General features: G+C 69.7%; 47 protein-coding genes and 8 pseudogenes (1 of these 55 running past the window's edge). 26 read left to right on the top strand and 29 right to left on the bottom strand.

Annotation, left to right across the window (positions count from 1 at the left end; all coding sequences use genetic code 11):
- Window positions 1-178: 178 nt before the first annotated feature.
- Window positions 179-1432, top strand: coding sequence for an ISAs1 family transposase (locus tag ABZT12_RS24275; RefSeq protein ID WP_356388228.1), 1254 nt, complete (start codon window positions 179-181; stop codon window positions 1430-1432).
- A 1458-nt stretch (window positions 1433-2890) separates the two neighbouring features.
- Window positions 2891-3778 (top strand): neutral zinc metallopeptidase, encoded by an 888-nt coding sequence (locus tag ABZT12_RS24280; protein WP_356388230.1) that lies wholly within the window; start codon window positions 2891-2893, stop codon window positions 3776-3778.
- A gap of 755 nt (window positions 3779-4533) precedes the next feature.
- Here ABZT12_RS24280 and ABZT12_RS24285 read toward each other — a convergent pair.
- Entirely contained in the window at window positions 4534-4923 is a 390-nt protein-coding gene (locus ABZT12_RS24285; RefSeq protein WP_356388232.1) for a hypothetical protein, read from the bottom strand.
- Window positions 4924-4960: 37 nt separating this feature from the next.
- On the opposite strand from ABZT12_RS24285, the gene ABZT12_RS24290 reads away from it, so the two are divergent.
- Window positions 4961-5293 carry a transposase gene (locus tag ABZT12_RS24290; RefSeq protein WP_356388234.1) on the top strand — a complete coding sequence of 111 codons (333 nt, stop codon included), beginning with the start codon at window positions 4961-4963 and terminating at the stop codon, window positions 5291-5293.
- Window positions 5271-5435: a hypothetical protein gene (locus ABZT12_RS24295; protein ID WP_356388236.1), complete on the top strand. Its 165-nt coding sequence runs from the start codon at window positions 5271-5273 to the stop codon at window positions 5433-5435. Before ABZT12_RS24290 ends, ABZT12_RS24295 begins: the two co-directional genes overlap by 23 nt.
- Before the next feature lie 330 nt (window positions 5436-5765).
- On the opposite strand, the gene ABZT12_RS24300 is transcribed toward ABZT12_RS24295, so the two are convergent.
- Window positions 5766-7331, bottom strand: a complete 1566-nt coding sequence (locus ABZT12_RS24300; protein WP_356388238.1) for a DEAD/DEAH box helicase — start codon at window positions 7329-7331, stop codon at window positions 5766-5768.
- Between the two features lie 353 nt (window positions 7332-7684).
- Window positions 7685-7888, bottom strand: coding sequence for a cold-shock protein (locus ABZT12_RS24305; RefSeq protein WP_145801666.1), 204 nt, complete (start codon window positions 7886-7888; stop codon window positions 7685-7687).
- A gap of 284 nt (window positions 7889-8172) precedes the next feature.
- On the opposite strand from ABZT12_RS24305, the gene ABZT12_RS24310 reads away from it, so the two are divergent.
- The 3 genes from ABZT12_RS24310 to ABZT12_RS24320 all read left to right on the top strand — a co-directional run bounded on the left by ABZT12_RS24310 (window position 8173) and on the right by ABZT12_RS24320 (window position 11361).
- A complete protein-coding gene (locus ABZT12_RS24310; protein WP_356388240.1) occupies window positions 8173-8490 on the top strand; it encodes an SCO5918 family protein in 318 nt (105 codons plus the stop codon).
- A gap of 523 nt (window positions 8491-9013) precedes the next feature.
- On the top strand, window positions 9014-9139 hold the full coding sequence (locus ABZT12_RS24315; protein WP_356388242.1) for a hypothetical protein: 126 nt from the start codon (window positions 9014-9016) through the stop codon (window positions 9137-9139).
- 530 nt (window positions 9140-9669) lie between these two features.
- Complete coding sequence (locus ABZT12_RS24320) at window positions 9670-11361, top strand: endo-1,4-beta-xylanase (RefSeq protein WP_356388244.1); 1692 nt, start codon at window positions 9670-9672, stop codon at window positions 11359-11361.
- 191 nt (window positions 11362-11552) lie between these two features.
- On the opposite strand, the pseudogene ABZT12_RS24325 reads toward ABZT12_RS24320, so the two are convergent.
- From ABZT12_RS24325 to ABZT12_RS24355, 7 genes and pseudogenes are all read right to left on the bottom strand, one after another.
- Window positions 11553-11675, bottom strand: a pseudogene (locus ABZT12_RS24325) (IS481 family transposase); the annotation flags it as partial.
- Between the two features lie 253 nt (window positions 11676-11928).
- Window positions 11929-12270, bottom strand: a complete 342-nt coding sequence (locus ABZT12_RS24330) for a hypothetical protein (protein ID WP_356388247.1) — start codon at window positions 12268-12270, stop codon at window positions 11929-11931.
- A gap of 56 nt (window positions 12271-12326) precedes the next feature.
- A complete protein-coding gene (locus ABZT12_RS24335) occupies window positions 12327-12749 on the bottom strand; it encodes an ATP-binding cassette domain-containing protein (RefSeq protein WP_356388249.1) in 423 nt (140 codons plus the stop codon).
- 372 nt (window positions 12750-13121) lie between these two features.
- A complete protein-coding gene (locus ABZT12_RS24340; RefSeq protein WP_356388251.1) occupies window positions 13122-14267 on the bottom strand; it encodes a hypothetical protein in 1146 nt (381 codons plus the stop codon).
- Window positions 14261-14470 carry a twin-arginine translocation signal domain-containing protein gene (locus ABZT12_RS24345; protein WP_356388253.1) on the bottom strand — a complete coding sequence of 70 codons (210 nt, stop codon included), beginning with the start codon at window positions 14468-14470 and terminating at the stop codon, window positions 14261-14263. Before ABZT12_RS24345 ends, ABZT12_RS24340 begins: the two co-directional genes overlap by 7 nt.
- Before the next feature lie 413 nt (window positions 14471-14883).
- Window positions 14884-15124 (bottom strand): annotated as a pseudogene (locus ABZT12_RS24350) (transposase family protein); the annotation flags it as partial.
- A gap of 33 nt (window positions 15125-15157) precedes the next feature.
- Window positions 15158-15409 (bottom strand): annotated as a pseudogene (locus tag ABZT12_RS24355) (transcriptional regulator); the annotation flags it as partial.
- A 451-nt stretch (window positions 15410-15860) separates the two neighbouring features.
- Between ABZT12_RS24355 and ABZT12_RS24360 the strand changes: the two are divergent.
- Window positions 15861-16091 carry a DUF2945 domain-containing protein gene (locus ABZT12_RS24360; RefSeq protein ID WP_356388255.1) on the top strand — a complete coding sequence of 77 codons (231 nt, stop codon included), beginning with the start codon at window positions 15861-15863 and terminating at the stop codon, window positions 16089-16091.
- A gap of 5 nt (window positions 16092-16096) precedes the next feature.
- Window positions 16097-16438 carry a DUF3140 domain-containing protein gene (locus ABZT12_RS24365; RefSeq protein WP_356388257.1) on the top strand — a complete coding sequence of 114 codons (342 nt, stop codon included), beginning with the start codon at window positions 16097-16099 and terminating at the stop codon, window positions 16436-16438.
- Between the two features lie 183 nt (window positions 16439-16621).
- Here the strand turns inward: ABZT12_RS24365 and ABZT12_RS24370 are convergent, their stop codons facing one another.
- A complete protein-coding gene (locus ABZT12_RS24370) occupies window positions 16622-18808 on the bottom strand; it encodes an MMPL family transporter (protein ID WP_356388259.1) in 2187 nt (728 codons plus the stop codon).
- A 94-nt stretch (window positions 18809-18902) separates the two neighbouring features.
- On the opposite strand from ABZT12_RS24370, the pseudogene ABZT12_RS24375 reads away from it, so the two are divergent.
- Window positions 18903-19238, top strand: a pseudogene (locus ABZT12_RS24375) (DUF6233 domain-containing protein); the annotation flags it as partial.
- Between the two features lie 92 nt (window positions 19239-19330).
- Here the strand turns inward: ABZT12_RS24375 and ABZT12_RS24380 are convergent.
- A complete protein-coding gene (locus tag ABZT12_RS24380) occupies window positions 19331-21667 on the bottom strand; it encodes a Tat pathway signal sequence domain protein (protein ID WP_356388427.1) in 2337 nt (778 codons plus the stop codon).
- 377 nt (window positions 21668-22044) lie between these two features.
- The gene (locus ABZT12_RS24385) at window positions 22045-22407 is read right to left on the bottom strand and encodes a hypothetical protein (protein ID WP_356388261.1); all 363 of its coding nucleotides are present in this window, start codon (window positions 22405-22407) and stop codon (window positions 22045-22047) included.
- A gap of 145 nt (window positions 22408-22552) precedes the next feature.
- On the opposite strand from ABZT12_RS24385, the pseudogene ABZT12_RS24390 reads away from it, so the two are divergent.
- From ABZT12_RS24390 to ABZT12_RS24410, 5 genes and pseudogenes are all read left to right on the top strand, one after another.
- Window positions 22553-23017 (top strand): annotated as a pseudogene (locus ABZT12_RS24390) (GDSL-type esterase/lipase family protein); the annotation flags it as partial.
- Window positions 23018-23192: 175 nt separating this feature from the next.
- Window positions 23193-23873, top strand: a complete 681-nt coding sequence (locus ABZT12_RS24395; RefSeq protein WP_356388263.1) for a polysaccharide lyase family 7 protein — start codon at window positions 23193-23195, stop codon at window positions 23871-23873.
- Between the two features lie 6 nt (window positions 23874-23879).
- Window positions 23880-24059, top strand: a complete 180-nt coding sequence (locus ABZT12_RS24400; RefSeq protein ID WP_356388265.1) for a hypothetical protein — start codon at window positions 23880-23882, stop codon at window positions 24057-24059.
- A 150-nt stretch (window positions 24060-24209) separates the two neighbouring features.
- Window positions 24210-24378: pseudogene (locus tag ABZT12_RS24405) on the top strand (IS5/IS1182 family transposase); the annotation flags it as partial.
- A gap of 198 nt (window positions 24379-24576) precedes the next feature.
- Window positions 24577-25644, top strand: a complete 1068-nt coding sequence (locus tag ABZT12_RS24410) for a MerR family transcriptional regulator (RefSeq protein WP_356388267.1) — start codon at window positions 24577-24579, stop codon at window positions 25642-25644.
- 398 nt (window positions 25645-26042) lie between these two features.
- On the opposite strand, the gene ABZT12_RS24415 is transcribed toward ABZT12_RS24410, so the two are convergent.
- Window positions 26043-27101 carry a hypothetical protein gene (locus tag ABZT12_RS24415; RefSeq protein WP_356388269.1) on the bottom strand — a complete coding sequence of 353 codons (1059 nt, stop codon included), beginning with the start codon at window positions 27099-27101 and terminating at the stop codon, window positions 26043-26045.
- A 325-nt stretch (window positions 27102-27426) separates the two neighbouring features.
- On the bottom strand, window positions 27427-28167 hold the full coding sequence (locus tag ABZT12_RS24420) for a carboxylesterase family protein (RefSeq protein WP_356388271.1): 741 nt from the start codon (window positions 28165-28167) through the stop codon (window positions 27427-27429).
- 203 nt (window positions 28168-28370) lie between these two features.
- On the opposite strand from ABZT12_RS24420, the gene ABZT12_RS24425 reads away from it, so the two are divergent.
- Window positions 28371-28550 carry a hypothetical protein gene (locus ABZT12_RS24425; protein ID WP_356388273.1) on the top strand — a complete coding sequence of 60 codons (180 nt, stop codon included), beginning with the start codon at window positions 28371-28373 and terminating at the stop codon, window positions 28548-28550.
- Window positions 28551-28571: 21 nt separating this feature from the next.
- Here ABZT12_RS24425 and ABZT12_RS24430 read toward each other — a convergent pair whose 3' ends face one another.
- Both ABZT12_RS24430 and ABZT12_RS24435 read right to left on the bottom strand, forming a co-directional pair.
- Entirely contained in the window at window positions 28572-29513 is a 942-nt protein-coding gene (locus ABZT12_RS24430; RefSeq protein WP_356388275.1) for a hypothetical protein, read from the bottom strand.
- 346 nt (window positions 29514-29859) lie between these two features.
- Window positions 29860-30312, bottom strand: a complete 453-nt coding sequence (locus ABZT12_RS24435; RefSeq protein ID WP_356388277.1) for a DUF5707 domain-containing protein — start codon at window positions 30310-30312, stop codon at window positions 29860-29862.
- A 623-nt stretch (window positions 30313-30935) separates the two neighbouring features.
- Between ABZT12_RS24435 and ABZT12_RS24440 the strand changes: the two genes are divergently transcribed.
- Window positions 30936-32180 carry a YncE family protein gene (locus ABZT12_RS24440; RefSeq protein ID WP_356388279.1) on the top strand — a complete coding sequence of 415 codons (1245 nt, stop codon included), beginning with the start codon at window positions 30936-30938 and terminating at the stop codon, window positions 32178-32180.
- Between the two features lie 237 nt (window positions 32181-32417).
- Here ABZT12_RS24440 and ABZT12_RS24445 read toward each other — a convergent pair whose 3' ends face one another.
- A complete protein-coding gene (locus ABZT12_RS24445; RefSeq protein ID WP_356388281.1) occupies window positions 32418-33323 on the bottom strand; it encodes a LysR substrate-binding domain-containing protein in 906 nt (301 codons plus the stop codon).
- Window positions 33324-33451: 128 nt separating this feature from the next.
- Here ABZT12_RS24445 and ABZT12_RS24450 point away from each other — a divergent pair, with 128 nt between their 5' ends.
- The gene (locus ABZT12_RS24450) at window positions 33452-34186 is read left to right on the top strand and encodes an SDR family oxidoreductase (protein ID WP_356388283.1); all 735 of its coding nucleotides are present in this window, start codon (window positions 33452-33454) and stop codon (window positions 34184-34186) included.
- A gap of 186 nt (window positions 34187-34372) precedes the next feature.
- Here ABZT12_RS24450 and ABZT12_RS24455 read toward each other — a convergent pair whose 3' ends face one another.
- Window positions 34373-35422, bottom strand: a complete 1050-nt coding sequence (locus ABZT12_RS24455) for a methyltransferase (RefSeq protein ID WP_356388285.1) — start codon at window positions 35420-35422, stop codon at window positions 34373-34375.
- A gap of 204 nt (window positions 35423-35626) precedes the next feature.
- Between ABZT12_RS24455 and ABZT12_RS24460 the strand changes: the two genes are divergently transcribed.
- The 3 genes and pseudogenes from ABZT12_RS24460 to ABZT12_RS24470 all read left to right on the top strand — a co-directional run bounded on the left by ABZT12_RS24460 (window position 35627) and on the right by ABZT12_RS24470 (window position 38571).
- On the top strand, window positions 35627-36679 hold the full coding sequence (locus ABZT12_RS24460; protein ID WP_356388287.1) for a helix-turn-helix domain-containing protein: 1053 nt from the start codon (window positions 35627-35629) through the stop codon (window positions 36677-36679).
- Window positions 36680-36827: 148 nt separating this feature from the next.
- Window positions 36828-37730, top strand: a complete 903-nt coding sequence (locus tag ABZT12_RS24465) for a helix-turn-helix transcriptional regulator (RefSeq protein ID WP_356388289.1) — start codon at window positions 36828-36830, stop codon at window positions 37728-37730.
- 175 nt (window positions 37731-37905) lie between these two features.
- Window positions 37906-38571: pseudogene (locus ABZT12_RS24470) on the top strand (NAD(P)H-binding protein).
- 8 nt (window positions 38572-38579) lie between these two features.
- On the opposite strand, the gene ABZT12_RS24475 reads toward ABZT12_RS24470, so the two are convergent.
- The 6 genes from ABZT12_RS24475 to ABZT12_RS24500 form a co-directional block, all read right to left on the bottom strand.
- Window positions 38580-38960, bottom strand: coding sequence for a hypothetical protein (locus ABZT12_RS24475; protein WP_356388290.1), 381 nt, complete (start codon window positions 38958-38960; stop codon window positions 38580-38582).
- 523 nt (window positions 38961-39483) lie between these two features.
- Window positions 39484-40257, bottom strand: coding sequence for a response regulator transcription factor (locus ABZT12_RS24480; protein ID WP_356388291.1), 774 nt, complete (start codon window positions 40255-40257; stop codon window positions 39484-39486).
- Window positions 40258-40379: 122 nt separating this feature from the next.
- Window positions 40380-43037, bottom strand: a complete 2658-nt coding sequence (locus ABZT12_RS24485) for an FtsX-like permease family protein (protein ID WP_356388293.1) — start codon at window positions 43035-43037, stop codon at window positions 40380-40382.
- Window positions 43034-43747 (bottom strand): ATP-binding cassette domain-containing protein, encoded by a 714-nt coding sequence (locus ABZT12_RS24490; RefSeq protein WP_356388295.1) that lies wholly within the window; start codon window positions 43745-43747, stop codon window positions 43034-43036. Before ABZT12_RS24490 ends, ABZT12_RS24485 begins: the two co-directional genes overlap by 4 nt.
- Window positions 43744-44442, bottom strand: a complete 699-nt coding sequence (locus ABZT12_RS24495) for an ATP-binding cassette domain-containing protein (protein WP_356388429.1) — start codon at window positions 44440-44442, stop codon at window positions 43744-43746. Before ABZT12_RS24495 ends, ABZT12_RS24490 begins: the two co-directional genes overlap by 4 nt.
- Entirely contained in the window at window positions 44442-45056 is a 615-nt protein-coding gene (locus ABZT12_RS24500) for a hypothetical protein (RefSeq protein WP_356388297.1), read from the bottom strand. Before ABZT12_RS24500 ends, ABZT12_RS24495 begins: the two co-directional genes overlap by 1 nt.
- Window positions 45057-45215: 159 nt before the next feature.
- On the opposite strand from ABZT12_RS24500, the gene ABZT12_RS24505 reads away from it, so the two are divergent.
- The gene (locus ABZT12_RS24505; protein ID WP_356388299.1) at window positions 45216-46499 is read left to right on the top strand and encodes a HAMP domain-containing sensor histidine kinase; all 1284 of its coding nucleotides are present in this window, start codon (window positions 45216-45218) and stop codon (window positions 46497-46499) included.
- A gap of 66 nt (window positions 46500-46565) precedes the next feature.
- On the opposite strand, the gene ABZT12_RS24510 is transcribed toward ABZT12_RS24505, so the two are convergent.
- The gene (locus ABZT12_RS24510) at window positions 46566-47546 is read right to left on the bottom strand and encodes an aldo/keto reductase (protein WP_356388301.1); all 981 of its coding nucleotides are present in this window, start codon (window positions 47544-47546) and stop codon (window positions 46566-46568) included.
- A gap of 184 nt (window positions 47547-47730) precedes the next feature.
- On the bottom strand, window positions 47731-48576 hold the full coding sequence (locus ABZT12_RS24515; RefSeq protein WP_356388303.1) for an SDR family oxidoreductase: 846 nt from the start codon (window positions 48574-48576) through the stop codon (window positions 47731-47733).
- A 249-nt stretch (window positions 48577-48825) separates the two neighbouring features.
- Here ABZT12_RS24515 and ABZT12_RS24520 point away from each other — a divergent pair, with 249 nt between their 5' ends.
- Window positions 48826-49785, top strand: a complete 960-nt coding sequence (locus ABZT12_RS24520; protein WP_356388305.1) for a helix-turn-helix transcriptional regulator — start codon at window positions 48826-48828, stop codon at window positions 49783-49785.
- 295 nt (window positions 49786-50080) lie between these two features.
- On the top strand, window positions 50081-51550 hold the full coding sequence (locus tag ABZT12_RS24525; RefSeq protein WP_356388307.1) for an alpha/beta hydrolase domain-containing protein: 1470 nt from the start codon (window positions 50081-50083) through the stop codon (window positions 51548-51550).
- A 289-nt stretch (window positions 51551-51839) separates the two neighbouring features.
- Here ABZT12_RS24525 and ABZT12_RS24530 read toward each other — a convergent pair whose 3' ends face one another.
- Window positions 51840-52439, bottom strand: coding sequence for a DinB family protein (locus ABZT12_RS24530; RefSeq protein ID WP_356388309.1), 600 nt, complete (start codon window positions 52437-52439; stop codon window positions 51840-51842).
- A gap of 395 nt (window positions 52440-52834) precedes the next feature.
- Between ABZT12_RS24530 and ABZT12_RS24535 the strand changes: the two genes are divergently transcribed.
- Window positions 52835-54382, top strand: a complete 1548-nt coding sequence (locus ABZT12_RS24535) for a N,N-dimethylformamidase beta subunit family domain-containing protein (protein ID WP_356388311.1) — start codon at window positions 52835-52837, stop codon at window positions 54380-54382.
- A gap of 42 nt (window positions 54383-54424) precedes the next feature.
- On the opposite strand, the pseudogene ABZT12_RS24540 reads toward ABZT12_RS24535, so the two are convergent.
- Window positions 54425-54961: pseudogene (locus tag ABZT12_RS24540) on the bottom strand (SMP-30/gluconolactonase/LRE family protein); the annotation flags it as partial.
- 363 nt (window positions 54962-55324) lie between these two features.
- On the opposite strand from ABZT12_RS24540, the gene ABZT12_RS24545 reads away from it, so the two are divergent.
- Window positions 55325-55853, top strand: the 5' portion of a protein-coding gene (locus ABZT12_RS24545) for an alpha/beta hydrolase (protein WP_356388313.1). The gene runs 302 nt beyond the window's last position; only the first 529 of its 831 coding nucleotides appear in the window; it begins with the start codon at window positions 55325-55327; its stop codon lies off the right edge, out of view.

The raw sequence follows: 55853 nt of genomic DNA on the forward strand, positions 1-55853 counted from the left end.
GTGCCTCGACATCGGCGAGCGTCAGGTCAGTCGCGGTCAGCCGGGAGGTGGGAGTCTCCGGTGGGGCCCCATTCAGGGTCATTGCGCGATTGGGATTGGTCCGGTTCGCCGGTCTCGTGAGTGACGTGCCGTCATGTCTGTTGTGCGGCAAGGGATCCCGGAGAGCAAAGCAGGCACGGTGCTGGTGATCATGTGGTTGTCGAGACCCATGAGAACCGAGCGAGCCGTGCCTGCCCGAACATCATCGCCCATCCCTTCCGTACTGGAGCAACTGGGCTCCCGGACTGATCCCCTCACCTCTAGCGATGTTTCTGACTTGCGGCGTTTTCTGATCCTGGTAGCCGATCCCCGCGATGCGCGAGGACTGCGGTATCCGGCCCTCGCGTTGCTGTGCGCAGCCGTGTCGGCGGTGCTGACCGGGGCTCGCTCGCTCATCGCGATCAGCGAGTGGATCACGGATGCCCCGCAACATGTGCTGGGTGTCCTCGGTTTCGCTGCCGATCCGCTTACCGGTCTGCGGCCGGTGCCGCATGCCGCCACCGTGCGCCGCCTGCTGCAGCGTGTGGACGGTGACGCGCTGGACGCGGCGATCGGCGCGTTTCTGCCGGCCAGAATGCCGTCTCCGGTCGAGCCGGACGCGGAGGAGAAGCCGGTGCGACGGGTGATCGCGGTCGACGGCAAGGTGGTCCGCGGTTCACGGACCGCAACGGCGGCGGCGATTCAGCTGCTGGCGGCGATGGATCACCACGGCGTGGTCCTGGCCCAGCGGCAGGTCGCTTCCAAGAGCAACGAGATTCCCTCCTTCGCGCCGTTGCTGGACGGTCTCGAGCTGGAGAACGCGGTGGTGACCGCCGATGCCCTGCACACCCAGCACGGCCACGGCGCCTATCTCACCAGTCGTGGCGCGCACTATGTGGCAGTCGTGAAGAAGAACCATCCGGGCTTGTACGCCCAGGTCAGGAGGCTGCCCTGGCGGGACATCCAGCTCGGGCACCGCACTCGCGACCACGCCCACCATCGCGATGAGGTCCGCCGGCTCAAGGTCGCCGCGTTCAGCCACCTCGACTACCCCGGCGCCCGCCAGGCGATCCAAGACGTGCGGTGGCGACGCGACTTAAGCACCGGGAAGCTGACCATCGAGCGCGTCTACCTGATCACCAGCCTGAGCGTCTTCGACGCCACCCCCGCCGAGCTCGCCACCTGGATCAGAGGCCACTGGGGTATCGAGAACCTCCTGCACCATGTCCGGGACCGTACGTTCCGCGAGGACGACTCCAAGGTCCGCACCGGCACCCTGCCCCGCGCCATGGCCTCCCTGCGCAACCTCGCCATCAGCGTCTTCCGCCAGGACGGCCAGACCAACATCGCCGCCGCCCTCCGCCACACCGGCCGCGACTACCACCGACCGCTACGAGCCCTCGGTCTCACATGACGAACCCAGACAGATCTTCATCACGCAATGACCCTGGGGGATGAACTGGCCGGGGTAAGGGCAGGCGACGCAGTGGAGCCTCGGGCGGGGCGGGTGGCCAGGGCTTTGTCCTGGTGAGCGGAGGTGCAGCCCGCGGCCGCCAGTGTGGCGACAAGCATGCAACCGGTGAGGCGGACGGGCCACCCTGTGCTTGTCATCAGGCGTTCGACTCCCAGATGTACCAGCCGACGTAGTGAGGGGTGTAGCTCGTCACGGTGCTCTTCGAAGTGATCTTACAGTTCTCCGCTACCACGTAGCTCGTCCCCTGGGTCCGCACTCGGTAGACGCCATACGTGGCGTGGGTCATCTTGTGCGCCGGGGTGTCGACCGAGACGAAATGCGGCAGGCGCCACCGGGCGACACGCAGACGCGACAGAAGTTCTACGAGTCCCCTGACGCTGCCCTCCTGCTGAGCTGGCTTGTCAGGGGCAGCGGCCGGGAACCCCGATGGCATTCGTCTGGAATCTGATCGGTCGTTCCGCTGAGGTGATCAGGCGAAAGGTCGCCTCTGCACTGACCGTTGAAGCACTTCAGGGTGACCAGGATGCCTCCTCAGCCATCGCGGAGGCATACAAGGCATACGGTCTGGATCTCTCCCTCGAAGTGCTGACCCGTCTCCTTGCCGCGCGGCCTCCCACTGCGGAAAACCTGGCGATCTTCGCCGAGGCTGTGCCGGAACAGGCGGTACTCGACCTGATCGCAGCATGGGCTCTGACGGCCCCGGAGCCGGATATGCGAGACCTCGGTACACGTCTGTCGACACCCTCCCGGGGGAGGGCAGCCCGTGACGGACGAAGGGCCGGCGCAGCACGCAAGAGGGACAGGTATGCAGATGTCGCAGGCCAGCAGGCGGGGAGTCATCAGCACCACGATCGGCGCCGCTGCTCCCCGCTCGGCGCCTGCAGCCGCCAACTTTCACGCCTGCATACACCAACATCTACATCCCGGGCGCGCGACGCGCCCAAGGCCCCTGCCTCGCGGAACAGCTCAACTAACTGAGCGTCTCTGGCCGCTCAGCCGTGGGCGGTCCGTCATGTCACGCCCGGCCTGGAACGGTTCGACTCGCTCTCCGAGCTACGACCATGATCAACACCCCGGGCACACCCAACGCCGCCACATAGGCATTCTCATTGCACTTGCGACAGTCTCACCCAACCCGCAGGACCGCAGGTCAAACGGTTTGCACAGGGCCCAGGAACCCCCCGCGGGCGCGCACTTTTGCTGGGTGGTTGCTGGTTCTGTTCAGCCCTGTGCGGGCTGGTCGGGCGGGCTGTCAGTCCAGAGCGGCGTCGTGGCGTCGCCGCCTGCTCCTCCAAGAGGCGGAGCAGGAAGAGGACGGGATGGGGATGTCCTCGTACGGGGTAGGCGAGCGGGACGACGCAGGGCGGCCCGGCGCGCTGCTTGAGAGAGGGTCAACGCATGCAATTCGACGACGATGCTGCTCTGGACACGTCCGAGGTCACGGACGGGCGGGGAGGTACGCTGGGCGGGATCCCGGGCGGCGGGAAGACCATCGGCGGCGGACTGGTCGGGCTCGTGGTGGTGGTCGCGTCCGTGCTCTTGGGTGTCGACCCCGGCGTGTTCGGCTCGGGCAGCAGCGACACGTCCTCGTCCGGCAAGTCAGCCGCGGACCTCGCGGCGGACTGCCGGACCGGTGCAGACGCCAACCGCAAGGAGGAGTGCCGGATCGTCGCCGTGGTCGACAGCTTGCAGGCATTCTGGAAGCAGACAGAGACAGCCGCCGGTAAGCCCTACCAGCAGGCCCCGACGTTCCTGTTCACCGGCAGTGTGAACACCGGCTGCGGGAACGCGACTTCCGACGTCGGCCCCTTCTACTGCTCAGCCGATGACAAGGTCTATCTCGACCTCGGCTTCTTCAACGACCTGAGCAGCAAGTTCGGCGCCAAGGGCGGCCCGTTCGCCGAGGCATACGTCATCGCGCACGAATACGGCCACCACTTCCAGGACCTCAGCGGAACGATCTCCCGCGGCAGCGGAAAGGGCCAGAACAGCGGCTCGGTGAAACTCGAGTTGCAGGCGGACTGCTACGCCGGAGTGTGGGCCCACCACGCCACCACCACCCCCGACCTCAAGAGCGGTAAACCATTGATCACCGACTTGACGAAGGACGACATCAACCGCGGGCTGGACGCGGCCGCCGCCGTCGGAGACGACCGTATCCAGCAGCGCTACCAGGGCAAGGTCACACCCGACACCTGGACCCACGGCTCCGCGAGCCAACGCCAGCAATGGTTCTCCACCGGCTACCGCTCCGGCCGCGTCGCCAGCTGCAACACATTCAGCTGACCATCCGCATGCGAGGCCGGCCTGGCCGTGGCGCGCTCGTACGCGGCCGTGCACGGGCACTTCCTGCCCGCCGCCTCCGTCGTCTGGGACGACTTCCTGCTCGGGGCGTGGGCCAAGAACCAGCGCGCAGCGGCCTGGAAGACCGTGGAGAACGCCGCGCGGCGCGGGGCGGGGGAAACGGCGGCCCGGTTGCTGGTGAGCTGTCAGCGGGCCGTCTGGAGGCTTTCGCGGATGTCGACCCGGGATGGTGTCCGGCGTGGGAGATCAGCTGGCAGCGCTGCTACCGACTCACCCTCGCCCACCTCCGGGCCGGAAGCACACTCCCCGCAGGACCCGGGGAACTCATCGTGCAGGGCGAAGACCTCGGAGCATGGATCACCGGACAGCGGACAGGGTGGGAGCGGCTGATGCCCGCACAGCAGTACCTCCTGGAAAGCCTCGGCATCGAACCCGCCACCGAAGACGAGAGCGGGGCGGGGTCGGCGGCGCGTTCACAGGACGCCCGATGGGCCGCCAACCTCGCCGCCGCCCGCCAGTTCCACACCCGCAAAGGACACCTACGCCCCACGCGCAAGCACATCGTGGCTTTGTTCATGTTCAGCAGGTTCTGGCTCAGGTTCTGTGGAACCGGCCACGCTGAGTCACTGATCGGCACGTGGAGGTGCGGCTCCAATGAGAGCTCGGCGGTGAGCTGGAGCTCCCAGCTGCCCGTAACGGGCGCTTCAGGGGCGCGGTCATCCCAGAAGGCTGCGCGGTCAGCGCCGGCCGCCGCCGATGCGGCGGTCGTCGGCCAGTGCGGTCAGCGGGCCGAACTCGCGGGCAAGCTGGTTCCACGTCAGAACCTCGCCACAGCGGGCCGGGAACTCCTTCGGGTTGAACTCGGGCATGGTCCAGGTGCCAGTGCCCCGGTCCCGCAGCCACAGGTCCCCGTCACCGTCGACCACAGACGGCGGGACCGGTACGGGCTCGGCCTGATCGGTGGGCTCCCAGGTGACCCGGCCCGGGTGGGAAGCGCGGCGCAGCTCGGTGGTGGCCAGCCGCGCGGCCAAGTCACGGGTGGACTCTTCGGCGTCTTTGACCGACGCGAGTCGGAATGCGTCGTCAAGTACGGGCAGGGCTGGATTCTTGCTGCGCTTTGAACTCATACGCTGACTACCTCCGGTGGGGGGCGTCACATCCGTTATGGCACCCCGTAGAGGAACACGGTATCCGAGGCGGGAGCCGGGCCGGCTACGACCACTGTCCAGGTGGAGGCGCTGGCTGAGGCGACCCCGGTTGTGTGGACACACTGACAATGGATCTTGCAGATCCGGGGAAGGGTGTTCTGGTGGGACGGAAGAGTCTCCGTATCCGGCGGAGTTCAGGGACGATGCCGTCGCGCTGTACCGCGCGGCGGGCGGGAAGCGTACGTATGCGGCGGTCGCGGCGGATGTCGGGGTGACCGGCGAGACGCTGCGCAGCTGGGTGCGCCAGGCCGACGAGCACGCAGGCCGTGGACACGGTCGCGGTGATTGAGTCCGGCGAGGGCCGGGATGAGGAGCTGGCCCGGCTGCGTGCGGAGAACGGCCGGCTGCGCAAGGCGGAGAAGGAGTGGGAGCTCGAGCGTGAGATCCTGCGTCGGGCGGCGGCCTATTTCGCGAAGGAGATGATGAAGTGAAGGCCCGGCGCTGCGGCCCGGTCGGTCGTCCGGCTGATGATGTGGCCGAGCGCGACGGCTGGCGGTGCTGGTGGGCAGTTGGACGCCGCCCGTCCCGGGAGCGGACATCTGCGATGTGTGCGCCCGGCAGCTCACCGACGGATGCCACCTGGACGTCGTCCCCCGCCGTCCCGCCGAGCTCCTCGGCCCGCGCAGCGGGCGACGAGTACGGACTGCTGATGGATGGCCACACAGTGTTGACCAGGTATTGCCGGGTGAGGCCAATACGAAAGCCGCTCTGCCCCCGGCTGGCCGGGGTAGAGCGGCTTTGCAGCGGTGCCGGTGGGGGTGTTACGCGGCGAGGGCCACGCGGGGCGCCGGGCGCTCGCCGGGGGCGGAGCGGCGGGCCTGGGCGGAGCGGCTGCGCCGGCCGCGGGTCGCGGAGGTGCTGCGCTTGGCACGCTCCACGACCGGCGCGGCGATGAAGCAGGGGATACCGCTGGGAGCCTGTGCTCCGGTGATCCGGGTCAGCTCCGCCTCGTCGGGGCGGACCTGTGCGGTCTGCGGGGTGATGCCGGCGTCACGCATCAGGCGGATCATGTCTCGGCGCTGGTTGGGCAGGACCAGGGTGACGACGCTGCCGGACTCGCCGGCGCGGGCGGTCCGGCCGCCGCGGTGCAGGTAGTCCTTGTGGTCGCTCGGCGGGTCGATGTTGACGACCAGGTCGAGGTTGTCGACGTGGATGCCGCGGGCCGCGACGTTCGTGGCGACCAGCACCGTGACGTGCCCGGTCTTGAACTGCTCCAAGGTGCGGGTGCGCTGCGGCTGGGACTTGCCGCCGTGCAGCGCCGCGGCCCGCACCCCGCTGTTCAGCAGGTGGTCGGTCAGCTTGTCCACGGCGTGCTTGGTGTCGAGGAACATGATGACCCGACCGTCGCGGGCGGCGATCTGCGTCGTCACGGCGTTCTTGTCCGCGCCGTGGACGTGCAGCACGTGGTGCTCCATCGTCGTGACCGCTCCGGCGGAGGGGTCGACGGAGTGGACGACCGGGTCGGGCAGGTAGCGGCGCACGAGCAGGTCGACGTTGCGGTCGAGGGTGGCGGAGAACAGCATGCGCTGCCCGTCCGGGCGTACCTGGTCCAGCAGGGCGGTGACCTGCGGCATGAAGCCCATGTCCGCCATCTGGTCGGCCTCGTCGAGCACCGTGATGCCGACCTGGTCCAAACGGCAGGCGCCCCGGTCGATCAGGTCCTTGAGCCGGCCCGGGGTGGCGACGACAACTTCGGCGCCACCGCGCAGCAGATGGATCTGCCGCCCGATGGACATGCCGCCGACCACGGTGGCCATCCGCAGCCGCAGCGAGCGGGCGTACGGGGTCAGCGCGTCGGTGACCTGCTGCGCGAGCTCACGCGTCGGGACCAGGACCAGGGCCAGCGGCTGCGACGGCTCGGCGCGCTGTCCGGCGGTCCTGGCCAGCAGCGCCAGGCCGAAGGCGAGGGTCTTGCCGGAACCGGTACGGCCGCGGCCCAGGACGTTGCGGCCGGCCAGGGCGTTGGGCAGGGTCGCACCCTGGATCGGGAACGGCAGCGCCATGCCCTCGTGGGCCAGCGTCGCCAGCAGGGCCGCCGGCATGTCCAGAGCGGCGAAGGACTCCACCGCGGGCAGTGCCGGGGTGAGAGTGACCGGCAGGGCGAACTCGCCCTGCACGGACGGGCGTCGACTTGAGCCGCCGGAACGGCCGGAGCCCGCGTAGCCGCCGGAGCGGCCGGAGCCACCGGACCCGGCGTAACCGCCGGAACGGCTCGGCGCGCCGGAACGGCTCGGGGCCGAACGGCTGTAACCGCCGGCGCTCGAAGCGCCGCTACGGCTGGTGGAACTGGAGCTGGAATACGAACGACTGGAACGAACGGGGTTCAAGGAGAACCTTCCTGGACACGGTACGCACCCAGGAAGCTCCAGCAGCGAACACGCCGCACGAAGGCATCACAGAGACGAACCGAAAGAAATGGGGAGAAGCGAAGCGGGGCGGAATCATCCGCGCCAACGCACTTCGAAGGATCACGCCACCGAGCGGGTGGGCGACACGCCGGACCGATGAAGTCCGGGAGGCAGAAAGCGGTGCGCGACCTCAAGGCTGCGAGCTGCCGCCTGCCATGCAGGCAATGCGATGTACCCAAGCGCGCCGGCCCAGAACGGGAAGTGGCGGGTGGGCGACGGGTAGGGCCCGCGACCTTGCGGTGCGGGCCCTACCCGGTGATGCGCGTCAGTGCCTAGGCGGGAACGATGTTCTCCGCCTGCGGGCCCTTCTGGCCCTGCGTGACGTCGAAGGAGACCTTCTGGCCCTCCTGGAGCTCACGGAACCCCTGGGCGGCGATGTTCGAGTAGTGGGCGAAGACGTCAGCGCCGCCACCGTCCTGCTCGATGAAGCCGAAACCCTTTTCCGCGTTGAACCACTTCACGATGCCAGTAGCCATGTGTATCTCCTCAAGACAGGGGGCAGAACCGAAAACCGCACTGTGCGGAGTCCGCGTCGCCGCGATGAGCCCATCCGGAGATGACCGGCAAAACAAAAATGCACCCACGGATCACGTCCGTCGAGTGCACACAAGTTCATGGGTACCACAACTGCAACTGCCCACAACATAGCACGAACACCCGCCCCCGTGCCGTCTTTCCCACCGGTTGTTCGATCTCCCGCCGGAGGTCAGCCTGTGGGACCCCGAGAGATCCGACCATCCCCTCTCTTTGCTGAGGTCCTATGCGTTGCATCATCGCCGGCTTCCCCTTCGACCTGGTCAAGAGCGAAGTACAGGACAGGATGCGGGGCATCAAGCCCGAAGCGGCCACCGGACAAACCGTGATCATCAGCCGCCGCACCTACCCCGTCAAACAGGTCGGCCAGATCCTCACCCGACAAGACCGGCGCGACTTCACCGCCGAACAGATCACCCGGGCCATGACCCGCCTCGGCTTCACCTGCCGCCCCACACCCACCGCCGCCGCAGTGACCGCCGCCGCCGCGCTCAGCCCACTGCAGGCCGCGGTAGCGATGCTGGGCACCCCCGCCTACAGCTGACCAACCCCACCATGGGCTGGAGCAGTTACAGCCCGGCCCTCCCGGAGACGACTGGCGCCAGGCAAGGCCATCCCGTTCCACGATGCCCTCACACCGCAACCGTCTACACCAACGCCGCGACATGGCCGAGCGCCTTCCGAGGGCATCGGAAGCGATCAGCGCTGCTCCACCGCGCTCGGTGGCCGCGGTGAAGGACAGCAGTCCGGCCGGTCGGGCGAGCGGCCCGACCCGGCCCACGGCATCGGGATGGGTGTGCTGGAGCCGGGACAGGGCGTGCCACAGGCTGCCCGGCAATGTCAGCGGGCCGACCACGGCAAAACGGCGTGGTGACCTGCGCGGACGCGGGGGACGGTCCTGCGGGCCGCGCAACACCTAGCGCAACCCTTGGCGCAACATCCAGCGCAACGGGATAGGCAGCAACCCTTGGCGCAACCTCGTGCTCCTAATCGACCGGGGCGACCGGTCACGCGGCTCGGACGGCTCCGTGGGCGCGGGCGAGGAATCGTCCGGGGCGGCCCGTGAAATGCCTGATCCGAGCGGTGTCTGGTCCGGCAGTTCCTCGCTCCACGGCCGGAGCATGACAACCCTGCCCTTCCCGTTCCTCGCACTGGCCGGGATGGGCGACACCCCGCCCGAAGCCCCGGCCTGACTCACCCTCGTGTCCGCCGCCGGAGAGGGCAGGAGCCTGCGATGGCACCGAGCCTGCTTGGCTTTCTCGTCAGGCGTGGTGTCGGCGTGCAGGCAGTGCATCACCTATGTCGGCACCAACAGCCCCGGCGCCGATCCCGGCCCGGTCGTCATCGCCTGTCACGACCAGCGCGTCAACTCCGTACGCTCAGCTTCGCTGAGTACCAGTTCTGACTTGTGGCGCCGCAGCTCGTCCGCCAGTCCCACCATCCGCCGGTCAGCGAACCGTGAGCGCTACTTGCGTACCGTCTCCGTGGATACCCTGAAGTCCGCTGGCACACGCGTGTTTGATGCGCCTTCCGCGCAGGCCGCAACGATCCGGGCCCGCTCCGCCACACGAGCTGGGACGTGCCACACAAGGCCGCCGTACCTCATGTGTGATGAACTGTGGCCCGGTTTCGAGACGTTGGTTTCGTCTCGAACAAGAGAGTGGGACGGACCGTGGACCTTGGTGGGGGGACGTGGCAGCGACTGACCGCCGTGGTGCTCGTCATGGCGGTGGCGGCCGGGTGTACGGGGCAGGGCGAAGGCGCGGGCGGCGGAAACGACGAAGACCTGCTGCGGAACCACGACTGGACGCAGATGCCGGGCACCACCGTGCGGAACGACATCCTGCGGGTCAGCGCATTGGATCGGCACATCGTGGAGCAGGACTCCTCCGGCGGCCAGCCCAACCCCCCGCTGAACCTGGCCGGCCCGCATCTTAGGTCCGATGGCGACTTCACCGTCACCGCGCGCATGTCCGGTGTGGGTGACGATGACGGCGACTCATGGCTGCGGCTGTACGGACGGGTACCGGTCATCTACGACGAGTGGCGGCAGGAGCGGCCCTCACTCCGCGTCGGCGTGACCGCCGACGGACAAGTGAAGGTACAGATATGGGACGGCGAGGGCGATAAGCCGGCCACCTCCAAGGATTTCGACTGCGGCTGCTCCGGGACGGTGACGCTCGCCGTGTCGAGCATCGGTGACACCTTCCGCGTGAAAGCCGACGGGCGGCAGCTGGGAACCGTGCAGGACCCGGGGGTGTTCGCCGAGGGCACTGTCTGGTTCGGTCTGGAGGCGGACGCGGGCGAAGACGAGCGCCGCGAGGGATGGCGTCTGACGCAGCTGACCGCGCGGGCAGAGAGCGGTGACTCGCTCCGCGTGATCAAGGCGCCGCAACTACGCCAGGAGCAGTCCGACGACTCGCTGCGTGCGCGGGCCGCAGACGTGGGGCGGCCGTTCGACGTCGGCGCCGCCCTGGCCGAGAACCCGCTGCTCACCGACTCACGCTACCGGGCGCTCGCGGGGAGCCAGTTCTCCATGCTCACTCCGGAGAACGCGTTCAAGCCACAGTTCCTCCACCCACGCCGGGGCGTCTACGACTTCCGCGACGCGGACCTACTCGTACGCTTCGCCCGCGCAAACCACATGAAGGTGCACGCGCACACCCTCGTCTGGCACGAGGCTCTGCCCAACTGGATGCGGGAGAACGACGACCCCGAGGAGGTGCGCCGGACCATGCTCCGGCACATCGCCATGGTCGCCGGGCACTTCAAGGGAAAGGTCGCGGAATGGGATGTGGTCAACGAGCCCATGTCCGACGACGAGAAGAGCTACACCAATGGGGATCTCGGTCTGCGCTCCGAGCAGAGCCCGTGGTTCGAGGCCATGGGCGAGGAATACATCGACGAGGCGTTCAGGGCCGCCCACCGGGCCGATCCGAAGGCACGGCTGTTCCTCAACGAGTACGGCGTCGAGGAGGAAGGCGAGCGGTGGGACGCCCTTTACGATCTGGTCAAGCGGCTCAAGGAACGCGGCGTACCGATCGACGGCGTGGGTTTCCAGAACCATGAGTACGCACCCGGCGACCGCATCGACCCGGAGACCTTCCGCAGCCATGTGCGGGATCTGGCGGAGCTCGGGGTTCAGGCGCGGGTGTCGGAGATGGACGTCCCCATAGGTGAGGACGAGGAGGACGGGCGGCAGACCCAGGCTGATGAGATGGCGGGCAAGCTGCGGGTCTGCCTGGAGGAGCCGAACTGCACATCGTTCTCCACATGGGGATTCACCGACCGGTACGGTTCCACCGCCGACACCAAGATCTATCCTCCGCGCACGGCCGATTCCCTGCCGTGGGACGCGGCCCTGCGGCCGAAGCTGGCGTACGAGCGCCTACTCGAGGCATTTGACGAGGCGTGAGGAATCAAGGTGCGATCTCTCGGTTTGGTGTCGGTGGTAGTGAGAGTCAGGGTGCTGGTTTGGGCCTGTGGTCTTTCAACGCTAGTACCGCAACAGCGAGCACAGGGGGCACCGATGGTTCCAGCAGCGAAAGACTTCTTCACCGAGGTACAGGCCGTCTATGCCCCCACCGCACGCAGGAATCCGTCGGCCACGGCCCGGCCGGACGGCACCGCCAGGACGGTTGAGACGACGACAAACCGGGAGTGGTCGTCGATCCCGGTGAGCACCTTGCACTCGCGGCCGTCGGCCAGGAAGACCCCGCCGACCAGGTCCGCCGGATGCCGCCGAGGATGCCGATGACGGTGTACGACTGGCCCTGGAAGAAGATCGCCGGGGAGTCCTGTACCCGGCTGATGCCGAGCAGTCGCGCCGCTTGGTCGCCGAGGACCGCCACCTGGGCATGCCGGCCGATGTCGCCGGCGGCGTAGAACCGCCCCGAGGTCATCGCTCCGCGCACACCGGTGGGCAGTCCGGCCGAGGCGGCCACCACGGCCAGGGTCTGGCCGGAGACGTCGCCGGGCGCCTTCACGTCGTTGGCCCGCACCTGGACGCTGTTGGTAGGGCGGAGTCGGCGAGGGCGGCGGCCGAGTCGACGCCGGCCAGGCGCCGGACGGCGTCGGTGCCCGACCAGTCCACCAGCGGCTTGTCCTGCGACCCGGCCGGCACGGGCGGCACCGTCACGGTCACCGAGGTCGCGGTGAGCGCGTCGAACCGGCCGACGATCTGGTTGCCGGCGGTGGAGGCCACCCCGATGGTGATGACCAGTGTGGTGATGCCGAGCACGGTGCCGAGTGTGGTCAGGGCGGACCGCACCGGGCGGGCCATGACGCCCGCGAGGGCTTCCGTCCACAGGTCCCGGGGGTCCATCCAGGGGCGTTCGACACGTACCCCGGTCGGTGTCGCCCTGGTCCTCGCCGCGAGTTTCACTCGGTCTCCAGGGTCAGGCGTCCGTCGGTGATGCGGACGCGCCGGCCGGCGCGGCGGCTGACCATCTCGTCGTGGGTGATCAGCACCAGGGTCATGCCCTGGGCGCACAGGTCGTCGAAGAGTTCCAGGACGGACAGGGTGTTCTCGCTGTCCAGGTTGCCGGTGGGCTCGTCGCACAGCAGCAGCGCGGGATCGCTGATCAACGCCCGTGCGATGGCGACACGTTGGCGTTCGCCGCCGGAGAGCCGGTCGGGCCTGAAGCCCGACCGGTGGCCGAGCCCGACCCGGCCCAGTGTCTCCCTGGCGCGGGCGAGGCGTGTACCGCGTGCGAGCCCGGGGCGTGGCCTGCGGTACGTCTCGGCCAGCATGACGTTCTTGGCGGCATGGTCCCAGCGGCCCCGGGGCTCGGTCGCCCTCACGGTGCGGCGCGTCAGGGCCACTTCGGGCCTGTGACGGGCTACGAGCACATGAGCGGATCGATGTGTCGCCCGACCGCACGGCCGACACTCCGGATGCCTGCCTGCGTGGGCATCCAGGCGTCGAGGTCGTATGCCGTGATGGGCTCAGACCCGGCACGAGTTCGACAACCGGTGCCGGTGGATGCGGTTCCCGCGGGTGATCGCCAGTCACGGTGCCAACCTCCAAGGAGCGGGCGGCCGTTGGGCGTCTGCTCGACCCGGTCCGGGCTCGTCGAGCCGGCGCTCTCTCGGTCGCCTACGGCCTGGACGACACCCCGAGGCCGCCGCCCGTCTCGTCCGGCGCAACCAGCGCACCGGAAGGCCGGCGAGCCGTCAATCCGAGTACGTGGCCTGCAACCACTGGTCGATGTAGTTGTTCTCAAGGCTCACGACGTCGCCGTACTTGGCCGGATCGAGGTTGCCGCCGCCGTGGGTCTCCCCTTCTATGAAGATGAGGTCCTTCTTCGGCGCGATGGAGTCGTTGTAAATCCATTCGGCGACCTCGAACTCAGAACCCGCTGTACGTCCGACAGCCAGGGTCGGCGCGGTGATGTGGCGGGCGTTGCCGTTGGCGCTGCTGAAGTTGTTGTCGAAGTCAACGCCGAAGAGCTCGCTCTCGTTGTAGCCGAACTTCTCCTCGTCCACGTGCATGCCGAGGTACAGAAACTCGCTGACCGTGGTGCGGTAAGAGTACTGCATGGCCTCGAAGTTGCCGGGGTCACCAACGGGCTCAAGGAGACTGGGCACGACTTGGGTGGTGATGGAACCGTCCTTGTGCAGCAGCTTTCGCTTGCCCTTGGTCCTGCTGTAGAAACGCCTGTCGTGAGAATACAGCTGGTAGGCGTTGACATTGCCGAAGCCCATCACGACGGTGAAGGGCTCATCATCGGAGAACATGCCCTTGCCGGCTGATATTTTCTCCCAGCGCTTCTTGGCGTCGTCGAGCAGCCGGTTGTAACGCCTGGCTTGAGCCCTCCAGAATTTCTTGCAGAATTCTTCGTCGTAGTGGGCCACACCATTGCCGAGATAGCCGTTCTCGGCGCGCAGCGGATCGAGTTCCTTGGTGCGTTCCATGACACTGTCGTCACTCACGAGATTGGTTGCGAGTGAAGCCAGACAGTTGACCATGAAGCCGTGATTGGCGTCGCAGTGGATGATGCCGTCGGCCGGAGTGAGCGTCATGTCGGGGATGGGGAGAAACATCCCGGCACCCTGGAAGGTGGCCGCACCGTTTTCGGCGATCCTCTGGTAGGCACTGGTCAGGTTGCACCCGCGGCTGTTGCCCCAGAGGACGACCTTCTCCACACCCTTGATGTTCGACTTGATCCAGTCGATGCAGTTGCTCAGATACTGCACCTGGTCGATGAAGTAGCCGTCCTGCGGGGCGCAGTTGGCTGCCCGGTAATCCATCGCGGCGAACCTCTGCATCGAAGCGCTGGGCAGAGCGTCGGTCTCCCTTGAGCTGCCGTACATCACCACGATGCAGATCTTGGACCTCTCGTCACTCGTGCCGGGATCGTAGACAACGATGTTGGCGCTGTCGACGTGGCCGAGGACCTGCGTGACGGTGGTGGTCGCGTCCGCGGCCGCACTGCCGGCACCGCCAGAACTGCGGTGACTGACAGGGTGGCCCCTGTCGCTGCGCTGCGCTTGAGGAAATCTCGGCGGTGCAGGGCGTCCATAAGAGTCTTCTCCCTCTGTTGTCTTCACACCAATTCTTCGATGCGGTCTGCGGTACTACCTACCGCTTTGTGCGGCGGCCGAGTTGGCGGCGCCCGGCTCGGACACACACGCGGGAGGCCCAGCCGTGTTCGTCTGCCAGGTGACCCTGCATGCCTGCACCCGGCATCACTGTTGTCAGACAATGCGCTGGTGAACATGTGTCCAGACGGTTCGACCGCTATGCACTTTGGGTGCATTCGACTGAAATCTGCAGCCGCGCCCACCTGTTGGGAGACTCTTTCACCCTGGGTCCGTCTTTGGATTGTCGAACAACCCGACGACGTGAGACGCTAACACCAGGGCCAACGGGTCGCAACAGTCGAGTTGCCGGTGAGTCAAATTCACATGTCCCTGTTCCGTGGTGCGTTGCTCGGCGCTGACCGGTGGACAGGGTCTGCCGTCGTCCCCAGTCCGGGGTGCGTACGGTGCCGCCGGCACCCCGGTAGCCCTTGTCGGCCCAGCACGTGACGTCGGCCTCGGCGAGGACGTCGACGCCGCCGTGTTGGCGGGCCGCGCGCATGTCGTGGACGGAACCGGGCAGCGCCGGGCAGGGTCGGTGAGGCCCATCGCGGTCGGCCGGAGGGGTCGGCGAGGAGCTGCACGTTCACCCCGTGGCTGTCGGTGGAGGCCGTGGCGAACTCGTGCCGGGCGGGAGAGCCGGGCTCGACCGTGAAGAGCACGATCTGCTGGTCCTGGCCGGCTACGTCGAGGAAAGTGCAGTTGAGGGTGAGGGGACCGATCAGCGGGTGATCGACGGTCTTGAGCAGGGTGGGCTCGGGGCGCACGTCGTGCGCGGCCCACAGCCGGGCGAACTCCGCGCTGCCGGCGAGGAGGTCCCTCACCAGCGGGGCCACCTCGCGGTCGTCGGGGTAGCGGGCGGCGGCGGCGCGCAGGCGCCGGTCAACGGTGGTGTGCGCCCGGCCGGTCCCGGCGCGCGTATCGGCGCATTCCCTGGCTGGTGATACCACAGGAAACGCTGCGGCTGCTGTCGGTCATCGGCACACAGCGCATGGATGTACCCGGCTGAGGAGTCCTCGCGCAATGATCTCCGCGTGCCATGGTGGAGGGGCAGGCGACCTCGTTCTTCAGCGCCTGGCACTCAGTGAGCTTTCCCAACCTGCCCGCGCCAACGTGGCGATCATGGTCAATCGGACGGTGCGGGCGCATCGGCTGCGCACGGGAATCCCTCGGGCAGGTCGGGAGTGTACGGCTCCGCGCGGATGGCGTGTGTACGGCTATGGCTACGGCCTGACCCGGCCCGTGGCGCGGGCCGCGACAAAACGGTGCGGTTTGCGCGACGCACGAGCACTCAGCAGGGTGGACAGGGGGTCTCACCGAAGGAGAACCGCTATGGCCAAGAGCAGCGGCCGCAAGAAGAACCTCGGCAAGGACGACAAGGTGGCCTGGAGCAGCCACGGCAGCCAGACGGAGGGCACCGTGGAGAAGAAGATCACCGAACGGACCACGTCCTCCGGGCGGACCGTGGACGCCTCACCCGACGAGCCGCAGTACGAGGTGCGCAGTGACAGGTCCGGGCGCTCGGCCGTTCACAAGCCCTCGGCGCTCAAGAAGAAGAAGTAGGCGAGGTGGAAGCGGACGCCAAGCGCCAGACCTGGGAGGAGTTCCGCGAGGTGGTCAACATGACGCCGTCCCGGCTCGCCGACTGGCTCGGCACAAAGGAGTCCCGCGACGCGGGCCAGCATGACGGGGGCGGCGAGTCGACCGGGCACGCCTCGGGCCGTCGGATCGTCGACATCTTGCGCACCGACAAGAGCGACTTGTCGGACCCGGACTATCAGCACATGAAGAAGGTGGTGGGCTACGTTCACCGCCACTTGGCGCAGCGCCCGTCCGGCGACGTACGTGACACCACCTGGCGTCACTCACTCATGAACTGGGGCCACGACCCCCTCGACAGCGCCAAGTAGCACCCCACGGTCAGAAGCGCACTGTGCCGTCGCCCGCCAGGTGGGTGACGGCACAGTGACAGACGCCGGACACCGCGCCTCTTCCGGCCCGTCGCGGGGTCGCCGCGGCGGCCCCACCGGTCCCACGGTCGACGGGGCCGCCGGGCCGGGTGGCCCGGCGGCCCCGTCACGTCGTACCGGCCGTCAGCCGCGCCGGCCCGACGGATCGGGAGCGACCCTGTCCCGGTCTTCGTCAGGGATCGGCTCGGACTGGTCCGGTCCTGCGGCGGCTGCCGTCTCCTGTGCCCGGTCCGCGTGTCCCGGCCACCACGCCGCGTGGCCGATCAGGGCGGTGAGGCTCGGCGTGAAGAACATCGCCATCACGAAGGCGGCGACCGCGATGCCGAAGGAGACCGCGAAGCCCATCTCCGTGAGCAGCGCGTTGCCCGCGAGCATCATCGTGGCGAAGGTCGCCGCGAGGATGCAGCCCGCCGCGGCCACGGTCGGCCCGGCGTGCCTCACCGCCATGCCGGCCGCCTCGCGGGGGTCGCGGCCCTCGCGGGCCTCCTCGCGGAGCCGGGCGATCATGAGGATGTTGTAGTCGGTGCCGATGGCGACCACGAAGAGATACATGATCACCGGCAGCATGAACATCAGTCCCGAGTGTCCCTGCCCTTCCTGGAAGATCCACACGGTGGCGCCGAGGGTCGCGCCGAAGCCGAGGCCCACCGAGGCCATCAGGTACCAGGGGGCGACCACGCTCCGCAGCAGCAACCCCAGGATGACCATGATCAGGATCGCGGCGACGGGGAAGACCGTCCGGTAGTCGTGGTTGACCGCGGTGTCGATGTCCTTGTAGATCGAGGACATGCCACCGACGAGGGCCTCGGTGCCCTCGGGCGCGTCGGAGTGTGCGACGTCGCGCACCTTACCCACTGTGTCGATCGCCTGGTCCGTCGACGCCTCGTACTTCAGCGTGACGGTGAAGTCCGCGGTCGTGCCGTCCTTGTTCAGCTGGGTCATGCGCGCGCTCGCGACCCCGTCCACGGCTCCGAGTTTCTTCGCGTACGCGTCGAAGGCGGCCTTGTCCAACGGGCTGCCGTCGGTGCTGGACAGGTAGACGTCGGTGGGTGCGGCGGCGCCCGCCGAGTACGCCTTCTGCATCGTGTCCTGGACGACCATGGACTCCTTGGTCTTGGGCATGGAGCCCGACGCCAGGTCGAACGTGGCCTTGTAGCCGAAGATGCCGAGGGACAGTGCGATCAGGACGAGGCCGGAGACCGCCGCGGTCAGCGCCGGGCGGCGCTGCACACCGCGGCCGAGGGCGGCGAACCGGGCGTTCTCCGGCTCACGCTGCCAGGACTTTGAGGGCCAGAAGACCTTCGGCCCGATGAGCGAGACGACGGCCGGGACCAGGGTCAGACCCGCCACCAGGGTGACGGCGACCGCGATGGCGAGTGCCGGGCCCATCTGCTTGAGGAAGCCCAGCGTGGACAGCACCAGAGCGAAGAAGGCGATGATGACGGCCCCGGCGGCCGAGGCGATGGCCTCACCGACCCGGCCGACCGCGTTGATCATCGCCTCCTTCGGCTCGTCCCCGGCGCGCAGGCGTTCGCGGTAGCGGAACATCAGGAAGAGGAAGTAGTCCGTGCCCACGCCGAAGAGCACGACGATCAGGATCGACGAGACCGAGCTGTTGGCCTGCAGGCCGAACAGCTTGGTGGCGTAGGCGATCAGTCCGTTGGCGATGGCCGCCACCACACCTATGAGGACCAGGGGCAGTACGGCCAGGATCGGTGCCCGGAAGATGATCAGCATGGTCAGCAGGATGATCACGAAGGTGCCGATGCCGATCAGCGCCTGGCCGCGTTTGGACGAATCCTGCTGGTCGAGTGCCTGCGCGGCGGAGCCGCCGAGCTTGACGTCCAGACGCGTGCCCCTGGCCAGCTCCTTGACGTCCTCCCGCAACACCTTGGCCGCGTCCGCCTGCTTGGGCTGGCCGGCGTTCTTGCTGTCCATCTGGACCAGGGTCAGGGCATACCTGCCGTCCTCGGACGGCTGGCCGGGGACGACCTTCTGCACCTGGTCGATGTTCTTCTTGCCCAGCTCGGAGGTGATCCGGGCGACGTCCTTCTTGTCGGCGGCGGTGAGCTTGCCGCCGTCGGTGCGCTGGTAGAGCGCGATCGCGGACGGGGTGAAGGCGCTGGGGAACGCCCTCTCCTGGAGACTCGCCGCTTTGATGGACTCGTAACTCTTGGGCAGGAAACTGCTCTCGTCACTGTTCGAGGGCAGACCGGGAGCGGTGGCGACGATCGCCACCGCCGCGATCAGCCATGCCACGATCGTCCAGACCGGATGTCGGACGACAGTGATCCCAATACGTCGAAACATGCGGGGGGTCCTCCTGGACAGGAAGATCACCGCAGCCCGGGAAGCGGACCCCGGCATCGGCGACCCCGACCGGCCCTCCCAACGAGCCGGTCGAATGGTTGTCTTGGGCTCCGATCGTAATGACCGCACGCCACTCTCGCTGCATCGGGCCCGCCCTCCTGTGAGAAGCCGGGGTTCCGGTTGGGGCAGCCGCCGGACGGAGCGGGTCGGGGGCGGACCGCCGTCGAGCCCCCAGCGCCATCCGACGAGGGGGCGGTCGGCCCCACCACCGGACTGGGTCGCCGAACTCGGCATCGGCGCCGGCGCCCCGCCCACCGAAGTCCACGCCGGCGACTGCTACGCCATCGGCAAACGCCGCCGCCCCGTCGACAGCGGCGAAGCCCGACGCCTGCTCGCCGCAGGCCTACGGGCCTGCACCCATTGCCGACCCGACACCCAGCTGAGCGTCACTCAACTGCCGCCCGGTGAGCACTGGTTGAGGTGTGCAGGCCGCCTCGGCGACACGCCGACATCCCCGGTCCGCTACGGCAGACCCCAGGCCGGGCCCGGCTCGCTGACGGCGACGGGCGCGATGACGAGATCGGGGCGGGAACCGGAGTGGACGAGCACCTCGCGGCCCCGGGGCAGGTCGATGGCGAGGGTGCCGTCGCCCAGATCACGGGTGTGGGCCGCAGTGCCGTCGTCCAGGAGCACGGTGAGGGTCCCGGTGAGGCCGTGCCGGAGCTTGAGCGGCTCGCCCGCCAGGCTTCTGATCCGGATGAACCGGGTCGCCCCCGCTTCTCGGACTGCGCTGACCAGGAAGGCGCCCTGGGTCCGGAAGTCGTGCAGGGTGGCGTCCGCCCAGGAGGACGGGACGGCGGGGAAGACACGGATCACGCCGCCCCAGCTCTGACAGAACATGTCGTGCAGGGACTGCGAGGCGGACAGCGGCGTCTCGATGACCGGACCGGCCTCGGTGTAGTGCGTGTTGGCACGGCAGGGGTAGCGGGTGGTGGGATCGAAGAACTTCCGCAGGTACGTGATCGCGGTGTCGCCGTCACCGGTCATCGCGTACATGGAGGCGGCCCCCGTGTAGCTGTAGCCCCGGTGGGCGCCGGTCAGCGCGTGCCAGTGGGTCACCGACTTCGCGATCAGGTCGCGGCTGCCGGGCTGGTCCCAGTTGACGAGGTACAGCGGATACACCATCAGCAGGTGCGAGTAGTGCCGGTGCGACTGTGCGTACGGGGTGTCGGCGCCGATCATGAAGCCGTTGTCGTCGACCGGGTAGGGCGTGAGTCTGGCCAGCACCTCCTGCCAACGTGGTATCAACTCGTCGTCGACCGCGAGCAGTTGTGCGGAGTCGATGAGCGTCTGGCAGCCCCAGCGGATCAGGGCCAGGTCGTAGTTGGTGTCCTGCGGCGGCACAACGGGGTACTCGGGCGAGAGCGTGCTCGGCAGATGGAGCCTGCCGTCGCTGCCCGGAGTGAGGAAGTGCAGGTAGTAGTTGATCGCCCGGCGCAGCACGGGGTAGATCGTGTCGCGCAGCAGGGACTTGTCCATGGAGTGCCGGTAGGACAGCCACACGTTGTGCAGCGCCCAGGTGAGGTCACCGGTCTCGGCGCCGGTTCCCGGCTCGCCCACACCGCGGTCGGCGAACATGTCGGAGCTGCGGCCGATGCCCGAACTGTCGGGGCGGTAGGCGGCGGGCACGTTGGCGGTGAGCTGTTCCTGGTTCTGGCGCAGCGTGGTGGCGAGCGAGTCCAGTTCCGGGTGGTTGAAGCCGTGGATGAGCCAGTACTCCAACTGAACGTTGAGGTTCCACCAGACCGCGGGCCAGGGTGTGGGCTCCAGCCACGGCCCGGAGGTGGCCATGACGGGGCCGCCGGCGCGGCTGGCGGAGGCCACCTTGTAGAGCTGGATCCAGTGGAAGCTCTGCAGGCGCTGGTCGGGGAACGAGACGAAACTCTTGCGGTAGAACGCGTGCCACCACTGGGTGTGCCGTCGTCTGAGGGCGCTGTACGACGTCGCCCGCCGGAGGTTGTGCAGTGAGGCGGTTTCGGCGGCGGTGACCGAGGGTGAGCTGTGTCCGACGCTGAGCAGCAGGTCGTGGCCGCTGCGGCGGTATGCGGTGGCGGTCTGACCGCCCCCGGTGAGGGGCTGGAGCACCTGCTCGGTACCGTCGGCGGAAGTCCGGGTGGTCCAGGGCGGGTTGGCGATGTATCCAGCGGGTGGAGCTTCGCTGATGCGCCGGGGGCTGAGGGCCTCTTCGGGATGGAACGTCCAGGTGGCTCGTTCACTGCCGCCGGCCGTCACCCGGGCGGCGAGGACCTCGTCGTGAATGAAGGCGGACAGGGTGAGCGTGCCCGCGGTGGTGGTGACGGTGCCGGTGAGCTCGGCGTTCCACAGGCTCAGCCGCCAGTCGACGGATGTGATGGTGCCGACCGGTTCGAGCGTGAGGTGGCCGACCGGCAGCCGACAGGTGCCCCATCCGCTGCCGAACTCGGGCCGGTGGTCCTGGACCCGGCCGTGCTGGACGGTGAAACGGACCTGGTTCGTGCCCGGCTCCTGGTACACCATGCTGCCGAGGAGCCCGTCGCCGAGGAACGGTCCTTCGTACCAGAGGGTGGGCAGTCGGCTCCACAGCAGATCCTGGCCGCGCAGGAATTCTTCCCAGGCTCCGTCGGTGCCCATGGTGCTGCGGAGTTTCCAGGGGCTCCTGCCGGCCCGGGCCACCGAGACGGTGCCGTCGGACGCCACCGCCGGGACGGGCTCTGCGGCGTGGGCCGTGCCCCCGGGCAGGGCCGCCGCCGCTCCCCCCAGCGCGGTGCCGAGTACGACTCTGCGGGGCACCGGCGAGCGCTTCCCCGGCTGCGAACTCATCATCGTCCTCCAGAACTTACGGTCACTCATACATCGGGTGTATCGGTGAACCTAGGCACGGCCTGCGAGCCTGTCAACGAACTTGGCAAGCATGGAATTCCACTGACAGTGCGGCAATAACAAGCATTTCAGGACCTCATGCACACATCAATTTAACGTGTCGAAGTTCTTGACTCCTCCGATGTATTGCGGTTGCCTGCGTTCGCGTTCCTCATAGTGCGCTCCTCACCCCGTTCCGCGTTCGGCCTGCGGCCGACCCCCACCGGAAGGACGGCGCCTCATGCGCAAGGTCACGATCCGGCGCTTACTCGTGGCTCTCCTGCCGGCACTGACAGCGGCCCTGCTGCCGTTTCCGGCGAGCGCGGCCGCGCCGGCCGTCACGAGCCCTCGATCGACCGGCCCGCCTGGACCGGTACCTGGAAGGCTGCCGCGTCCGCCACCGCCACCGAACTGCCGGAACAATCGGTGCGCAACGTGATCCACACCAGCGTCGGCGGCCGCACGGCCCGCGTCCGGCTCTCCGACCGCCTCGGCACGGTGCCCCTCGAAATCGGCACCGCGACGCTCGCCGTACAGGAGACCGACGCGCCGAAAAGCCCGAACGCGACGGCGGGAACGGTGCGTTCGGTCCCCTTCGGCGGCGCCGCGTCCATCACGGTCCCGGCCGGCCGGGACGCGGTGAGTGATCCGGTCCCCCTGCGCGTGCCCTCGAACGCCAACCTGTTGGTCAGCCTGTACACGCCCAACGACTCGGGCCCGGCGACGTATCACCGCTCCGCCCTTCAAACCTCGATCCTCGCCCCGGACGGTGACCACGTGGCGGACCGGGACGGAGCCTCGTACACCGCGACCACCGGCTCCTGGTACTACCTGACCGGCGTGGACGTGTCCGGCGCGCACGCCGCGGGCAGCGTCGTAGCCCTGGGCGACTCGATCACCGACGGTTCCGGATCGACGGCGAGCGCCAACCACCGCTGGCCCGACCGGCTCGCTGCCCGGCTGCGCCAACTCCCCTTGCGCGAACGCCTCGGCGTGCTGAACGCGGGCATCGCGGGCAACCGCGTGCTGCTGGACGGCACCGGCCCCAGCGCCCTGTCCCGGCTCGACGCCGACGTGTTCTCCCGCAGCGGCGTACGCGCCCTGATCGTCATGGAAGGCATCAACGACATCAAGGGCAGCCCCGACCGGACGGATCCAGCCGCCCTCGCGACCGCGTACCGCGAGATCGTGGCGCGCGCCCACGCCCGCGGCATCCGAGTCGTCGGCGCCACGATCACCCCCTACGACGGAAACGGCGGCTGGACCGAGGCCCGCGAGACGGTACGGCAGTCCGTCAACGACCTGATCCGGTACGGCGGCGTCTTCGACGCGGTGGCGGACTTCGACACCGTCGTCCGCGACCCCGATGTTCCCGACCGATCCTGCCGGCCTTCGACTCCGGCGACCATCTGCACCTCGACGACGCCGGCCTGCAGGCGATGGCCGACGCGATCGACCTTCACTCACTCACCGGAAAGGACGCACGATGAACAGGAGATCACTCTTACGGGCCGGTGCCGGCCTGCTGGCCGGCGGTGCCGCACTCACTCTGCCGCAGGCCCAGCACGCCACCGCGGCACCGGCCGCCGCCCCGACCGACGGCTGGACGCAGACCTCGTTCACCTACAGCTGGCAGAAGCCCTGGAACCTCGACCTCAGCGACCGGCACAGCTCCAGCGGCGGTGTCGACCGCATGTGGGTGTACGCCACCGACGAGCCGTTCGAGGAGGGCAGTTCCACCGACCCGCGCACGGAGATGCGCTGGAAGGTCGACTACACCACGGGCAACCACATGTGGGACGCCGACGTCTACCTCCCCTCCGGCACCGACGGCGCCTCCTTCGTCCAGATCCTGCGCAGCGTCCACCCCTCGGGCACCCCCGCGACCGACATCATGCTCAACGTCTACGACACGGGCGGTGGCACGGTGCGCCGCTACGACGGCACGGTGCTCAAGACCGGCGCGTACGACAGCTGGTTCAACGTGAAGATCGCCCACCAGGCGAGCAGCGGCACCGGAACCATCAAGGTCTACTTCGACAACTCCCTCGTCCTGACAGTCGACGACCGGGGCCCCGCCACCCGGTACTTCAAGAACGGCGTCTACAACCACGGTTCCGGCCGTGCCGAGGCCCGTTTCCGCAACATCCACTACTGGACGAGGTGACGGGCGGTGCGCAGACGACAGGCTCTCACCATGCTCGGCGGCACCGTTCTGGCAGGCGCGGTCGGCGCGACCGGTAATGCCGGGCGGGACGGCACCCCCAGCGGCCCCGACGTACTGACGATCCACCACGACAACCTCCGGATCGCGTCGTCCTACGCGCTCGCAGAACCGGCCGACTGGTCCTGAGCACGCCCCTTCACCCGGTGGCCGGGCCCGAACGGGTTTCCGGCCACCGGACCAGGAACCACCGGCCACCAGCGGTACGGCCGGGGCGCCCCGCAAGCCTCCGGCCGATCACCCGCGAAAAGGGGCGGGACGCGCGAGGAAGCAGATGGGCGCGAGGCGTTGGGACGTTCGCGGGGCGGGCTGACCCGCGAGGTGCATCTGCTCTCCGACGACCGGGCCCGCCCGGCGGGGTGACAGCCCGATGTTCACTCAGGTGCTGGACGGCTTACGCGTTCGGCGCCAGGGCGTGGGCCGCCCGCGCAGCAGGCCGGACCGGGTCGCGGGGACAAGACCTGCTCCAGCCGTGTGGTGTCGTGGGGGCCGACCGGTGGTGATCACTTCGGTATGTCATCTGAATTCTGGATGAGGCACGCGCAGGGGTGGGGGCTGGCTACTTGGGCGCCGTGAGGTTGCGTTCCGGAGCCGGATTGACCCTCGACCTTGTGCAGGGCCCAGAGTGCCGGGTGTGGAGAACGACATGCGCAGCATCGGCGAGATGGCCCGCGACAGCGGCCTGGGCGTGAGTGCCCTGCGGTTCTACGACCGTGCCGGTGTGCTGGTCCCGGCCTGGGTGGATCCGGTGAGCGGATACCGCTGGTACGAACCCGAGCAGTTCGAGGAGGCCCGGGTGCTGGCCCGCTTGCGCCGGGCCGGGATGCCGCTGGCGGACATCCGGCTGCTGCTGGCCAGCTGGTCCGGCGCGGACACCGACCTGGTCCGGAAGCTGCTCAAGGCACACCTGCGCCACCTCGAACAAGGGCTGTCCGGTGCCCGCAGCGAGTTCTCCGCGCTCCGAGCAGTACTCGATCACAGGGAGAACGTCATGACCTCGCTTCGCGTCGCCACTGTCCGGCTGTCCATCGCCGCACCCGAGCTGGCGGCCGCGCTGGACACGGTCCGTTTCGCGGCGAGTACCGACCCGGAGCTGCCCATGCTCGGCGGGGTCCTGTTCGACGTCGAGGGCCAGAGCCTCCATGTCGTGGCGACCGACCGGTACCGAATGGCTGTCGCGCAAGCCGGTGCTGCCGGGCACGACGGGAGCCGAGTGCAGGTCATCGTGCCCGCCTCGGTCGTCGACGCGATGCGGGCGCTGTCGGACGGTGAGGGATCCGTGCGGCTCTGCATCGACGGTGGCCGCGTGACCCTGGAGGCCGGGGACAGGCAGGCGGCCGGCCAGTGCCTTGACCACGACTTCCCCGACTACCGGCGTCTTCTGCCGGCGGTCGGCGGCCGTCGCGCCCTTGTCGAGGTGGCGGCCTTCCGGAAGGCTCTGGAGACCGGCCCTGTCCGTGCCGGCGAGGCGGGAGAGCCCGACCTCAGCGTGCTCAGGGTGGAGGACAGCGGCACGGTGGCCGTCTGCGCGGACAGCGACGACGACCCGAACCGTGTCGCGGTCAACCGTGAGTTCCTGCTGGACGCGCTGACCGCCGGAGCCCGGGACCGACTGTTTCTGGAGCTCGGGGCCCCCACGGCGCCGATCGCGATCCGCCGGCCCGACGACGAGGGCACCTTCTCGCTCCTGATGCCGGTCCGCCCGGAGGACTGACGGTACGTTCACCCGCGCCGTTCAACGTCACCAGAACGCTGGTGACCCCGGCAGGAACGGTGATGCCGCCGGTCCCCCAGCAGTGCGGGTAACGAAAACTCCCCGGAGTAGGCCACGACCGGACCGCCTCGACCAGGCCCCGCACCATCGGCGTGGCCAGCCTGGTCGGGGCGTGGTCGGGCCGACCACGGGCAGCCACCCCTCCCCACAGCCGGGCCAACAGCCGCCCTCGCCCTCCTGGCCGGGTGACGCGTCCAGGAGGACCCTGGGCATGTGGCCAGGAAGAGGGTCCGGACGTGCAGCTCTGTCTGTGCAGCCGTTGAGGCGGGACCATGCAGGCGGGCAGGCGGGCTGCCATGAGATGCCACGGCCCTCGGTCGACTCTCTGAATGGAATCGTCAACTGTTGCGGCGTGTCCACCGCGCGGCCCGGACCGTTCCCTCCTGAATGTCCTGCCGGGGCAGTTGGAGGTCGAAAGCGTCCTCCAGGGCGTGGAAGTACAGCTCGAACTCGCTGGTGAGTTCGGGGTGGTCCAATTCGGCACGGCGTATGGCCTGGTTGAGGAAGTCGAGCTGACCGCCTCGGAAGTAGGGGGCGCGGCCTCGGTCGTACCAGATAAGTTCCAGGACGCCCCAGTCGTCGTCGATACGGCGGCCGTCGCGCATGTAGTCGAAGGTGTAGATGGCCTTCGCCGAGGTGGCGCTCAGGTGCACCGCCTCGGTGACACCGAGGCGGGCGAGAGCCTCAGGATCGGGCCCGAAGCCGGGGGTCTCGTGGTACATCAGGAACGCCCAGTCGCCGGCCTGCCCGTAGCAGCAGGTTTCCCGGACGATGTCCCAGTGGTCGAAGGTCCCGCCGTCCATGCTGCGCAGATCCGCAAGGCGGGTCCCGGCGGCGATCTGTGCGGGGTCGGCTCCGTGGAGGAGGGCGATATGTTCGGCGCTGATGTTCTCGCCGCGGAAGAAGGCGAGGTGGGTGTAGGGGTCCTGCTCGCGCCAGCTGTCAGCGATCCAGGCGAGGCGCTCCAGCGGGTCGCGCCCGCACGCGGCGAAGGGCTGCGTACCGCCCATGCCGCCGTCGCGGAATCGGCTGCCCCAGGCGGGGTTGACCCGGTCCAGCAGCTCGGCCTGCCCAGAGACGAGATTGGCCACCGGACCGCGCCCCGGGGACCGGGCGGCGATGTGCTCGGCGAGCTCGCGGACCGCGTCCTCGGCGGCGAAGTACAGCACCTGATCCAGGTCCTGAGTGACGAAGACCTCCCGATATGGACCGATGTGGCCGCGCGCCGTGCCGTCGTCGTCCAGGACCAGGAAGAGACGACCGTGCGACTCGCCCACGTGCTGCTCGTACTGGTCAGGTGAGGTGCCGATGGGCGGGAGCATCGCGTCGTGGAGCACGTCAGAGGCCGCTGACACCTGGTGCCAGGCCTGCTTGAGTGTGTACGCCGATATCTGCATGGGCGTCAGTATGCGACCGGGCACTGACACGGTCGGATGATGAGCCGAAGGCCGCCGCCGGCCGCGCGGCCGAACTGCTGAACGCCGTGCCCGTGGCCGCCGACGCCCCCGGCGCCGCTGGTGACCGAGTGGCAAGTGGTGGGACGTGTGTGGGCAGGGCGACGGCGTCCAGCATGTTCTTCGCCCGGGCCGGGAGCACCGTGGAACGCGTCCTGACCGACTACGGCTCCTGCTGCAAATCCCACCTCTTGCAGAGCTGGGGATTTCAAAGGCCAACCACCCGCCGGCCGCGTCCCCAATCTCACGGGTCAGTACACCTACCGGGTCACCATTCCTGCGTACGCGAGGCGAAGTGCCGCTCGAAGAAGTCGATTTTCGCCGTGGTGGGGGCGAGCGGGACACGGCCGAAGCTGTCCCCCACCTCCATCACTCCGGGGCGTTCCACGTCAAGTGCCTGCCAGCGGGGGAGCCCGGTGCCATTGGGGTTGCCGGTGGTGGCGAAGTTGACCACGTAGTCCGACAGGGTGTCGGCGATTTTGCGGTCCCTGTCCGTCCACGCCAGATCGGTGGCGTAGAGGTTGTTGAACGTGTAGTTCAGCTCGGAACCATGGGACGCGCCCTGGGATTCCTGGCCGGGCGGGGTGTGCGTCCAGTAGTAGTTGTAGACCGGGCTGGTGGCGTGGGCGGACCACTGCCTGCCCCACAGGAACGTGGAGACGCGCTCGTCGTCGATGGAGGCGTTCGTCTGCTCTCCGGCCTGTGTGGCGTTGGCGGCGGGATACAGCTTGAGGAACTCTTCCGCCATCGACCCGTACGTCGTCTGCGCGTCGGCGGTGTGGGTCGCCAGCTCGACGGTCTGGCCCGGGGTGGCGCGGGACTCGTCTTTGTTGTTGCCGGTCAGGAACGGGACGTCGATCTGGGCGCCGGTGGCGAGCGTCTCGGTGTAGGTCTTCGGGAAGACATACCCGTCCAGGGTGTATTCGCCGATGTCGTTGGTGTGGGTCAGGAGGTCGCTTGCCGCGACGGCCCGCATCTGGGCCGTGGTGGTGACGCCCAGATCCTTCATGACCGCGGTGCCCTTGGCCTCCGCTTGGTCCAGCGTCAGGTACTTGCCCGCGAGCCACGTGAGGTTGGGATCCTTGGGGTAATCGGTCGTTCATATTCCGTGACTTTGTGACCTTGGAGAATACGCAGCGCCCCCGCGGCGGACCGGTGAGTCGGCGGTTCTTCCGTTGCCTGCGCCTGTTCCTGGCGTGCACCCTGACCGGGATGCCCCTCCTGCGGGCACTGGCGAACCCGAAACTGGACGAGCGGAAAGTGCTGTCGGCGATGCTGGACCGCGAACCGCACCTGGCCACGGACCGGCCGAACCCGCTGGTGATCGCGGACAAAGGCGTCGCCTCCAGGAGGACACCCACACACTGTCCGGGCCGGTTCATGCGGAAGTGACCAGCTGACCCGGGAGGGGGGTCAGCTCACGCAGATGAGCCCGAGCACACAGATCCCCGACGGGGAGGTCACGGCCGGTGCGGAGTTCGACTGGGACGTCCCCGAAGATCCCGAAGACGACGCACCCGACGTACCCGAAGTGCCTGAAGTGCCTGTAGTCGTCGAGGTTCCCGACCCCGTGCCGCCGGTGGCCGTCGGGGCGGGCGACCGGGCCGCCGACGTACCGGTGCCGGCGGCCGTCGTGCCGGCGGCCGTCGTGCCGGCGGTCGTCGTGCCGGCGGTCGTCGTGCCGGCGGAGGGTACGGACGCGGCCTGCTGCCCGGCGGTCTTCGACCTCGTGTGCTGGGCGGCGGCCGTGTACGGCTGCGTCCTGGCCGAGTCCGTGTGGGTCGTGGTGGCCGTGGAACGCCGCTGCGAGGTGCCGGTCGTGGAGGACGGGGAGTTCGTGGTGGAGGGCTTGCGGTGCTTGCCCGTCCCGGCCGGCGGAAGCTTGGCGCTCTGGTCCACCGACTGCGTGTCGGTGCCCATGCCCGCGAGGTTGTCGGCCGTCGCCGCCTGGGCGCGGTGGCCGGAACTGTCCTCCATCGAGGCCACGGTCAGACCGCCGCCGACGAGCGCGACGGCGGTCGCGACCACGGCTCGGCGCTGGTTCTTCTTCCAGCAGGCCCGCTGCCGGCGCCGGCCCGCCCGCCCCTGCGGCGTGGGCACGGGCCCCTCGGTCTCACTGGCGGCGCCTTCGACGTCACCGCCGGAGTCCTCGAAAAGGCTGTCGGCGTCGTAGTAGGCGCCGTACGCGTCGGTCCCCGCTGTCGCCGCCACCTGCGTCCAGAGCGCTGTCGCGGCCGGGGCCGGGACGGTGCGACCGCCCGCGGTCAACGGCGCTATGTCCGGGGCGTACGCGCCGCAACCCGGGCACACCAGGGCTCCGTTGAGGTGCCGACGGCACGAGGAGCAGTAGTCCATCCGCTTCTTCCTGACGGTTGTGCACAAGGGATCGAGCAGCCTGTAACGCTAACGGCGTCTTCGAAAGACCGTGCGGGGCCGATGTGTCGCTCCTGTGCGGATTCCCTGCTTCAGCGTGCGAACGTCCAGATGACGTGTGCGAATCCGTGGCCTTGATCACAGTCACCGGGACACCTGCGGGCGACATGCACAACGGCGACGACGAGTCCGGAGCCGGCGTCGATGTGGTGGCTGGTCAAGTCCCACGAAGCAATCAAGTCGCGCAGGCCGCTCGCCTCCGCCGCCCAGTGCGACGACGGCCACGGCGTGTCCGCCGATACGGCCGAAGCGCGGCTCGCCCCTCCCATTAGCGAACGGTGAAGTCGGCTGCCTCGTCGTCGAGGGTGGTGGTGCCGTTCTCGGCTTCGGCCAGGACGGCGATGTGCCAGGCGCCATGGGGGGACTCTGCGGCTTCGGCGGGGGTGACGGGGGTGGTGTAGGTGCAGTGGAGGGTGTGCTTGGCGGAGGGCCTGCAGGTGGCCCTCTCGGCGCCGGTCATGTCCTTGGCGGTGAGTTTCGTGCGGGCGAGGGAGGAGTGCGCCGGCCAGGCCAGGACCTTGACGCTCTTGACGCCCGAGGAGGCGGTGACGTCGGTGGTGAAGCTCAGTGAACCGGCGCTGTCGCCGGCGGGGGCGGTGTAATGGGCCGTGCCGTGCGTCAGGGCGGGGGGCTGGTCTCCGGCGTAGGCCAGGGCGTACGCGCCGGCACCTACGAGAAGGGCGGCACCGGCGGCAACGGACGCAGCGATACGTCGGGACATGGAAGTCTCCCCATCAGGCTGACTTGGTCGAACAGGCCCTGTGTGCCTGTCCGTTGCTCCGATCCTCGCCGTGCGGCGGCGTACCGGGCATGAGCCCGGGTACTCAACCCGCCCTGAGTGCGCCGTACGAAGCCGGATCTCGGAAGGTGTGTGAGCTGTGTCGGCTGTGTCGCAGACCGGTGCCGCGCCCCACCGCCAGCCGCTCGATGACACCGCCACCGCGGTCCGCAGGTACGCGGCCGACCAGCGCGCGTAGGTTGACGTCCTCGCCTGGGCCTGGACGATCGGCGTCGTCATCACCAGGCCGGCCGGGAGCCGGCCGGCGGCCTCCTCGGCGCCATCGAGGCGACGACTCCCGCCGCCTCGAACCCCTCTCGGACGCCGCGCGGGGGCCGGACGGGAGCCGGACGAGGCCGGACAGGGGCCATGCGGGGGCCGGACGAGGGCCGCGCGGGGGCCGGACGGCCCGCCCTTCCGTAGGTCGCGCAGTTTTGTCGTGCACGCGGTCTTGTGGAGAGGGGCCCTCCTTCCTTACTTTGCAGTAAGTTCATTCTGAATCCGCGCGTCTTCAGATCTGCCGCTTTGGCATGCCTACTTCACGAGCCGCTTACGGGAGCCCCCTCATGCCCGCTCTCCGCCCCAGACACCTGTGCGCCATGGCCGCCGCAGTCGTCCTGGCCCTCACCGCCCCCGCGACCTCCGCGAGCGCCGCGGACGCCGCCGCCCTCCGCGAGGTGCTGTTCGTCGGCAACAACTGGGACGGCACGGCCGACGTCCTGAAGTCCTCCGGCGACCTGGCCAAGGTCGGCCGGATCAACGTGATCCCCGACAAGGACGCCCGGATGGCGGAGATCAACGCCGATCCGATCAAGTGGATCTACTTCATGGCGATCCGCAACAGCGTCGGCGAGGGCCACGACCAGTTCGCCGACGACATGTACTCCACGCCGGACGGCAAGTCGGTGGTCGTCTCCCGGCCGAGCTTCGCGGACGTCGTGTCGATCGACCTTGCCACCGGGAGGATCAACTGGCGTTTCCGGGTGTCGGGTTACCGCGCGGACCACATGGCCGTCTCCCCCGACGGCCTCCGGGTCGCGGTGTCGGCCTCGACAGCGAACACCGTGCACGTGCTCGACATCACCACCGGCCAGCAGCTCGGCTCGTTCGCCACCGGCGACAAGCCGCACGAGAACATCTTCACCAAGGACGGCAAGTACATCTGGAACATGTCGATCGGCGACGTGAACACGGACTCCGACGCCCCGTGGCAGGACTTCACGAAGGGCGACCGGCACATCACGGTCGTCGATGCCACGACGTACAAGCAGGTCAAGATCATCGACATGCGGGACAAGCTGGACGCGATCGGCCTCAAGGACTACTCGGACGCGGTCCGGCCCGCGGTCTTCTCGCCGGACGGGTCCAAGCTGTACTTCCAGGTGTCGTTCTTCAACGGCTTCTTCGAGTACGACGTCGCCACCGACAAGATCACCCGGACGAAGGTCCTGCCGAAGAACCCGGCGACCAGCGACGACCGCACCACCATGGTCAACGACTCGCGCCACCACGGCATTTCGATGAGCCCGGACGGCAGCAAGCTGTGTGTCGCGGGCACGATGGACGACTACGCGACCGTGGTCAACCGCACGACCCTCCAGGAGGGCCCGCTCGTGCCCGCCTCGAAGCCCTACTGGGCCACCGTCAGCGGCGACGGCAAGAGCTGTGTCGTGTCCGAGAGCGGTGCCGACCAGATCACCGCGATCGACTTCGCGACCGGGCAGAAGACGGTGTCCGTGAAGGTGGGCGACCATCCCCAGCGGGTCCGCCTGGGGCATGTGGCCGCGGACTGGACGAGCCCTTCCTCATAGCGGGAGCGTCGCTCGCACCGCCCGCGAGGATGCCGCAGCCGGGCCGGTACCGCCTCTTCCCGGAGGCGGTACCGGCCCGGCTGCGGGCTGTCGGCTGTCGGGTGCCGGGTGCCGACTGTCGGGTGCCGGGTGCCGGGTGGGTGAAAAGGGTAGGTATTTTCGGCTGCGGGCCTGCGGGCTGCCCGCAGCCGGACGTTCGGGTGGCCGTTCTCCCGGCCGGCCGCCCTTCCAGCGCGGTCAGGAGGAAGGTGGCGGGCCGGTCGGTGTGGCCAGTCGGAGAATCTCGCGGACTCCCACAGGCACGTGCCGCCGGTCGTAGAGGAGCAGCGTGCGGAGTGGGTCCACGTGCGCCAGGGGGACGAAGGTCACCTCGGCGGGTGCGTACCGGGCCATGCTCGACGGCAGCACTCCCACGCTCAGGCCGGTCGCGATCATCGCGAGTTGCAGGGTTGCGTCGTGGACCTCGGCGAACTTGAGTGCCTGGAATCCGGTGCGTTGGCACAGGCCGTGGATCCCGAAGGGTTGCCCGCGCACGGCGTCCCGGGTGATCACGCTGAAACGCTCGTCCGCGAGGTCCGCCACGTGCAGTACCGCGCGCCCGGCGAGAGGGTGGTCGCGGTGCAGCGCGACGGCAAGGGCTTCTTCCGCAAGTTGTAGCGCCTCGATCTGCGGGGGTCGCGCTGGTGGGGCGAGTCCGCTCGCCAGCGCGAGTTGGATCGTGCCCTGCGTCAGCTGGGCGAGCGTGTCTTCGAGACGGGTCTCCCGGATCTGGAGTCGGATGCGGGGCCGGTCGGTGGCGAACCGTCGCAGCAGATCGGCCAGTTGGGCAGGTGGAACCGCGGGGGCCAGTCCGATCGTGAGCATGCCTCCCTGTCCCCGGGTGGCCGCTTTCCCCGCCTGGACGGCGAGTTGACTGGCCTCCAGGGCGTCGCGCGCGTGCGAGAGGAAGGCCGCTCCGGCCTCGGTGAGGAGAACCGTGCGGCCGTCCCGGTGCACGAGCTTCATGTCCAGCGTCGTTTCGAGCCGTTGCAGTTGCTGGGTCACCGCGGGCTGGGCGATCCCCAGCCGTTCGGCGGCATGACCGAAATGCCTTTCCTCGGCGACCGCGACGAAGCAGCGCAGCCCTTTCATCGAGACGTCCATAACAAAAGGTTATCACGGCAATATCGGAACATAATTGGACAACGAGGAGGGTTCGCTCATAGTTTTCTTTCCGGGTCCGGCGACGTCGGAAACCGATACGAAGCATGGACATCGAAAGGAAAACCCCTGTGGGTCTGAATCAGAGCGTGGCGCTCGTCACGGCTTCTTCGCGGGGAATCGGCCGGGCCATCGCGTCGCGTCTGGGGCGGGACGGCGCACATGTGGTGGTCAATTACCACTCGAACGAGGCCGCCGCGCGGGACGTCGTCAGGGAGATCGAGGAATGGGGCAGCAAGGCCGTGGCCGTGCGGGCCGACCTCGCCGTGCCGGGCGATGTCACCCGCCTGTTCGAGGAATCGGTCGCCGCATTCGGTGGTCTCGATATCGTCGTGAACAACGCCGGCATACGGGCCTTCGGGTCCATATCCACCTTCTCTGTCGAGGACCTCGACCGGCTGCTGGCCGTCAATGTCAAGGGGACCTTCCTGGCGTTGCAGCAGGCGGCGAACCTCGTTCGCGACGGGGGCCGTATCGTCAATATCTCCACGGGGCACACCAAGGGACCGAGCCAACGCGTCGCCGCGTACGGCGGCAGCAAAGCCGCGATGGAGTATTTCGGGCACGTGCTGGCCAAGGAACTGGGGAACAGGAAGATCACGGTCAACGTCGTACTTCCGGGCTTGACCGACACCGACGGCCTGTCACCGGAATTCCGGGCGAATGCCGACGCGTTCATCGCCCGGACCCCTCTGGGACGGCTCGGTCGCCCCGAGGACATCGCCGATGTCGTCGCCTTCCTCGCGAGTGACGACGCGCGCTGGGTCACCGGTCAGACGATCGCGGCCGCCGGCGGCCTCATCTGAGAGGGCGGGCCGAGGTCACCACGCGGGTGCCGGCCGTAGGCGGACGTCGTCTGCCTACGGCCGTCTGTGATGGCGGGGCGGCCGAAGCGTCCGTGGTCACAGCGAAGGGGACGCCCTGTCGGACGGGACGTCCCCCTTCCCCTCAACATGCCTGTACGGAAAGGCCGTTGACTAACTGACGGTTAGTCAGATAGCGGCGAGTTCCATGCCGACGTAGCCGCCGCCTACGGGATAGGTCCGGTCGCGGCGCCACCCCGTCGCGGCGAACAGCGCGTCGAACTCGCCGAGTTCGCGCTCCATTCCGTTGGTCATGGCGAGCATGCTCATGTCCGACAGGGTGGCGAAGTCAGGTCTGCCGATCTCGCCGACGACCGTCTCGACGACCAGCGCACGGCCCCCGCTGTGCGTCGCGGAACGGCAGTTGCGCAGAATGGTCTCGCACTGGGAGTCGTCCCAGTCGTGCAGCACGGTTTTCAGGAGATAGAGATCCGCACCGGGAACCTCGACGAAGAAGTCGCCGGCCACCGCGGAGAACCGGTCCGCCAGACCCAGCCGGTCGGCCTCCGCGGCAGCACGCGCGGTCGCGTGGGGCAGATCGAGCACCTGGCCGAGCAGGCCGGGGGCCTGAGCCAGCAGAGTCAGGACGAACTGGCCGTCCGCGCCACCGACGTCCACCACGGTCGACACGTCCGCGGTGTCGACCGTGGCCACCGCGGTCTGGACCACCAGACCGGACACGTCGGCCATCGCCTCGGAGAAGAGCGCCGCCTCCTGAAGGTTCTCCGGCCGCGCGTAGTACTCGAAGATGTCGGCGCCCAGTGCCTTCTTGGCCTGGCTGGCTCCCTCACGCACCGCGTCCGGGAACAGCTCCCAGGACTTCCAGTGCGCGTGCCCGGTCATGGCCAGCGTGAGGGATCGCAGGGAGCCGGGGACGCCCGTGCCCAGCATGGTGCCGCGCCGGGTCAGGGCGAAGGAGTGTCCTCCCTCGTGGCTCAGCAGGCCCAGCGAGGCGGCCGCACGCATCAGCCGGTAGGTGGCTCGCGGATGACTGCCTTCGGCCGCGGCCACCTCCTCGGCGGTCAGCGGACCGTCGGCGAGATGGTCGGCGATGTGCAAGTCGGCGATCGCGTGCAGGACCTGGGCGATCGCGCCGCCGCCGATCATGTTCATCAAAGCGGCGATGTCTGCTGACAGTTCATCGGACGCCGTCGCGGCGTCCTGTGTCGTATGGGTCATGAAGGTCTGGAGCACCTTTGCTGCATGGGAACGGTGAGGTCTCTGATTCTCGTGACGGGTGACCCGCCCGCCTTGCACATCAGCGCCACACTCGGTGGAACACCCGTGCCAGGCAGGCCCGGACCCGGATCTGTCCGACCCGACCCGCCACCCCGCCCCGCCCCGCCCTGCGAGCGTGCGGTGCCACGTGACCAGGAGACATGGATGAGAGCGGGACCTGCCGCCGGCCGGCCAGGCCGGACGTTCATCGCGGACGTCACGGCTCCGACCGTGCGCCGGAACGGCTTCGACGCTTTTCGGCGGGCATGGGACGCGCAGATGCGCGAGAGGTTTCCGCTGCCGCTCCTCGACGTCGAGGAGACCGGAGACTTCCGGATCAACGTCCAAGCGGTCACGGCCCACGACGTGGTGATCGCGAAGGTCGGCGTCGAGGCGTTCGCAGGCCGCACCACGGGCGCCGGGGACGGCGACGACCGCGTGCTCATCCACCTGATGCGGCAGGGCTCCTGGCACTTCACCCGCCCGGACGGCAGGGACAGGCCGATCACCGCTTCCGCCGGGTCCTTCATAGCCCGTCGCAACAACCCGTCCTCATCGTTCGACGTCGACGCGGGCGCGGTGGCCGACGTGCTGATCCTGCCCACCTCGTCTCTCGCTCCCCTGATCAGCGCCCGGCCGATCCTCGGCTCGGCCCGCTCAGCCGAGGTGCGGCTCCTCACCGCCCATGCGCGCATGGTCGTCGAGACGGTGCGCGACCTGACCCCGGCGGGTGTGCGCAGCGCCCGCGACGCCCTGCTCGAACTCGCGAGAGGGGCGCTCAGGGGCGAGTTCGACGATGCCGAGCCGCTCCTGGCGCCCGCGCTGGCGCGTGCCGCGATGCGGTTGGCGGACGACCGTCTCACCGATCCCGGCCTCGGTCCTTCGGCACTGGCACGCGAGCTGCACGTCTCCGTGCGCACGATGCACCGGGCCTTCGCAACGGTCGGGGAGTCGGTCGCGGGCTACGTCCGCAGGCGGCGGCTGGAACGGGCCAGGCTCGACCTGGCCGCACCGCATGGCCGGCCGACCGTCTCGGACGTCGCCGCTCGCTGGCACTTCGCGGACAGCAGCCACTTCATTCGCGCGTTCAAGAGGCTGTACGGGCAGACACCCGGTCAGTTCGTCGCCGGAATCACCGACGCCGGCTCCTGCGGAACCCTGGGTCACATCTGCCGTTCGTCGACTTGCGGTTCGGGGACGCCGGCGGAGGGCCGATGACGCCGGTGAGCCCGCTCGGCCAGGTGTACTGCCTTGTGAGCACCGGCTTCGCCGGGCCCCTCGCGTTCGTGGCGGAGGGTGGAGGGGGGCACTGTCAGGGTCCCTTTCGCCGGGGTGCGGGCCTGTCGGGGCCCGTAGCGTGGAGGGCATGGAGCCGAGCACCGGGATCCGCGAGTTCCTGACCACCCGCAGGGCCCGGATCACCCCTCAGCAGGCCGGCGTGGTCCCCGTCGGCGGTGCCCGGCGGGTGCCGGGCCTGCGCCGCGAGGAGGTCGCGCGGCTCGCGGGCGTCAGCGTCGAGTACTACACGCGCCTGGAGCGTGGCCGGGCCGGACGGGTCTCCGAGACCGTCCTGGACGCGGTCTCCCACGCCCTGCGGCTGGACGACATCGAGCGGGCCCACCTCTTCACGCTGGCCCGGCCGGCATCCCCCGCCCACCGTCGGCGCCCCATGAGCCCCCAGCGGGTGCGCCCGGGTCTCTACCGGCTTCTGGACACCCTCGACCACGTGCCCGCGATGATCCAGGGCCGCCGCATGGACATCCTGGCCTCCAACAGGATGGCCCGCGCCCTCTTCGCCGACTTCGACGCCCGCCCGCACCGCGACCGCAGCATGGTCCGCTACGTCTTCCTCGACGTGCACGCGCCCGAGCTGCTCGCCGACTGGGAGAGGTCCGCCGGCGGCTGCGTCGCCCACCTGCACCTGTACGCCGGACGCCACCCCCACGATCCGCAGCTGACGGAGCTGATCGGCGAACTGTCGCTGCGCAGCCCCCAGTTCCGCCACATGTGGGGCAACCCGGACGTCGTCTGCGACGGCATGGGCACCAGACGCTTCCACCACCCACTGGTCGGCGACCTCACGCTCGACCACGAGGTCCTCGACGTGTCCGGCGACCCCGACCAGACGCTGGTCGTCTACACCCCCGAACCCGCTTCACCGTCCGCCGAAGCCCTCAACCTCCTGGACAGCTGGACCGGCACCCCCACAGACCCGGACGCCGCACCGCCCCGGCAGGCCCCGGCCACCGACCTGCGGCAACCCGGCTGACGTACACGACCACGCGTCGGTGGCGCACCCCCGGCCCCGCATCACGCCCCCATCAGGAGCAACGGCCCTGCTTCGGTACCCCGACCCTCGATCTCAGGCTGCCGTCGGCAATCAGCTGACGCATGAGCCGGCCTGAGCGAAACAGTTGCCTTCACAGTATTGGAGCATTCTCACCATGAGCGTTGTTGTCACCGCGGCCACCGGTAAGCTGGGCCGTCTCGTCATCGACGAGCTGCTGGCCAGGGTGCCGGCGACGAGATCGCAGCGGTCGTCCGCGACGCGGACAAGGCGGCGGACATCGCCGCCAAGAACGTCGAACTGCGGATAGCCGACTACGACGGAACAGGCGATCCTCGACTCCGGCCGGCCCTACACGATCCTGCGCAACGGCTGGTACACCGACAACTACACCGAACAGATCCCCGTCCAGCTGGCGCACGGCGTGATCGCCGCCGCGGGCGAGGGCAGGATCGGTTCCGCCACCCGTCGGGACTACGCCGCGGCGGCGGCCGTCGTCCTGACCACCGAAGGCCACGAGAACAAGGCGTACGAGCTCAGCGGCGACACCGCCTGGACCTTCACCGAGTACGCGGCGGAGCTGTCGAAGCAGTCAGGAACAGAGGTCGCCCACAACGACGTCCCGGTCGAGACACTGGCCGGCATGTTCACCGGCGCCGGCGTCCCCGCGCGGCAGGCCGAGTTCTTCGCCGAGACCGATCTCGCCGTCGCGCGCGGCCACTTCCAGGGCGGCAGCGGCGACCTCAGCCGCCTGATCGGCCGCCCGACCACCTCGCTCGCCGAATCCATCGCGGCGGCGCTCGCGGCTTCGGACCAGGCCTGACCAGACCATCACCGACCGCCGGGCCTCGCCTCGTGCGGGAGGTGCGCTGTCACACCGTGATGTGCCAGGTCGTCGCCCAGGAGCATTCGGCCGCCGAAGTCGGCGCGGCGGGCGCTGTCGCGCAGTTGCCGTCGCCAGGTCCCGTCGGAGACGGCGGTCGACTGTCCTGGGCTGAGGTGGTGGGCGACCAGCGTGCGCACATCCGACTCCGCGGCGATGCGGCCGAGTTCGCTCACGTCGGTGTGCGTGGCCAGGATGTGGTCGATCAGGGCCTGCGAGAGTCCGAGGCTCGCAAGGCCGGCCGGGTAGAGGGCCTCGTGCACGAGGACGTCGGCGTGCCGGGCGAGCCTGATGCGGGGCGGCGGCCACCGCGGTGGCTGCCACGGCACCCAGGAGTGATCTGCGGTAGGGGGCTTGGGCGCGGTCCTGGTGTGACTCCGGGGCGGAGCATCCGGCGTTCGAGGTGTGGTCCGAGGCTTGGCACATGAGGCAACTCCTCTACGGCTCGCACGAGTCGGCGTGGCCGGGCAGGAGACCCCGCGCGTCCCGGCACGCTTGCCGTCTCCGGACCGTGCGCGGCGACGGCGCTCGACAGGACTGCCGGCCCGTGTGGTGCGTCGGGACCGGCCTGCTCGGCATCGCGCACCCCCGTGCGGAGCGTCTCGTGATTGACGCCCAGGTAGGGATCCGATGGTGATGCTGCCGCCGAAGTCGCCCCCTTGGACGAGATGGGTGAGCGTGCCGTGGTTGACGTTGTGCACACTTGGCGCGTCGTGAGCGTCCGGCATGGTGCTGCGCAGGTCACCGACGAGGCCGAGCAGGGCAGGCCGTTCAGCCAGGACAGCGGCGGGATAACCGGCCCACACGTGCGTCCGGCCGTCCGTGAGGATCGCCTTGGAAGGCAGGACAAGCTCAGGGAGGAGGCACGTCGTACCCGGTCCGAGGTGCCGGGCGGGGCGGGAGGGCTTCCAGCCGGTAGCCGTGGCCGCGCAGAGTGGTGATGTCCGGCAGCGTCAGGGTGTGGGGCGAGGCGTGGGCCGCTTCGCTCAGGCGGCGGCGCAGCGAGGCGAGTGTGACGTCCAGGGTTTTGGTGGGTCCGAACCAGTTCTCGTCCCAGACCTGCGCCATCAGGACTTCGCGGGAGACGGCCACGCCCGCGTTTCGGGCGAGGACGACGAGCAGTTCGAACTCCTTGGGCCGCAGCGGGACCTCGTCGGCGGCGAGCAGGCAGCGCCGTGCGGAGGTGTCGACGGTCAGGTCACCGACCCGGATCGGCCCTTCCTCCGGAGCTGTACTGGGTGGGCGGCGGCGCAGGTGGGCGCGGAGCCGGGCCAGCAGCACGGTCAGGGTGAACGGCTTGACGAGGTAGTCGTCGGCTCCGGCGTCGAGGCCGGCGATGACGTCGATCTCGTCGCTGCGAGCGGTCAGGATGACGATGAGCAGGTCGGGGAGTTCGGCGCGCAGGGTGCGGGCGATGTCGATGCCGTCGACGTCGGGCAGACCGAGGTCGAGCAGTACCACGTCCTGGGGGGTGGTGCGGGCTTCGGCCAGTGCGTTCATGCCCGTGCGGCACCAAGTCGTGTGGTAGCCGTGGCCGCGCAGTCCGGCATCCAGGTGCCGTCCGATGGTGTCGTCGTCCTCGACGACCAGGACACGGGTCCCCTCTGGGGGTGCGGGCGCGCGCATGCCCCGAAGCGTAGGGGCCGCCGGAGGCGAGGGTGGCCGGCGCCACCGGTCGTGAACGAGTGCGACCGGGGCGGGCGCCGCTGGGGGGACAGCGGTGCCCGCCCAGGCCGCTGGGGCGGCTCTCACAGCTCGCGCAGTTCCTCGACGGCCGGGCGGGAGGAGCCGCGGGCGGCGTTCACGGCCGCCACGGCGATCGCGGTGACAGCGGCCCCGACCGTGAGGGCAAGGTACGTCCAGGGGACGGCAATCGTGGACGGGGGCGGGTCGAAGACACCGGTGAGGACCTTGACGAGCATCTGGGACAGGGACCAGCCGATGAGCGCGCCGCCGGCCAGGCCGCCGGCTGTCATGACCGCCGCCTCGCTGAGGACCAGCCCACGCAGCTGGTGCCGGGTGGCCCCCAGGACAGTGGCGATGGCGAAGGTGCGCCGTCGTTCGGCCAGGCCCAAGGCCAGGACGATGCCGCCGGAGGCTGCGGCCAGCAGGACCGCGAAGCCCAGCTCGATGCGGGTGAGTCCGGCCAGATCCACCGAGGTGAGGCTGGAGCCGGTCGCGGAGCGGGCCTGGGTGATGTCGGTGACGGTCGCGGAGGTGCCCATCTGCTGGCGCAGCCGGGCGGCGACGCTCTTTTGGTGGGTGGCGCCGGTGTCGACGAGGAACGCGCCCACCGCGCTGCTGCCGGAGGCCTTGGCGACGTAGCCGGCGTTGGCGACGAAGAAGCTGTCCTTGGGCGCGGTGGGGAACTCCTTGACGATGCCCGCGTAGTGGAAGGGCACCGTGCGCAGGGCCTTCGTGCGGCTGTCCTGCAGACGCAGGTTCACCGTGTCGCCCGGGGTGAGCTGGAAGTCCTTGACGGTCTCCTCGCTGACCAGGAGGGAGTCAGGTCGGGCAGCCAGCTTGGCCATGAGGCCCTTGGCAGTACCGCCGGCGAAGTAGGCGTCCTGCAGCGAGGTGGCCGAGGTGATCGTGGAGGGCTGGACCCCGTACAGGTCCTGCAAGTCGGCGCCGACATAGGCGAAGCGGTGCTGCAGGGGTTCGACGTGCCGTACGCCGGCCACCTTCAGGGCGGAGCCCGCGCCGGGTGCGACGCTGACGCCGGGCGATTGCGTGACGGTGACGTCGGCGCCGTTGGTGAGCTGCGCGTCGACTTCGGCCTGCTGCTTGTAGGTGGCGTTGAACGTGGCGGTCGAGGCGGCGAAGGAGACGGCGAGCGCGAGGAGCACGATCGCGCGGGCCAGTGGGCGGCTCCGGCGGGACATGCTCGCCGCCGTAGTGCCGGCGAGTGTCCCCGTCAGTGGCCGGGAAAGGTGCGCCAGCAGCCTGCGTCCGTGGGCCAGGACCAAGACCGCGAGGCGCCACAGCAGCAGAGCCGCGCCGAGCCAGAGCAGCGCCGGCCCGAGGAAGGCCCAGTACGAGACCGAGATGCTCGCCACGCCTTCCGGGGCCAGAACCAGGGCGTACTGGTTACCGCTGGAGGCCCGGAAGACCAGGAGGGAGGCGGCCAGCAGGACGAAGTCCACGCCGAACCGCATCCACCACGGGGAACGGGCGCGGCCGACGACCTTGCGGGCCGCGGCGACGGTGCCGGTGCGCAGGTCGCGCAGGGCGGGCAGCAGGACCGTCGCGGCGGCCACGACCAGCCCCAGAACGAGGGCGAGGGCGAACCAGACCACAGCCGAGGCGGTACTCGCGCCGAACGATGCGGTGCCGAACGCGGCCCGCCCTGCGAGGGCGGCGATGCCCACCCCGAGCAGGCCGCCGGCCACTCCGACCACCGTCGCCTCCGCACTCGCCGTGGTGGCGACCTGGCGGGTGCGCAGCCCGCGGGTGCGCAGCAGAGCCTGCTCACGGCGGCGCCGGTCGGCGCCTGCGCCGGCCACGGCGGCCGTCAGCATGGCTGCGAGGACCGCGCCGGGTACACCGAGGAACAGGAACAGGATCTGCGCGTACAGGGCGTCGCTGCGGGCTGCGTCGAGGGCGGAGCCGAGGTTGTCGCCGACGACCGCTCCGCCGGAGGTGCGGGCTTCCAGGTTGTGCGCGGCGGCGGTGACGGAGGTGTAGGCGGCGGCGGGGTCGGCGGGCAGCGGGGCATTGCGAGCGATGTGGATCTGGGTGGTGACGGCTGCCGGGTCGATGGCCCTGACCGGCGCGGTCAGCGTGTCGAACATGGCGGTCGGCAGCAGGATGACGTTGTCGGGCGGGGCTGCGGGCTGGGACTGGGGCGGGGCGCCGACCTTCTGGAACAGGGAGTCGGCCTGCGGCAGGTCGACCACTCCTGCCACCTTCACCTTCGCCGGCCCTGTGCCGGGGAGGGTGACGGTGACCGTGTCACCGGCGGCGACGTGCAGGTTCGCCGCGGTCTGCTGGGCGATCAGGACCCCGGAGGTCGCGCCGGTCAGCTGCCGGATCTCCTTGGGGAACGTGGCCCGGTAGGTGTCGGGCAGGCCCAGGACGACACCGGGGCCGGTGCTCTGGGTGCTGCCCGCGCTGGTGGCCTGGAAGCCAGTGCTGCGGGCGAACCCGACGCTCTGGGCGCTCTGGATGCCGGACGTGGCCTTTACGGTGTTCAGGAGGGTACCGGGGTCGGCGCCGGGCTGGACCTGGACCTGCCAGTCCACCGCCACCGAGCTCACCGCTCGGCCGGTCATGGTGGACTTCGACGCGGTCAGGAACGAGCCCAGGGACGCCACCAGGGCAACGGCGAGGGCGATGCCGAACGCGGTGGCGATCAGCCGTCCGGTGCGCCGACGGAGCAGTCCCCCGATCCAGGTGATGATCATGACGGATCTCCGAGGGGTGCTGCTGCCGCGGATTGCCGGTGCGGCTCGGGTGCGGGGTGCAGGCGGCCCTCGTGCATCGCCCACTGTTCACCGAGGCGCTGGGCGATGGCGGGATCGTGGGTGGTGACCACCAGGGCGGCGCCGATCTCATCGGCGGTGGTCAGGAGCACGTCGATGATGTGCTGGCCGGTGGCGCGGTCCAGTTGCCCGGTGGGTTCGTCCGCAAGGACCAGGCGTGGTCGCAGGGCCAGCACGCGGGCGATGGCCACGCGCTGGGCCTGGCCTCCGGACAGTTCCTCGGGCAGCTTGTCGGCCAGGTCGCCGGCTGCGACCAGGGCGAGAGATTCCAGGGCCCGGCGTCGTGCCCGCTCCTCTGGGACACCGGCCAGGACCAGGGGCAGCGCGGCGTTCTCCGCCACATCCAGCGCCGGGATCAGGCTGGGCCCCTGGAAGACGACGCCCACCTGCCCAGCCACCGCCCCTCCGGTCAGCCCGGGCCAGGTCACCTCGCCGGCGGTGGGCTGTTCGAGGGCGGCCATCAGGTGCAGCAGGGTCGACTTGCCGGAACCCGAGGGCCCGGTGATCGCTATGCGGTCTCCGGCCCGGACCTGGCAGGTCGCGCCGTGCACCGCGACGACCGCGGCAGGCCCCGAGCCGTAGGTGCGAGCGGCATCCTGGCAGCGGACGAGTGTCTCCAGCCGGGTGGTCATGACGTGATCCTCCCGTCACGCAAGGTGATGACCCGGTCGGCGATCTTGACGGCCTCGGAGCTGTGGGTGACGAGCAGTACCCCGTCGCCGCCTTGGGCGCGCTCGCGCAGCAGCGAGAGGATCCGCTGCTCGGTGACACCGTCCAGTTCCCCGGTCGGCTCATCCGCGAGGAGGATGTCCGGGTCGTTGGCCAGCGCGACAGCCAGCCCCGCGCGGGCCAGTTCACCGCCGGCCAGCTGCTGGGGCAAGGCGCGGGCCCGGTGCCCGAGCCCGACCTGCTCCAGCAGCTCCGCGATGGACTGCTTGCTTGCGCCGGGGGCGGCGGTGCGGGCGAGGCGGATGTTGGCGCCGATGTCCAGGTGGGCGATGAGGTTCCCGGTCTGCAGCAGGACCCCGATCCGGCGGGCCCGCACTCGGGCCCGCTCGGCCTCCGGCCGGTGACTGATCCGCTCCCCGCCGATGTGAACGGTGCCGCCGTCGGGTTCGTCCAGCCCGGCCAGACAGGCCAGCAGAGTGGACTTGCCCGACCCGGACGGTCCGATGACCGCGACGCTCTCCCCGCGCCGCACCTCAAGGGCGACTCCGCGCAGCGCCAGGGTTTCCTCCTCGCCCGCCCGGTAAAAGCGGTACAGGTCCCGCGCAGTCAACGCGTCCGCGTCCGGGGACTGCTGGGTGAGCGTGCCGGAGGCGTTCATCACTGCCACCGGAAGGAGTCGGTGACGGTACGCCACGGATCCACGTTGTCGGCGCCTACCGGCCCGGACAGCGTCAGGGCGACCTGGCGACCGCCCTGGAAGAACGAGTACCGCTCGAAGGCGTCGTGCACGACCTTGCCGGTCACCGCATCCGGGGCGCTGTCACCCTGGTAGGTGAGCAGGACTCCCTGCCCGGCGGGGCGGGAGACGACCGTGACCTTCCCCAAGTGGAACTTGGGCACCTGCCGTTGCAGAAGAGGGACCACCGCGGACTTCACGGACTTCGGCGTGGGCGCGGCCTTGGCCCTGCCGGAGGCGATCTCGATCCGGTTCAGTTTGTCCGTGAAGATGACCGTGCTGCCGGTAGTGGTGCGGGCCCAGCCCTCCGGCACCTTGGCCGTGAAACCGCCCCCGGCGGGCTGGTAGGCGACATACGCCTGGTTGTCGGGGATGTCACCGGCAGGATTGGATTCCGTCGGCGCAGGCGCAGGCGCCGGCGCCGTGCTGCTGGTCGTGCTGCCGCCGGGCGGTGCGGAACTGCCGCTACCGCATCCCGCCACCACCGCGCCGGTCAGGGTGAGGGCGGCCAGGGAGAGAACGAGTGTGCGTCGCATGATCGTGGTGCCCTTCACGGGTGAGGTGGACGGCCATGTCCGCGACGCTAGGCAGCAGCCGGTTAACGTCCGGCCCGAGCACGGTTAGACGACGGCAAAACCGCACTTCCGAGATCTGCCGGACCGTTCCAGGGGGCCATGCGCCCTCATGATGGGCGCATGAGACAGCGTGTGGTCCACGTGGCCCTGGTGGCCGCCTCGGTGGCCCTTGTCCTGCTCGCCGTGCCGCTCGCCCTGGCGATCCGGGTCTCGTTCTTCACCGAGGAACGCGGGGAACTGCAGCGGGACGCCATGGCCGCCGTCATCCGCGTGAGCCCCGGCTTCGCCGTCGGAGACCCCGTCGAACTGCCTCCTGGGCAATCCGAGGGGCAACTCGGCGTATACGACACGGCGCTGCGCCTGCGCGCTGGAAGTGGCCCCGGCACAGCCGATGCCGCCACCCGCCGCGCGGCGGCCGGCACCGTGGTGCAGCAGCGCACCGGCGGCGAACTCCTCGCCGCCGTTCCCGTCTCCCAGGGCGAACGCGTCATCGGCGTGGTCCGCGCCTCCACCAGCACTCGCAGCGTGTGGAACCGGGTCCTGCTGGCCTGGGCCGCTCTGCTGGGCGCGGTCCTGATCGCGCTCGCCGCCGCCGTCCTCGTCGCCCGACGGCAGGCCCGCGTCCTGACCGCCCCGCTGGAATCCCTCTCCCGCACCTCCCAGGCCGTCGCCGACGGCGACCTCGCCGCCCGGGCCGCCACCTGCGGCATCACCGAAATCGACCAGGTGGCCCGCACCCACAACGTGATGGTTCAGCGCCTGGCCCGGTCGCTCCGGCACGAACAGAACTTCACCGCCAACGCCTCCCACCAGCTCCGCACCCCCCTCACCGGCCTCCAACTCGGCCTGGAAGCAGCCCTGGCCAGCCCCAGCACCCACCTGCGTGCGGCCATCGAAGAGGCGCTGGAACACATACAGCACCTCAACGACACCATCGACGAAGTCCTCCAACTCGCCAAAGCCGAACCCGCGCTCCCAGTCGCCACCTTCCAGCCCGCCGGTCAGCTCCTGGAACGCGCCGAACGCCGATGGCACGGCCCCCTAGCCCAGGACGGCCGCCGCCTCCACGTCGCCCTCGACCCCGCAGCGACAGCCCTTCCCGTCCCCGGCCGCACCACCGAGCAGATCCTCGACATCCTCCTCGACAACGCCCGCCGTCACGGCCGCGGAACCGTCACCGTCACCCTGCGCGACATGGGAGCAGCCCTCGCTCTCGACATCGCCGACGAAGGAGCCCTCACCCTCGATGCGAAGACCCTCTTCGAACGGGGCACCACCACAGGGCCAGGCAAGGGAATCGGACTCGCCCTCGCCAAAGACCTGGCCGACGCCGCCGGAGCCCGGCTCAGGCTGACCCAGCCGGCACCGACGACATTCACCCTGCTCCTCCCGCACACGCACTGACTCCCACCCGCCCAAGACCGCCGTGTCAGGGGTCTGCGACGGGTCAGCAAGTCGCCAGGCCTCGGATCACCGGTCGATGGTGGCCATGTTGGTCTCGTCGTGGCGTTCGCCCGCGGCCGGTGTGAGGTTGTTCAGTCGGTCGAGCTGGGCGGCGCTGAGTTCGATGGCGTCGGCGGCGGTGTTCTCCTCGACGCGGGAGACGCGGCGGGTGCCGGGGATGGGGGCGATGTCGTCACCGCGGGTCAGCAGCCACGCCAGCGCGGTCTGGGCCGGGGTGGCGCCGATCTCGGCGCCGATGGCCTGCACCTCGTCGACGATCGCCAGGTTGCGCTGGAAGTTCTCGCCGGTGAAGCGCGGGTTGGTCTTGCGCCAGTCGTCGTCGGCGAAGTCGTCGACGGTGCGGATCTGCCCGGTCAGCAGGCCGTGCCCGAGCGGTGAGTAGGGAACGAACCCGATGCCGAGCTCGCGCAGCAGCGGCAGGATCTCGGCCTCGACGTCGCGGGTCCACAGCGAGTATTCGGTCTGCAGCGCGGACACCGGATGTACGGCGTGGGCGCGGCGGATCGTGGCGGGGCCGGCTTCGGAGAGGCCGATGTGGCGCACCTTGCCCTCGGCGACCAGCTCGGCCAGCGCGCCGACCGTCTCCTCGATGGGGGTGTGGGGGTCGACGCGGTGCTGGTAGTAGAGGTCGATGTGGTCGGTGCCGAGCCGCAGGAGTGAGCCTTCGACGGCGGTCTTCACGTTGGCGGGGCTGCTGTCGATGACGCCGGGGCCGTCGCCGGCGTGGGAGACGAGACCGAACTTCGTCGCCACGACGACGTCGTCGCGGCGGCCCTTGATGGCCTTGCCGACGATTTCCTCGCTGTGGAAGGGGCCGTAGATCTCGGCGGTGTCGATGTGGGTGACCCCGAGGTCCAGCGCCCGGTGGATGGTGCGGATCGACTCCGAGTCGTCGAGCCCCCCGCCCGTGGTGTAGGTGCCGGCCATGGTCATGGCTCCCAGGCCGATGCGGGAGACATCGAGTCCGCCCAGTGATACGTGCTTCATCAGGTACTCCTTGTCGTGACGGCCGTCAGGCCGGTCGGTGGTCGTGCCTAGTGGGACGCGCCCTCGGTTGGCGGACCGTGCTGGGGGGTGATCCGCGCGCTGTCGGCGCGGGCGCCGTTGCCCGGGTAGCGGGTCGGGGCCGTAGGCGCACCCGGTGGCCGCCGGCCCGGCCGGGGCATGGTGCTCAGGCGTGAGCGTCGTCGTAGGCCAGACTGTCGCCCAGTTCGCGGGATGCCTCGGCCTGGGCGAGGAGCTCCGTCGCCTTGGCCTCGGCAGCCTCGATGGCGTCCGCACCGGCGACGAATCGCAGCAGCGGCTTCTCCTGCTGGGCGATGGTGAGCAGGGCGCGGGCGAGCTTGGCGGGGTCGCCGGGCTGCTTGCCGTTCATGCTCTTCATGCCCTCGATCCTCGGGGCGGTGCGCGGGGCGTAGTCGTCGATGGACAGCTCGGGCCAGGTGGTGGAGCCGTCCACGAGGAGTTCGGTGCGGAAGTAGCCGGGCTCCACGATCGTGGTGTGGATGTCGTACGGCTCGACGTCGTAGCGCAGGGACTCCATCCAGCCCTCTTCCGCGAACTTGGAGGCGGCGTAGGCGGAGGTGAACTCCATACCGACCAGCCCGGCGGTCGAGGTGATGGTGATGACGTGGCCGGCGCGCTGCCTGCGCATGGCGGGCAGGACGGCGCGGGTGACGTTCATCGGGCCGAAGACGTTGGTCTCGAACTGCCGGCGCATCTGCGCGGGCGAGATCTCCTCGAAGTAGCCGGTGAAGAGGTTCCCGGCGTTGTTGATCAGGACGTCGATGCGGCCGAAGCGGTCGACGGCTGACTGCGCGGCGGCCTCGGCGTCCTCCAGGACGGTGACGTCGAGCCTGGTGACCAGCAGATTGTCCCGCGGCCCGCCGAGGGTCTTCTCGACCTCTTCGGGGCGGCGGCCGGTGGCGACGACCTGGTGGCCGGCGGCGAGGGCCTCGCGGGCGATGTCCGTGCCCAGACCGCGTCCGGCACCGGTGACGAGAATGACCTTGCTCATGGGGGGATTCCTCTCAGGCGCCGTGATCCGCCACCCGCTGTGTGCGCGGGAGATGATGCCTGCGGCGCCGACAGCGCCGCAGAGGGCGCTGGGACCGGCGGCACGAGCGCCGTCTGTCTGGACGGTTCACACCGCCGTGGGCGGTGCACCACCAACAAAACCGGCTGTCCTGCGGGGATGGGAGTCCCTGATGAGGGGGTCACTGACAGGGACCCCCAACCCGGCGGACGCGCTCCTAGAGTGAAGCGCATGGCAGGCAGAAACGACCCCAGCCGCACAAACCGCGACATCCGCGATGATTTCCGCGCGGAGATCCGGGAATTCCTCGGCACGCGACGGGCCAAGGTCACCCCTGAGCAGGCCGGACTGCCCCTGTACGGCGGAGAGCGCCGACGGGTCACCGGGCTGCGCCGCGAGGAGGTCGCCCTCCTCGCGGGCATCTCCAGCGAGTACTACACCCGGCTGGAGCGCGGCAACGCCACCGGCGTCTCCGAGAGCGTCATCGAAGGCATCGCGCAAGCACTGCGGCTCGACGAGGCCGAACGCCTCCACCTGCTCGACCTCCTGCGCGGCGCCGGCACGACCCGCCCGCCACGCCGCCGCCCGGCCCAGCAGCGTGTACGGCCCGCGGTGCGGCGCGTCCTCGACTCAATGGCCGGCACACCCGCGTTCATCCTCAGCGGACGCGGGGACATCCTGGCCACCAACCACCTCGGGCGCGCCCTGTTCTCCCCCGTCTACGCCGACCCGGTACGGCCGCCGAACAACGCCCGGTTCGTCTTCCTCAGCCCGCACGCGACCGAGTTCTTCCGCCACTGGGACGAAGTCGCCAATGACACGGTCGCCATGCTGCGCGCCGAAGCCGGCCACGATCTCTACGACCGACGGCTGACGGACCTGATCGGAGAACTGTCGACCCGCAGCGCGGAATTCCGTCACCGCTGGGCCGCCCACAACGTCCGCATGCACACCACCGGCGTGAAGCTCCTCCACCACCCCGTCGTCGGCGACCTCGACCTGCCCTTCGAGACCTTCCCGCTCCCCGACGGCCCCAGCCAGTTCCTCCTCACCTACACCGCCGAGCCCGACTCACCCTCGCAGGACGCCCTCAACCTGCTGGCCAGCTGGGCCGCGACCAACGACGACACCGAGCGGTCCGCGTCGGCCAACGACTCCCAGCCCGCCGACACGGGCGACACACCTGACTGACCGACGGGCCACTCCGTCGTAGGCCGTCCTCGTCCCGTCCACCCACCGCACCGCACCGCACCGGCCGCGGTGCGTACGACCGGGCCGCCGGCTGTCGTCATCGTCGGGTTCCCCACCGGCTTCCCGATGTCGATGCGAGAATCACGTTTCCAGCATCTCAGAGTAAAGTTTTCACAGTCGGAAATGCCACTTGACCGAAACGGAAATACGAATAGTCTACGTGCCGCGGGGATCGCCTCCCATGAAAGGGCGTACCAACATGCTCCTGAAACGCCGCAGATCAGCGCGCCTGCGCTTGAAGCGGGCGCTTGCGTCGGTCGCCGTCTTCCTGATCGCCTCCACCGGCGTCGTCACCGCTGCCGGCACCGCGTCCGCAGTGGGCCCGGTCGTCACCGGGCCCGTCACCGGCGGCACGGGAACGCCCCAGCTCTACAGCACGGCGTTCGACCTGGGCCAGGTCGGCTACCAGCAGTCCGAGTACTTCCTGTCCGGCACCGCCGACAGCTACCAGGCCGTCAACTCCCTCACCGCGGACGGCAGATGGACGGTGGCACCGGCTGCCACGGCGTCGTACACCACGCGCGTCGTCATCGACCGGCCGAAGGATCCCGCGCGGTTCAACGGCACCGTCATCGTCGAGTGGCTCAACGTCAGCGGCGGCGTGGACGTGGGCACGACCTGGATCCAGACGCACAACGAGCTGATCCGCGAGGGCTACGCCTGGGTGGGCGTCTCCGCCCAGGCTGTCGGAGTCAACGCCGCCAAGGCGATCGACCCCGACCGCTACGCAGCCCTGTCGCATCCCGGCGACAGCTACTCGTACGACATCTTCTCCCAGGCCGGGAAGGCCGTACGCGACCCGGCCGGCACCGTGCTGGGCGGCCTGCGGCCACGCACCGTGCTGGCCGTCGGCGAGTCCCAGTCGGCGTTCCGGCTCACCACGTACGCCGACGCCGTCCAGCCCCTCGCCGGCGTCTACGACGGTGTCCTCCTGGAGAGCCGGGGCGGCGTCGCGGCCGTCTCGGCGCCGCTCTCCCAGACCCCGCAGGCCGACGTGCCGGTCCCGGACGGTCTCCTCATCCGCACGGACCTGAAGGTTCCCGTCCTCACCTTCGAGACCGAGACCGACCTGCTGATGCTCGGCTACCTGGCCGCGCGCCAGCCCGACTCCGCCCGCGTCCGCCTGTGGGAGGTCGCGGGAACCTCCCACGCCGACACCTACATCACTCCGGTGGGCCCCACGGACACCGGTGACGGGCAAGGGGACGTCACGGCGTTCAACACCCTGCTGAACCCGCCGTCGACCCCCGATCCCTCCCATCCGCAGGTCAGCTGTAACACGCCCATCAACGCGGGCCAGTCCCACTACGTCCTGGAAGCCGCCGTCCACGCGCTGAACACCTGGGTGACGACGGGAGCGGCCCCCGCCCCGGCCCCGAGACTGGAGATCGACACCAGCGGTCCGAGCCCGGCGTTCGTCCTCGACGCCAACGGCAACGTCAAGGGCGGTATCCGCACCCCGTCGGTGGACACTCCATTGGCGACCCTCTCCGGCCTCGGCCAGGAGGGCTCGTTCTACTGCACCCTGTTCGGCACCACAGTGCCCTTCAGCGCAGCGAAACTGGCGGAGCTGTATCCGACGCACGCGCGCTTCGTCTCCCGCTGGGCCGCGAGCACGACCCGCGCGGCTCTCGCCGGATACCTCCGCCCCGCCGACGCCGCCGCACTCGTCAAGGCCGCCTACGGCTCCACGGTGGGCGGCTGACACACCGCCCCGCACCGCCCCGGCCCGACCGTTGCCCACACGGGCCGGGGCAGTACGCCACGGCCGGCTGCCCCTCCCCCGGCCTGAGGCCGAGGCCGGGTGAAAGGGCAGACGGATGGGCTGCTCCGCGTCGCTGCGGAAGAAGGAGTTCTCTTCGAGAGGATCTTCTCTGCCGTCCAGACGGTCTCTGCTCCGAAGTCGGCTTCGCACAGGATGAGTTGGACAAAGCCATCTGAACGGCGCGCATGGCCGGCCCGGAGTCGGTGAGGTCGGTGGCGGCAGGGCGCGATCAGCTGTTGCCGGCTTCCTTCGCCACGCGTTCCAGTCGGTGCCGGTGGTTCTCCCACCATGCCTGATCTCCTGGTGGCAGGTTGTCCTGGCCTTGCAGGTACCCGACGGAGCCGTCGATGAGTTCTCGCAGGATGTCGGCGTGGCCGGCATGGCGCTGGGTATCGGAGATCACGCGCACCAGGATGTGGTGCAGTGTCACCTCTCGCCGTTCCACCGGCCACCACGGAACGTGACCGATCGCGTCGAGCGTCAGGGTCGCGATCGTGCTGTCGGAGTGCTCCCACGTCTGGTGGTACAGCCCGACGATGTCTTCGCGCGACTCGTCCGCGGTGGCCCACATGTCCGAGTTGGGTTCCACGTCCTGCGTGTACCACCAGGGCGGCGGCTCCTCGTCGAAGAAGGGCCGCCCGAACGTGTCGCCGAAGTACGCGAGCTCCACGCCGGCAATGTGTTTGACCAGCCCCAGCAGGTTCGTGCCCGTGGGGGTCAGCGGGCGGCGAATGTCGTAGTCCGTGAGCCCGTCGAGCTTCCATAAGAGGGCGTCACGCCCGTCTTGCAGGTAACGGAGACAGTCCGCTTTCGGATCCGGTTCGATCATGTTGGGCAGTCTTGCAGTCGGCACTGACAGCCCGGCTCCACGGGACCGGGACAACAGTGGGGCGCTGTTCCCGGAGTCGGCTCCCTCCTTGCCCGGGGCGACCGGCGATGTCGCGTCAACCGCGGCGACCGGGTCGAACGCCGCCAGGAACCGTTCACGCGGTGTGAGGTCCGTGCGTCGAAGGCTCCGGGCATGGCGTCGGGATCGAAGTGCCGCAGGTATGCGGTGACGAGTTCGTCCTTGCCGGACGCCTCCCCCACGCGCTGTCCGTCCGTTCCGCGGGCGCACGGGTACCCCGTCCCGGCGCGCCGGGCCTTTCCGGCGCCGGACGACCCGCTTGCCGGCTGCGTGGACCGTCGGGATGCTGAAGCAGGCACAGGGACCAGGGAGGTGACGTGACCTTGGCATACGGAACCGGTTCACCGGGCCGCCGGCGCTTCCTGGGCCTGTGCGCCGGGGCGGGTCTCGGTGCCGCCGCCTGCACGGGCAGCCCGGTCCAGCCGCGCACCACCGCGCCGACGGCCGGACGGCCCCGGCCGGAGGCGGAGCGGGACGCTCCGGGCACCGCCGACTGGCGGCTGGGTGCGACCGGCCCGCAGGACGCCGTGGCCGGCTACACCGACCGGGTGAGCGTGACACCCGGCGAGGAATTCGCTCTGCACGTGTCGACGACCGCCGCGTCCTTTCGCGTCGACGCCTTCCGGGTCGGCTGGTACGGCGGCCGGCAGGCCCGGCTGATCTGGGCCTCCGGCCGCATACCCGGCCGTGCCCGTCCCGCGCCACGCCTGCTGCCGAAGACGCGTACCGTGCGCGCCGACTGGCCGGCCACCCTCACCGTGGACACCGCCGGCTGGCCGGAGGGTGCGTATCTGCTGCGGCTGGAGGCGGAGAGCGGACACCGGCGCTACGTCCCGTTGACCGTCCGCTCCACCGAGGGCGCGGGCCGCACGGTCCTGCTGCACGCCCCGGCCACGTGGCAGGCGTACAACCGCTGGGGCGGCAGCAGTCTGTACGCCGGATCGCCGGGCGACTACGCCTCCCGCTCCCTCGCGGTGAGCTTCGACCGCCCCTACGACGGCAGCGGCGCCGACAAGTTCCTGGTGTACGAGCGGGCGCTGGTGGTGCTGGCCGAACGGCTCGGCATCCCCCTTGCCTACACGACCGGCGTCGACGTCCACCGGGATCCCTCGGTGCTGCACGGGGCGCATGCCCTGGTGTGCCTGGGCCACGACGAGTACTGGACGCCCGAGCAGCGCGCCCATGTCACCACCGCCCGGGACGCGGGTGCGAACGTCGCCTTCCTCGGCGCCAACACATGTTTCCGTCGGATCCGGCTGGAACCCGGCGCGGGCGCGGACGCCCGCACGGTGGTCTGCTACAAGAGCTCCTTCCGCGCCGACCCCTGTTACGGCTCCCGCCCCGACCTGGTCACCACGGACTTCCGTCTGCCGCCGGCCCCCGACCCCGAGTCCGCTCTGACCGGAGTCCTCTACGAGGGCTTCCCGGCCGACGCGCCGTACGTCGTCCACGCGGCCGACCACTGGCTGTACGACGGTACGGGGGTGGCCGCCGGTGAGCGCTTCCCCCACCTGGTAGGCGTGGAGTACGACCGGGTACCTCACGGCTCCCCGCTTCCGGGCCCGCTGGAGATAACCGCGCACTCGCCGCTGGTGTGCCAGGGCAGGGCCAGCCACAGCGACTCCGCGTACTACACGACGGCCGGCGGGGCCGGGGTGTTCGCCACGGGCACGATGCGGTGGGTGGAAGCCCTGATGGCGGGCACCGGTGAACTCGGCCGTGATCACGGCATGGACGGCCGCGCCCGCGCCTTTGTCACGCGCACCACGGAAAACCTGCTGCGTACCTTCGCGCAGGGACCGGCGGCCCGCCACGCTCCACCGCCGCGCCCCAACACGGCCGCCGTGTACAGCGCCGCGGGCTGAGAAGCGTTTCGTCCACGCGCCCGCGCACGCAGCATGTCGTAGTCACTGACAGACGTCATCTCCGTGCCAGGAGCAGGCCGCCGTTCCCCTGGCCGGTACCGCGCCGGAGGCGGCGGTCGGATTCCTCACCCCGTACCGGGCGGTGGTGACATACAGGCGGTGGTCGCCGGGATGCAGGCACACGGACGTGGGATGCGGGCCGGGGACGGCCACCGTATGGAGCAGGCGGCCGTCGGGGTGGTAGCGGCGGACCGCGCCCGCACCCCACATCGCCGCCCACAGGCAGCCCTCCGCGTCGACGGTCATTCCGTCCGGGCTGCCTTCGCCGTCGCGGAGTCGCGCGAAGACCTCCGGGCCGCCGCGGAGGTCGCCGGAGACGGGGTCGACCCGGCAGCGGAGGATCGTCCCGGCGGCCGTGTCGGCGAGGTACATGGTCGTGCCGTCGGCGGTGAACGCGGGTCCGTTGGCGATGGTCAGGCCGTCGAGGACGCGTACGACCGTGCCGTCGGGGTCGGTCCGGTAGAGCGAGCCCACGCCGTGGGTGCCGTCGTAGGCCATGCTGCCGGCCCAGAAGCGACCGGCGGGGCCGGCGCGTCAGCTCGAAGGACAGGGAACGGGGCGTGGGGCCGCGGAAAGGCCCGCGTCCGTCACTGCCCGCCGTCGTCAACAGCCGCCGAGCAGACCCACCGGTCCCCCACCGGGCCCCCACGCCCCAGCCCCGGAAGGCTTGATCATCCACACCCGGGGCCACCTTGCGGCGGCGGCACCCGGTGCCGGTCGGCGAGGGCCGCGAACAGGCGCGGCGCCGTCATCAGCGGGGCGGGGGCGTCGGCGCCCGGCTCCCGGCTCCCGGTGTGATCTTGACAGGATTAGCTAATGGCACTAGCTTTACGGCTATCGCAGCTAGCCCACTGGCACGGCTGCTGGAAGCGGGAGACAACGATGACTGGATACCTGACCGTCGACGCCGGCACGATCGCGTACGAGGTGACCGGGGAGGGGCCGCTGGTCGTCCTCGCCCCCGGCATGGGCAACAGCCGTGACGCATACCGCTTCGTCGCCCCGCGGCTGGTGGCCGCCGGCTACCGGGTCGCCACGGTCGACCTGCGCGGAGCCGGCGAGTCGAGCGCACAGTGGCCGTCCTACACCCGCACCGACATCGCCGGTGACCTGCTCGCACTGATCCGCCACCTCGGTGGCCCGGCCGTGCTGGTCGGGCACTCGATCTCCGGCGGAGCCGCCACCATCGCGGCCGCCGAGGCACCCGAACTGATCACCTGCGTCGTCGAACTGGCGCCGTTCACCCGCAAACAGGCCACGAACCTGGGCGACCTGCGCAACAGCGCTTACCGCAAGGGCACAGTCCGGCTGGTCGGCACGATGATGGGCAGCCTGTCGTCCTGGAAGAAGTACCTCGACCTCGCCTACCCAGGCACCAAGCCCGCCGACTGGACCGCGCACCTGGCCGGGA

The organism is Streptomyces sp. NPDC005423, assembly GCF_040606415.1.
Taxonomy (GTDB): Bacteria; Actinomycetota; Actinomycetes; order Streptomycetales; family Streptomycetaceae; genus Streptomyces.

Excerpts from the sequence above, each read along its gene's own strand:
- ABZT12_RS24485 (WP_356388293.1), bottom strand. The coding sequence starts at position 43,037 with ATGATCATCACCTGGATCGGGGGACTGCTCCGTCGGCGCACCGGACGG.
- ABZT12_RS24500 (WP_356388297.1), bottom strand. The coding sequence starts at position 45,056 with ATGCGACGCACACTCGTTCTCTCCCTGGCCGCCCTCACCCTGACCGGC.
- ABZT12_RS24395 (WP_356388263.1), top strand. The coding sequence starts at position 23,193 with ATGAACAGGAGATCACTCTTACGGGCCGGTGCCGGCCTGCTGGCCGGC.
- ABZT12_RS24530 (WP_356388309.1), bottom strand. The coding sequence starts at position 52,439 with ATGATCGAACCGGATCCGAAAGCGGACTGTCTCCGTTACCTGCAAGAC.
- ABZT12_RS24415 (WP_356388269.1), bottom strand. The coding sequence starts at position 27,101 with ATGCAGATATCGGCGTACACACTCAAGCAGGCCTGGCACCAGGTGTCA.
- ABZT12_RS24380 (WP_356388427.1), bottom strand. The coding sequence starts at position 21,667 with ATGAGTTCGCAGCCGGGGAAGCGCTCGCCGGTGCCCCGCAGAGTCGTA.
- ABZT12_RS24510 (WP_356388301.1), bottom strand. The coding sequence starts at position 47,546 with ATGAAGCACGTATCACTGGGCGGACTCGATGTCTCCCGCATCGGCCTG.
- ABZT12_RS24290 (WP_356388234.1), top strand. The coding sequence starts at position 4,961 with ATGGCACCCCGTAGAGGAACACGGTATCCGAGGCGGGAGCCGGGCCGG.
- ABZT12_RS24465 (WP_356388289.1), top strand. The coding sequence starts at position 36,828 with ATGGAGCCGAGCACCGGGATCCGCGAGTTCCTGACCACCCGCAGGGCC.
- ABZT12_RS24345 (WP_356388253.1), bottom strand. The coding sequence starts at position 14,470 with ATGGACGCCCTGCACCGCCGAGATTTCCTCAAGCGCAGCGCAGCGACA.
- ABZT12_RS24455 (WP_356388285.1), bottom strand. The coding sequence starts at position 35,422 with ATGACCCATACGACACAGGACGCCGCGACGGCGTCCGATGAACTGTCA.
- ABZT12_RS24430 (WP_356388275.1), bottom strand. The coding sequence starts at position 29,513 with ATGGACTACTGCTCCTCGTGCCGTCGGCACCTCAACGGAGCCCTGGTG.
- ABZT12_RS24480 (WP_356388291.1), bottom strand. The coding sequence starts at position 40,257 with ATGCGCGCGCCCGCACCCCCAGAGGGGACCCGTGTCCTGGTCGTCGAG.
- ABZT12_RS24440 (WP_356388279.1), top strand. The coding sequence starts at position 30,936 with ATGCCCGCTCTCCGCCCCAGACACCTGTGCGCCATGGCCGCCGCAGTC.
- ABZT12_RS24410 (WP_356388267.1), top strand. The coding sequence starts at position 24,577 with ATGCGCAGCATCGGCGAGATGGCCCGCGACAGCGGCCTGGGCGTGAGT.
- ABZT12_RS24330 (WP_356388247.1), bottom strand. The coding sequence starts at position 12,270 with ATGGACCCCCGGGACCTGTGGACGGAAGCCCTCGCGGGCGTCATGGCC.
- ABZT12_RS24515 (WP_356388303.1), bottom strand. The coding sequence starts at position 48,576 with ATGAGCAAGGTCATTCTCGTCACCGGTGCCGGACGCGGTCTGGGCACG.
- ABZT12_RS24310 (WP_356388240.1), top strand. The coding sequence starts at position 8,173 with ATGCGTTGCATCATCGCCGGCTTCCCCTTCGACCTGGTCAAGAGCGAA.
- ABZT12_RS24505 (WP_356388299.1), top strand. The coding sequence starts at position 45,216 with ATGAGACAGCGTGTGGTCCACGTGGCCCTGGTGGCCGCCTCGGTGGCC.
- ABZT12_RS24495 (WP_356388429.1), bottom strand. The coding sequence starts at position 44,442 with ATGAACGCCTCCGGCACGCTCACCCAGCAGTCCCCGGACGCGGACGCG.
- ABZT12_RS24285 (WP_356388232.1), bottom strand. The coding sequence starts at position 4,923 with ATGAGTTCAAAGCGCAGCAAGAATCCAGCCCTGCCCGTACTTGACGAC.
- ABZT12_RS24280 (WP_356388230.1), top strand. The coding sequence starts at position 2,891 with ATGCAATTCGACGACGATGCTGCTCTGGACACGTCCGAGGTCACGGAC.
- ABZT12_RS24435 (WP_356388277.1), bottom strand. The coding sequence starts at position 30,312 with ATGTCCCGACGTATCGCTGCGTCCGTTGCCGCCGGTGCCGCCCTTCTC.
- ABZT12_RS24360 (WP_356388255.1), top strand. The coding sequence starts at position 15,861 with ATGGCCAAGAGCAGCGGCCGCAAGAAGAACCTCGGCAAGGACGACAAG.
- ABZT12_RS24370 (WP_356388259.1), bottom strand. The coding sequence starts at position 18,808 with ATGTTTCGACGTATTGGGATCACTGTCGTCCGACATCCGGTCTGGACG.
- ABZT12_RS24315 (WP_356388242.1), top strand. The coding sequence starts at position 9,014 with ATGCCTGATCCGAGCGGTGTCTGGTCCGGCAGTTCCTCGCTCCACGGC.
- ABZT12_RS24420 (WP_356388271.1), bottom strand. The coding sequence starts at position 28,167 with ATGAAGGATCTGGGCGTCACCACCACGGCCCAGATGCGGGCCGTCGCG.
- ABZT12_RS24460 (WP_356388287.1), top strand. The coding sequence starts at position 35,627 with ATGAGAGCGGGACCTGCCGCCGGCCGGCCAGGCCGGACGTTCATCGCG.
- ABZT12_RS24305 (WP_145801666.1), bottom strand. The coding sequence starts at position 7,888 with ATGGCTACTGGCATCGTGAAGTGGTTCAACGCGGAAAAGGGTTTCGGC.
- ABZT12_RS24320 (WP_356388244.1), top strand. The coding sequence starts at position 9,670 with ATGGCGGTGGCGGCCGGGTGTACGGGGCAGGGCGAAGGCGCGGGCGGC.
- ABZT12_RS24490 (WP_356388295.1), bottom strand. The coding sequence starts at position 43,747 with ATGACCACCCGGCTGGAGACACTCGTCCGCTGCCAGGATGCCGCTCGC.
- ABZT12_RS24445 (WP_356388281.1), bottom strand. The coding sequence starts at position 33,323 with ATGGACGTCTCGATGAAAGGGCTGCGCTGCTTCGTCGCGGTCGCCGAG.
- ABZT12_RS24520 (WP_356388305.1), top strand. The coding sequence starts at position 48,826 with ATGGCAGGCAGAAACGACCCCAGCCGCACAAACCGCGACATCCGCGAT.
- ABZT12_RS24425 (WP_356388273.1), top strand. The coding sequence starts at position 28,371 with ATGCCCCTCCTGCGGGCACTGGCGAACCCGAAACTGGACGAGCGGAAA.